Source organism: Erwinia sp. INIA01, assembly GCF_025947915.1.
GTDB lineage: Bacteria > Pseudomonadota > Gammaproteobacteria > Enterobacterales > Enterobacteriaceae > Erwinia > Erwinia coffeiphila.
On sequence record NZ_JAPDNC010000014.1, the window covers coordinates 1 to 57,457 of the forward strand.

Annotated in this window: 54 protein-coding genes and 1 rRNA gene (1 of these 55 cut by a window edge); 31 read left to right on the forward strand and 24 right to left on the reverse strand. The window is 51.4% G+C overall.

What is annotated here, in order from left to right; translation table 11 throughout:
- Positions 1–109, forward strand: a 5S ribosomal RNA gene (rrf, locus tag OMR58_RS21385); the annotation flags it as partial.
- Between the two features lie 181 nt (positions 110–290).
- Here rrf and mobB read toward each other — a convergent pair.
- Positions 291–818, reverse strand: coding sequence for a molybdopterin-guanine dinucleotide biosynthesis protein MobB (mobB, locus tag OMR58_RS21390; RefSeq protein ID WP_200562183.1), 528 nt, complete (start codon positions 816–818; stop codon positions 291–293).
- A gap of 14 nt (positions 819–832) precedes the next feature.
- A complete protein-coding gene (mobA, locus tag OMR58_RS21395) occupies positions 833–1,417 on the reverse strand; it encodes a molybdenum cofactor guanylyltransferase MobA (RefSeq protein ID WP_105594395.1) in 585 nt (194 codons plus the stop codon).
- A gap of 76 nt (positions 1,418–1,493) precedes the next feature.
- Between mobA and OMR58_RS21400 the strand changes: the two genes are divergently transcribed.
- The 5 genes from OMR58_RS21400 to OMR58_RS26080 all read left to right on the forward strand — a co-directional run bounded on the left by OMR58_RS21400 (position 1,494) and on the right by OMR58_RS26080 (position 7,062).
- On the forward strand, positions 1,494–1,763 hold the full coding sequence (locus OMR58_RS21400) for a YihD family protein (protein ID WP_200562181.1): 270 nt from the start codon (positions 1,494–1,496) through the stop codon (positions 1,761–1,763).
- An 82-nt stretch (positions 1,764–1,845) separates the two neighbouring features.
- On the forward strand, positions 1,846–2,838 hold the full coding sequence (locus tag OMR58_RS21405) for a serine/threonine protein kinase (RefSeq protein ID WP_264546875.1): 993 nt from the start codon (positions 1,846–1,848) through the stop codon (positions 2,836–2,838).
- Positions 2,839–2,886: 48 nt separating this feature from the next.
- On the forward strand, positions 2,887–3,516 hold the full coding sequence (gene dsbA, locus OMR58_RS21410) for a thiol:disulfide interchange protein DsbA (protein ID WP_105594398.1): 630 nt from the start codon (positions 2,887–2,889) through the stop codon (positions 3,514–3,516).
- Positions 3,517–3,931: 415 nt separating this feature from the next.
- On the forward strand, positions 3,932–6,730 hold the full coding sequence (polA, locus tag OMR58_RS21415) for a DNA polymerase I (RefSeq protein ID WP_264546876.1): 2,799 nt from the start codon (positions 3,932–3,934) through the stop codon (positions 6,728–6,730).
- A gap of 284 nt (positions 6,731–7,014) precedes the next feature.
- Complete coding sequence (locus OMR58_RS26080) at positions 7,015–7,062, forward strand: spot 42 RNA, inhibition of DNA synthesis (protein WP_071892919.1); 48 nt, start codon at positions 7,015–7,017, stop codon at positions 7,060–7,062.
- 184 nt (positions 7,063–7,246) lie between these two features.
- Here the strand turns inward: OMR58_RS26080 and yihA are convergent, their stop codons facing one another.
- On the reverse strand, positions 7,247–7,882 hold the full coding sequence (yihA, locus tag OMR58_RS21420) for a ribosome biogenesis GTP-binding protein YihA/YsxC (RefSeq protein ID WP_264546877.1): 636 nt from the start codon (positions 7,880–7,882) through the stop codon (positions 7,247–7,249).
- A 553-nt stretch (positions 7,883–8,435) separates the two neighbouring features.
- Between yihA and yihI the strand changes: the two genes are divergently transcribed.
- Both yihI and hemN read left to right on the forward strand, forming a co-directional pair.
- Complete coding sequence (yihI, locus tag OMR58_RS21425) at positions 8,436–8,966, forward strand: Der GTPase-activating protein YihI (RefSeq protein ID WP_264546878.1); 531 nt, start codon at positions 8,436–8,438, stop codon at positions 8,964–8,966.
- Positions 8,967–9,281: 315 nt separating this feature from the next.
- Positions 9,282–10,655, forward strand: coding sequence for an oxygen-independent coproporphyrinogen III oxidase (hemN, locus tag OMR58_RS21430; protein WP_264546879.1), 1,374 nt, complete (start codon positions 9,282–9,284; stop codon positions 10,653–10,655).
- 63 nt (positions 10,656–10,718) lie between these two features.
- Here the strand turns inward: hemN and glnG are convergent, their stop codons facing one another.
- The 3 genes from glnG to glnA all read right to left on the reverse strand — a co-directional run bounded on the left by glnG (position 10,719) and on the right by glnA (position 14,858).
- Positions 10,719–12,128 (reverse strand): nitrogen regulation protein NR(I), encoded by a 1,410-nt coding sequence (gene glnG / locus OMR58_RS21435; RefSeq protein ID WP_105594403.1) that lies wholly within the window; start codon positions 12,126–12,128, stop codon positions 10,719–10,721.
- A gap of 7 nt (positions 12,129–12,135) precedes the next feature.
- Entirely contained in the window at positions 12,136–13,185 is a 1,050-nt protein-coding gene (glnL, locus tag OMR58_RS21440) for a nitrogen regulation protein NR(II) (RefSeq protein ID WP_105594404.1), read from the reverse strand.
- Between the two features lie 263 nt (positions 13,186–13,448).
- The gene (gene glnA, locus OMR58_RS21445) at positions 13,449–14,858 is read right to left on the reverse strand and encodes a glutamate--ammonia ligase (RefSeq protein ID WP_105594405.1); all 1,410 of its coding nucleotides are present in this window, start codon (positions 14,856–14,858) and stop codon (positions 13,449–13,451) included.
- 437 nt (positions 14,859–15,295) lie between these two features.
- On the opposite strand from glnA, the gene typA reads away from it, so the two are divergent.
- The 13 genes from typA (at position 15,296) to OMR58_RS21510 (ending at position 29,230) form a co-directional block, all read left to right on the forward strand.
- Positions 15,296–17,116, forward strand: a complete 1,821-nt coding sequence (gene typA / locus OMR58_RS21450; RefSeq protein WP_105594406.1) for a ribosome-dependent GTPase TypA — start codon at positions 15,296–15,298, stop codon at positions 17,114–17,116.
- 134 nt (positions 17,117–17,250) lie between these two features.
- Entirely contained in the window at positions 17,251–17,847 is a 597-nt protein-coding gene (yihX, locus tag OMR58_RS21455) for a glucose-1-phosphatase (protein WP_105594407.1), read from the forward strand.
- Between the two features lie 2 nt (positions 17,848–17,849).
- Positions 17,850–18,716 (forward strand): virulence factor BrkB family protein, encoded by an 867-nt coding sequence (locus OMR58_RS21460; RefSeq protein WP_200562167.1) that lies wholly within the window; start codon positions 17,850–17,852, stop codon positions 18,714–18,716.
- The gene (gene dtd / locus OMR58_RS21465) at positions 18,713–19,150 is read left to right on the forward strand and encodes a D-aminoacyl-tRNA deacylase (RefSeq protein ID WP_200547507.1); all 438 of its coding nucleotides are present in this window, start codon (positions 18,713–18,715) and stop codon (positions 19,148–19,150) included. Before OMR58_RS21460 ends, dtd begins: the two co-directional genes overlap by 4 nt.
- A 59-nt stretch (positions 19,151–19,209) precedes the next feature.
- Positions 19,210–20,148, forward strand: coding sequence for a fatty acid biosynthesis protein FabY (gene fabY / locus OMR58_RS21470; protein WP_264546880.1), 939 nt, complete (start codon positions 19,210–19,212; stop codon positions 20,146–20,148).
- A gap of 479 nt (positions 20,149–20,627) precedes the next feature.
- Positions 20,628–21,170 carry a fimbrial protein gene (locus OMR58_RS21475; protein WP_264546881.1) on the forward strand — a complete coding sequence of 181 codons (543 nt, stop codon included), beginning with the start codon at positions 20,628–20,630 and terminating at the stop codon, positions 21,168–21,170.
- Positions 21,171–21,245: 75 nt separating this feature from the next.
- Complete coding sequence (locus OMR58_RS21480; protein ID WP_200562161.1) at positions 21,246–21,794, forward strand: fimbrial protein; 549 nt, start codon at positions 21,246–21,248, stop codon at positions 21,792–21,794.
- A 104-nt stretch (positions 21,795–21,898) separates the two neighbouring features.
- Positions 21,899–24,382, forward strand: coding sequence for a fimbria/pilus outer membrane usher protein (locus tag OMR58_RS21485; RefSeq protein ID WP_264546882.1), 2,484 nt, complete (start codon positions 21,899–21,901; stop codon positions 24,380–24,382).
- A 43-nt stretch (positions 24,383–24,425) separates the two neighbouring features.
- Complete coding sequence (locus OMR58_RS21490) at positions 24,426–25,187, forward strand: fimbrial biogenesis chaperone (protein ID WP_444861335.1); 762 nt, start codon at positions 24,426–24,428, stop codon at positions 25,185–25,187.
- A 42-nt stretch (positions 25,188–25,229) separates the two neighbouring features.
- Positions 25,230–25,841, forward strand: coding sequence for a fimbrial protein (locus OMR58_RS21495; RefSeq protein ID WP_200562151.1), 612 nt, complete (start codon positions 25,230–25,232; stop codon positions 25,839–25,841).
- A complete protein-coding gene (locus OMR58_RS21500) occupies positions 25,841–26,920 on the forward strand; it encodes a fimbrial protein (protein WP_264546883.1) in 1,080 nt (359 codons plus the stop codon). Before OMR58_RS21495 ends, OMR58_RS21500 begins: the two co-directional genes overlap by 1 nt.
- A gap of 11 nt (positions 26,921–26,931) precedes the next feature.
- Positions 26,932–27,492 (forward strand): fimbrial protein, encoded by a 561-nt coding sequence (locus tag OMR58_RS21505; protein WP_200562147.1) that lies wholly within the window; start codon positions 26,932–26,934, stop codon positions 27,490–27,492.
- 19 nt (positions 27,493–27,511) lie between these two features.
- A complete protein-coding gene (locus OMR58_RS21510; RefSeq protein WP_264546884.1) occupies positions 27,512–29,230 on the forward strand; it encodes a PglL family O-oligosaccharyltransferase in 1,719 nt (572 codons plus the stop codon).
- 3 nt (positions 29,231–29,233) lie between these two features.
- On the opposite strand, the gene OMR58_RS21515 is transcribed toward OMR58_RS21510, so the two are convergent.
- From OMR58_RS21515 to gmk, 7 genes are all read right to left on the reverse strand, one after another.
- Positions 29,234–30,913, reverse strand: coding sequence for an AsmA family protein (locus tag OMR58_RS21515; protein ID WP_200562143.1), 1,680 nt, complete (start codon positions 30,911–30,913; stop codon positions 29,234–29,236).
- Positions 30,914–31,041: 128 nt separating this feature from the next.
- Entirely contained in the window at positions 31,042–32,427 is a 1,386-nt protein-coding gene (locus OMR58_RS21520) for a nucleobase:cation symporter-2 family protein (RefSeq protein ID WP_264546885.1), read from the reverse strand.
- 112 nt (positions 32,428–32,539) lie between these two features.
- Positions 32,540–34,621: an ATP-dependent DNA helicase RecG gene (recG, locus tag OMR58_RS21525; RefSeq protein ID WP_264546918.1), complete on the reverse strand. Its 2,082-nt coding sequence runs from the start codon at positions 34,619–34,621 to the stop codon at positions 32,540–32,542.
- A complete protein-coding gene (gene trmH, locus OMR58_RS21530; RefSeq protein ID WP_264546886.1) occupies positions 34,621–35,316 on the reverse strand; it encodes a tRNA (guanosine(18)-2'-O)-methyltransferase TrmH in 696 nt (231 codons plus the stop codon). Before trmH ends, recG begins: the two co-directional genes overlap by 1 nt.
- A 95-nt stretch (positions 35,317–35,411) precedes the next feature.
- Positions 35,412–37,529, reverse strand: coding sequence for a bifunctional GTP diphosphokinase/guanosine-3',5'-bis pyrophosphate 3'-pyrophosphohydrolase (gene spoT, locus OMR58_RS21535; RefSeq protein ID WP_200562139.1), 2,118 nt, complete (start codon positions 37,527–37,529; stop codon positions 35,412–35,414).
- A 19-nt stretch (positions 37,530–37,548) separates the two neighbouring features.
- Entirely contained in the window at positions 37,549–37,824 is a 276-nt protein-coding gene (rpoZ, locus tag OMR58_RS21540) for a DNA-directed RNA polymerase subunit omega (RefSeq protein WP_105594422.1), read from the reverse strand.
- Positions 37,825–37,877: 53 nt separating this feature from the next.
- Complete coding sequence (gene gmk / locus OMR58_RS21545) at positions 37,878–38,501, reverse strand: guanylate kinase (RefSeq protein ID WP_200547502.1); 624 nt, start codon at positions 38,499–38,501, stop codon at positions 37,878–37,880.
- 259 nt (positions 38,502–38,760) lie between these two features.
- Here gmk and ligB point away from each other — a divergent pair, with 259 nt between their 5' ends.
- Positions 38,761–40,437, forward strand: coding sequence for an NAD-dependent DNA ligase LigB (gene ligB, locus OMR58_RS21550; protein WP_200562137.1), 1,677 nt, complete (start codon positions 38,761–38,763; stop codon positions 40,435–40,437).
- 11 nt (positions 40,438–40,448) lie between these two features.
- Here the strand turns inward: ligB and OMR58_RS21555 are convergent, their stop codons facing one another.
- Positions 40,449–41,066, reverse strand: a complete 618-nt coding sequence (locus tag OMR58_RS21555) for a trimeric intracellular cation channel family protein (protein WP_200547500.1) — start codon at positions 41,064–41,066, stop codon at positions 40,449–40,451.
- A 769-nt stretch (positions 41,067–41,835) separates the two neighbouring features.
- On the opposite strand from OMR58_RS21555, the gene OMR58_RS21560 reads away from it, so the two are divergent.
- The gene (locus OMR58_RS21560) at positions 41,836–42,480 is read left to right on the forward strand and encodes a response regulator transcription factor (protein WP_264546887.1); all 645 of its coding nucleotides are present in this window, start codon (positions 41,836–41,838) and stop codon (positions 42,478–42,480) included.
- Between the two features lie 483 nt (positions 42,481–42,963).
- On the opposite strand, the gene OMR58_RS21565 is transcribed toward OMR58_RS21560, so the two are convergent.
- Complete coding sequence (locus OMR58_RS21565) at positions 42,964–43,302, reverse strand: zinc ribbon domain-containing protein YjdM (protein WP_200562135.1); 339 nt, start codon at positions 43,300–43,302, stop codon at positions 42,964–42,966.
- Between the two features lie 162 nt (positions 43,303–43,464).
- Positions 43,465–44,328, reverse strand: a complete 864-nt coding sequence (locus tag OMR58_RS21570) for a YicC/YloC family endoribonuclease (RefSeq protein WP_200562133.1) — start codon at positions 44,326–44,328, stop codon at positions 43,465–43,467.
- 183 nt (positions 44,329–44,511) lie between these two features.
- Between OMR58_RS21570 and OMR58_RS21575 the strand changes: the two genes are divergently transcribed.
- Positions 44,512–44,943, forward strand: coding sequence for a DUF3574 domain-containing protein (locus tag OMR58_RS21575; protein WP_264546888.1), 432 nt, complete (start codon positions 44,512–44,514; stop codon positions 44,941–44,943).
- Positions 44,944–44,993: 50 nt separating this feature from the next.
- Here OMR58_RS21575 and OMR58_RS21580 read toward each other — a convergent pair whose 3' ends face one another.
- Positions 44,994–46,178 carry a NupC/NupG family nucleoside CNT transporter gene (locus OMR58_RS21580; RefSeq protein ID WP_205067593.1) on the reverse strand — a complete coding sequence of 395 codons (1,185 nt, stop codon included), beginning with the start codon at positions 46,176–46,178 and terminating at the stop codon, positions 44,994–44,996.
- Positions 46,179–46,391: 213 nt separating this feature from the next.
- Between OMR58_RS21580 and rph the strand changes: the two genes are divergently transcribed.
- The gene (gene rph / locus OMR58_RS21585) at positions 46,392–47,108 is read left to right on the forward strand and encodes a ribonuclease PH (RefSeq protein WP_105594430.1); all 717 of its coding nucleotides are present in this window, start codon (positions 46,392–46,394) and stop codon (positions 47,106–47,108) included.
- Between the two features lie 58 nt (positions 47,109–47,166).
- A complete protein-coding gene (gene pyrE / locus OMR58_RS21590) occupies positions 47,167–47,808 on the forward strand; it encodes an orotate phosphoribosyltransferase (RefSeq protein ID WP_105594431.1) in 642 nt (213 codons plus the stop codon).
- A gap of 63 nt (positions 47,809–47,871) precedes the next feature.
- On the opposite strand, the gene slmA is transcribed toward pyrE, so the two are convergent.
- From slmA to coaBC, 3 genes are all read right to left on the reverse strand, one after another.
- Positions 47,872–48,468: a nucleoid occlusion factor SlmA gene (gene slmA, locus OMR58_RS21595; protein ID WP_105594432.1), complete on the reverse strand. Its 597-nt coding sequence runs from the start codon at positions 48,466–48,468 to the stop codon at positions 47,872–47,874.
- 115 nt (positions 48,469–48,583) lie between these two features.
- Positions 48,584–49,042, reverse strand: a complete 459-nt coding sequence (gene dut, locus OMR58_RS21600) for a dUTP diphosphatase (protein WP_172606646.1) — start codon at positions 49,040–49,042, stop codon at positions 48,584–48,586.
- Positions 49,020–50,234, reverse strand: a complete 1,215-nt coding sequence (coaBC, locus tag OMR58_RS21605; protein ID WP_105594433.1) for a bifunctional phosphopantothenoylcysteine decarboxylase/phosphopantothenate--cysteine ligase CoaBC — start codon at positions 50,232–50,234, stop codon at positions 49,020–49,022. Before coaBC ends, dut begins: the two co-directional genes overlap by 23 nt.
- Before the next feature lie 194 nt (positions 50,235–50,428).
- Between coaBC and radC the strand changes: the two genes are divergently transcribed.
- The 4 genes from radC to mutM all read left to right on the forward strand — a co-directional run bounded on the left by radC (position 50,429) and on the right by mutM (position 52,730).
- Positions 50,429–51,100 (forward strand): RadC family protein, encoded by a 672-nt coding sequence (radC, locus tag OMR58_RS21610; RefSeq protein WP_264546889.1) that lies wholly within the window; start codon positions 50,429–50,431, stop codon positions 51,098–51,100.
- Positions 51,101–51,396: 296 nt separating this feature from the next.
- Positions 51,397–51,633 carry a 50S ribosomal protein L28 gene (gene rpmB / locus OMR58_RS21615; protein WP_105594435.1) on the forward strand — a complete coding sequence of 79 codons (237 nt, stop codon included), beginning with the start codon at positions 51,397–51,399 and terminating at the stop codon, positions 51,631–51,633.
- Positions 51,634–51,649: 16 nt separating this feature from the next.
- A complete protein-coding gene (rpmG, locus tag OMR58_RS21620) occupies positions 51,650–51,817 on the forward strand; it encodes a 50S ribosomal protein L33 (RefSeq protein ID WP_001051798.1) in 168 nt (55 codons plus the stop codon).
- A gap of 103 nt (positions 51,818–51,920) precedes the next feature.
- Positions 51,921–52,730 (forward strand): bifunctional DNA-formamidopyrimidine glycosylase/DNA-(apurinic or apyrimidinic site) lyase, encoded by an 810-nt coding sequence (mutM, locus tag OMR58_RS21625; protein ID WP_105594436.1) that lies wholly within the window; start codon positions 51,921–51,923, stop codon positions 52,728–52,730.
- A gap of 2 nt (positions 52,731–52,732) precedes the next feature.
- Here the strand turns inward: mutM and coaD are convergent, their stop codons facing one another.
- The 4 genes from coaD to OMR58_RS21645 form a co-directional block, all read right to left on the reverse strand.
- On the reverse strand, positions 52,733–53,209 hold the full coding sequence (coaD, locus tag OMR58_RS21630) for a pantetheine-phosphate adenylyltransferase (RefSeq protein WP_105594437.1): 477 nt from the start codon (positions 53,207–53,209) through the stop codon (positions 52,733–52,735).
- Complete coding sequence (locus tag OMR58_RS21635; RefSeq protein ID WP_264546890.1) at positions 53,206–53,982, reverse strand: glycosyltransferase family 2 protein; 777 nt, start codon at positions 53,980–53,982, stop codon at positions 53,206–53,208. The genes coaD and OMR58_RS21635 overlap by 4 nt, the downstream gene beginning before the upstream one ends.
- Positions 53,983–55,257, reverse strand: coding sequence for a lipid IV(A) 3-deoxy-D-manno-octulosonic acid transferase (waaA, locus tag OMR58_RS21640; RefSeq protein WP_105594439.1), 1,275 nt, complete (start codon positions 55,255–55,257; stop codon positions 53,983–53,985). It abuts the gene before it with no gap.
- Between the two features lie 158 nt (positions 55,258–55,415).
- On the reverse strand, positions 55,416–56,414 hold the full coding sequence (locus OMR58_RS21645; RefSeq protein WP_200562119.1) for a glycosyltransferase: 999 nt from the start codon (positions 56,412–56,414) through the stop codon (positions 55,416–55,418).
- A 291-nt stretch (positions 56,415–56,705) separates the two neighbouring features.
- Between OMR58_RS21645 and OMR58_RS21650 the strand changes: the two genes are divergently transcribed.
- Positions 56,706–57,457, forward strand: partial view of a glycosyltransferase family 9 protein gene (locus tag OMR58_RS21650; protein ID WP_264546891.1) — the 5' portion only. 265 nt of this gene lie beyond the right edge of the window; 752 of the gene's 1,017 nt are visible here — the first part of the coding sequence; its start codon is at positions 56,706–56,708; its stop codon lies beyond the right edge, outside the window.

Sequence of the window (57,457 nt, forward strand, 5' to 3'; positions counted from 1 at the left end):
GCTGTAGCGCGGTGGTCCCACCTGACCCCATGCCGAACTCAGAAGTGAAACGCCGTAGCGCCGATGGTAGTGTGGGGTCTCCCCATGCGAGAGTAGGGAACTGCCAGGCATAAAATAAAGCAGAAGGCCATCCTCACGGATGGCCTTTTTGCGTTTGCACACCGGTTTATGCCCCTGATGTGGCCCCCTGCCAACCGGTTTTCCGATTTCCGGCACCCGTTTTCGCTCAAAAATATGCTTCAGTGCGGCTCCGGTGTTACCGGGAGTCTGTTTTACCACCTTATTCAGCATCACGAAAATGGCGTACCCTGATTTATCTGCGTCGACATCCAGACTGCAATAAAATCAGCAACCTCAGCAACGTTGTTTAAATCCAGACAGGCCACATCGGGCTCAATACTAACGTCGCTGGCAACAGCAATCGTCCATTGATCCAGTGGTAAGGGGAGTGGTTTATCTGAACCGGACCGGTGCAGGACAATTTTTGTGACTTCTTCCTGCTTAAATCCTTCCACCAGAATAAGATCTAGCATCGAAGTATCCATTCTGCTGGCAAGATAATGCAGATCGAGCGCGTCCTGTTGTGGCGTTTCTGTCATTAAAGCCCAACGTAACTGACTGGCAACCAGTACCTGATCGGCCCCCGCTTTACGCAGCTCATAACTGTCCTTCCCCGGCGTATCAATTTCCAGCTGATGATGAGTGTGTTTGATCAACCCGCAGCGGATACCCCGTGATTTGAGTTCGGGAATTAACAGTTTAAGCAGCGTTGTTTTTCCTGTGCCGCTCCATGCGGAGATAGCCAGAAGTGGGATCATTATGTGAATTCCTTTCAGTTTTTAAGATCTTCGGGATGATTAATATTATTGAAGGCGGTACCGGCGTTGCTGAACAGCACACCGTGCCCGCCAGCCTGCTGTAAAAAAAGCAGTAGCCTGCGGTCACCACGCTCAAGATACTGACGAAGCTGTTTTGCCAGACTGCGATGCATCAATGCCAGCGCCGGGTGATCCCGCTGTTCAGAACGAGCCCAGACCGCCGGCGCGCCGTTTTTATTACGCCATAGATGCGAAACCAGATTGTCGGGCAGTTGCGGGGTATCACAGGAAGAAAAGGCGATCCATTCTGTATCGGCCTGCTCGAGCGCTGCCAGCATACCCGCCAGCGGGCCGGGAAAATCCGGCATTGTATCGGTGATAACCGGAAAGCCACTCTGTTGATATTCCGCAAGGTTACGATTGGCATTAATCCATACAGTATCAACCTGGGGTTTTAAACGCTGCAACACGTGGTGATAGAGCGGTTGCTGATGCCAAACGATCAGCCCTTTATCCTGGCCTCCCATTCTGCTGCCGCGGCCGCCAGCGAGGATCACTCCGGTGATAGCCGGACGTTCAGAGTTTGAGTTAATAGCCATTCTTTATGTCCTTTACTCAAGTTTGGCGTGTAGATTGATATCGTAACTGAAGTGTATTTATACGGGGAACAACAATATGAAATGCCATCGCCTCAATGAACTTATCAGCCTGTTACAGCCTGCATGGCAGCAGGAACCCGATCTCAATCTTGTACAGTTTTTGCAAAAAATGGCCAATGAGGCAGGATTTAAACAGCCAATTGAAGAACTTACGGATGATGTTCTGATCTATCACCTTAAGATGCGGGGCAGTGATAAAAGTGCGGAAATTCCCGGATTAAAGAAAGACTATGAGGATGATTTCAAGACAGCACTGCTTCGCGCTCGTGGGGTGATTAAAGATTAAATCTGCTCCTGGAGCCGAAGCCACCGGTATTTGATGATATTCTTAGCGGCTATACTTACGCATTTATCAATGAGCCTGCCGGATGACAGAAGCTGCTTTTAACTTCCAAACGCTTACCCCCGATACCATCCTCGATGCATTATGGGATACCGGCCTGCGGGTTGAATCCGGGCTGACGGCGCTGAATAGCTACGAAAACCGCGTGTATCAATTCACTGATGAAGATAAACGCCGCTATGTTGCAAAGTTTTACCGTCCTCAGCGCTGGTCGCAGCAGCAGATTGAAGAAGAACATCAATTCTCCGCCGAACTACTGGCGGATGAAGTTCCCATCGCCGCGCCGTTAAATTTGCAGGGGAAGATGCTGCATCAGCATCAGGGTTTCTGGTTCGCTGTTTTCCCCAGCCTTGGTGGCCGTCAGTATGAAACGGATAACTACGATCAGCTGGAATGGGTTGGCCGTTTCCTTGGACGCATTCATCAGACAGGGCGCAGGGAAACGTTTGTACATCGGCCGACAATCGGTCTTACGGAATATGTCGATCAACCCCTGCAAATACTGGCCAGCAGCACACTGGTTCCTAAGGGGCTGAAGGATAGTTTATTAGCCTCAATCGAGCGGCTACGCACAACTTTACAAAACTGCTGGCATACTCAGTGGCGGCCGCTGCGTCTGCACGGTGATTGCCATCCGGGAAATATTCTGTGGCGGGATGGTCCGCTTTTTGTCGATCTGGACGATGCTCGTAATGGTCCTGCGGTGCAGGATTTATGGATGCTGGTTAACGGCGATCGGCAAGAACAGCTGATCCAGTGGGATATTTTACTTGAAGCCTACAGTGAGTTTTGTGACTTTGATGCTCACGAATTGTCACTGATTGAGCCTTTACGTGCTATGCGGATGGTTTATTATCTGGCGTGGGTCGTTCGCAGATGGGACGATCCGGCTTTCCCAGGTAGTTTCCCGTGGATGACGGATGAGGATTTCTGGCGTCGCCAGATTTCCATATTTAATGAGCAGGACAAGCTGCTGCAGGAACCTCCGCTGCAGCTGATGCCTGATTTCCAGGTGTGATCACCCTTTGGTACGCCTACTGAGTAGTAACTAGGAGAGAGTTTCACGATGAAAAAAATTTGGTTTGCACTTGTCGGTATGGTACTGGCATTCAGCGCATCTGCTGCACAGTTTACCGACGGTCAGCAGTACGTCACGCTGGACAAACCCGCTTCCGGAGAGCCGCAGGTCCTGGAGTTCTTTTCATTCTTCTGCCCGCACTGTTATGAGTTTGAGCGTGTCTGGCACGTTAGCGACGCCGTAAAGAAAGACCTGCCGGCTAATGCAAAAGTGACCAAATACCATGTTGAATTCTTAGGTGGCGACATGGGTAAAACCGTCACTCAGGCGTGGGCCGTAGCCATGGCGCTGGGCGTGGAAGATAAAGTGACTGCGCCTATTTTCGATGGCATTCAGAAAACCCAGACGATTACCGATCCTGCCAGCCTGAAGGATACCTTTGTGAAGGCCGCCGGTATCAAGCCTGAAGATTATGACGCCGCATGGAATAGCTTTGTAGTGAAATCACTGGTCGCGCAGCAAGAAAAAGCGGCTGTTGATGTTGATCTTCGCGGCGTTCCGGCCATGTTCGTTAACGGTAAATATATGGTCAACAACGGTGGCCTGGATACCAGCTCAATGGATAACTATGTTCAGCAGTACGCGAACGTGGTGAAATTCCTGATCGGCCAGAAGTAATTAATCTGCTTAAATCGCCGGCTATCAGGCCGGCTTTTTTTTGTCCGTTTACTAGCAAATCAGACGGAATGAATTAAAATCTATCTCGGTTCTACACCATTCGTTTTCAGCGTTCGTCGCTACGCCTTTAACTAATATCCACATAATAATAATTCCGCTAAGGCCATTTTAAGTTAGCGGTTTTCTGTGTATCGCATTGAATATTATGGTTATAAAATTCATCCCTGTTATTCTCTTTTCGCGAATAAAGAAGAGTTATTGAATTTACACACAAACTTATCCACAGGATAAATTGTCGAGATGCTACGCAAAACGGCAATTGTTCTGTCAATTATGGCCATTGCGGTTTTATCTTTGATATCGAGCTGTGGCATCCTTAACACCAATCCAAAACTAATCAAGAACGTGACGACTTATGGCTCAAATTGCAGAAAACCCGCTGATCCTGGTAGATGGCTCTTCCTACCTGTACCGCGCTTACCATGCGTTCCCCCCACTGACCAATAGTGCTGGTGAACCAACCGGAGCAATGTATGGCGTACTGAACATGCTGCGCAGTCTGCTACTGCAATATAAGCCGAGCCACGTAGCGGTGGTATTTGATGCTAAAGGCAAAACGTTCCGTGACGAACTGTTCGAAGAGTACAAATCCCATCGCCCGCCGATGCCCGATGACCTCCGTGCACAGATAGAGCCGCTGCACACTATGGTGAAGGCTATGGGGCTACCGCTGCTGGCTGTATCCGGAGTGGAAGCCGATGACGTGATTGGTACGCTGGCACTGGCGGCTGAAAAAATGGGGAAACCCGTCCTGATCAGCACCGGCGATAAAGATATGGCTCAGCTGGTCACGCCTAATATCACGCTGATCAATACCATGAACAATGCCATCCTTGGCCCGGAAGAGGTGGTGGAAAAATATGGTATTCCCCCATCGCTGATTATCGACTTTCTGGCGCTGATGGGTGACTCGTCGGACAACATTCCTGGTGTACCCGGCGTGGGAGAGAAGACCGCGCAGGCGCTGCTTCAGGGGCTGGGCGGCATTAAGGATATTTACGCCAATCTCGACAGTGTTGCTGGTTTAACCTTCCGCGGTGCGAAAACCATGGCGGCGAAGCTGGAACAAAACAAAGAGATGGCGCTGCTATCCTATCAGCTGGCGACCATTAAGACTGACGTTGAGCTGGATCGGACCTGTGACCAGTTGACCGTCAATGAGCCAGCGACGGAAGAACTGCTGGCCCTGTTTAAGCAATATGAGTTCCGCCGCTGGATTGCCGATCTTGAAGATGGAAAATGGCTACAGGGTAAAGTGGGCGGAACCTCCTCACAGAAAGCGAAAGCCGCACCTGCTGCTGAAGCTGCCGCCGATGAGGAACAGCCTGCCAGCGTACTGTCATCTGACGGTTACGTCACCATTCTTGACGAAGAGACCTTTGAAAGCTGGCTGCAAAAACTCCAGCGTAGCGAGCTCTTTGCTTTCGACCTGGAAACCGACTCTCTGGATACGCTGAGTGCTAATATCGTGGGTCTGTCTTTTGCTATCGCACCGGGTGAAGCGGCTTATCTTCCGGTAGCGCATGATTATCTGGATGCTCCCGATCAGCTGGATCGCAGCAGCGTGCTGTCACGCCTTAAACCACTGTTAGAAGATAATAATGCGCTGAAAGTTGGGCAGAACCTGAAATACGACCGTGGCGTGCTGAAAAACTATGATATTGAATTAAAAGGTATTCGTTTCGATACCATGCTGGAGTCCTATGCGCTGAATAGCGTGGCGGGCCGCCATGATATGGATACCCTGGCATTACGCTGGCTGAACCATAAAACGGTGACTTTTGAAGAGATTGCCGGTAAAGGTAAGAATCAGCTGACCTTTAACCAGATAGCACTCGAGCAGGCGGCACACTACGCGGCAGAAGACGCCGACGTAACGCTACAGCTGCATCTGAAAATGTGGCCTGAACTGGAGAAAGAGCAGGGGCCTAAAGCCGTTTTCGATCAGGTCGAAATGCCGCTGGTGCCGGTTATCTCACGCATTGAGCGTAACGGCGTGTTGATCGATCAGAGCATACTGGCCGCACATTCAAAAGAGCTGGGGACGCGGCTGGCGGAGCTGGAACTGCGGGCTCATGAGCTTGCCGGTGAGCCGTTTAACCTGTCTTCACCGAAGCAGCTGCAAACGATTCTGTTTGAAAAGCAGGGTATCAAACCGACCAAGAAAACGCCGGGCGGCGCGCCGTCGACCAGTGAAGAAGTGCTTGCCGAGCTGGCCCTGGACTATCCCCTGCCTAAGGTAATCCTTGAGCACCGTGGTTTATCTAAGCTGAAGTCGACCTATACTGACAAGCTGCCGCAGATGATCAATCCGCTTTCTGGCCGCGTGCATACTTCCTACCACCAGACAGTTACAGCGACCGGAAGGCTCTCTTCCAGCGATCCTAACTTGCAAAATATTCCGGTGCGCAATGACGAAGGGCGTCGCATCCGTCAGGCGTTTATTGCTCCGAAAGGGCACGTCATCGTTGCCGCCGACTATTCCCAGATTGAACTGCGCATCATGGCGCATCTGTCTCAGGATACAGGGCTGCTGACTGCGTTCGCTAATGAGCAGGATATTCACCGTGCGACCGCTGCGGAAGTCTTTGGCGTCTCACTGGACAGCGTGAGCGGTGAACAACGACGCAGCGCGAAAGCGATCAACTTTGGTCTGATTTACGGCATGAGCGCGTTTGGTTTGTCCCGGCAGCTTAACATTGGCGCTGGCGAAGCGAAGAAATATATGGATCTCTACTTCGAGCGTTATCCTGGGGTATTGCAGTATATGGAGAGTACCCGTGAGCAGGCAGCTGAAAAGGGCTATGTTGCAACCCTGGACGGGCGTCGGCTGTATCTGCCGGATATCAAAGCCAGCAATGTGATGCGTCGTAAGGCGGCGGAACGCGCAGCGATTAACGCCCCGATGCAGGGGACTGCGGCGGATATTATTAAACGGGCAATGATTGCCGTGGACGAGTGGCTGCTCCAGCAAGCTGACCCCGCTGTGAAGATGATTATGCAGGTACACGATGAACTGGTATTTGAAGTCAGAGCGGATGCCGTTGATGCTGCTTCAGATAAGATTCGCCAACTGATGGAAAGCAGTATGAAACTGGATGTGCCGCTGCGTGTCGATGTCGGCGTTGGCGACAACTGGGATCAGGCGCACTAATCTCTAATGCAATAGGCCGGGTAGTCACTTCTCCCGGCCTGAAACATCGATAAGAAAATAATCTATTTAATCGTTTCAGCTTCTGACCCTGCATATACTGTGGTTACCAGTAACGCTAACCATTTCAGCTAAAAGCATTTTTTAAGTAATTAAGCTACAGAAAGGGCGTCGTTATGTGACGAATGTTGGATCTTGACTGTCGTTTTCTGAAAATTAACTACAAAAAACCCTTTTTAGCGCTCAAAAAATCATGTAGAGTTTATCGCGTAGGGTACAGAGGTAAGATGTTCTATCTTTCAGACCTTTTACTTCACGTAATCGGATTTGGCTGAATATTTTAGCCGCCCCAGTCGTTATGACTGGGGCGTTTTTTATTGTCTGTCGCCTGCATCCTTGACGCCGCAGCTGCGTTAGCTGCGAGCCTTCGCCCCGGCCACTTACTGATGTAAGCTCCCGGGTTCTTATGCTCTTGCCGCCTTGCTGCAACGCCAGCTATTCGGCGGCAGATCGTCTATTTCAGACAGTTTCTTCGTCTTCTTCAGTCGCAGGCGGCAGCTCGCGATACCAGCTATCCAGCTTCTGGCTCAGCTTATCCACGCCAATTTTCTTCAGCGATGAGAAGGCTTCAACATCCACCGTGCCGAGGAAAGATTTCGCTTCTTCACGAACGGCGTTCAGCTGTGCTTTACGCGCCCCGGAAGCCAGTTTGTCGGCCTTAGTCAGCAGTATCAGTACTTCAATACCGCTCTGTACGGCCCACATAACCATCTGACGGTCGAGATCTTTCAGAGGATGGCGAATATCCATCAGAACTACCAGCCCCTTCAGGCATTGGCGCTTTTGCAGGTATTCTGCCAGCGATCGCTGCCACTTCAGCTTCATCTCTTCCGGCACTTCGGCATAACCATAGCCGGGAAGATCCACCAGTCTGTAACCTTCGGCAACCTGGAACAGGTTGATTAACTGGGTACGGCCAGGTGTTTTACTGGTTCGGGCAAGGCTTTTCTGATTTGTCAGCGTATTGAGCGCGCTGGATTTACCCGCGTTTGAACGCCCGGCAAAAGCAACCTCAATGCCGGTATCGGCAGGCAGATGGCGGATATCCGGGGCGCTGGTGACAAAATGGGTGACGTGATAATTCCAGCCAGGCAAAATAAAGTACTCCAGGAAAAAAAGTGAATTGCGTTGATTATACCCTGTATGATCGAAAAGCGCCCGATAAGACATAATAACCCTGGTATTCTCTGTGAGATATTTGCCATAAAATGTGGCGGCACTCTCTGCTTTTTTTTCTTCCAATCATTAAAATATTCTTTGATTTCATGTGATTATTTTTTTCATATCCAAAAAATAACTAAAAATAAAAGCACAGCCTTGATAGTCGGATTAGTTAGTCTACATTTGTAATCAGAAACAGGCAGTTTCACTTCAGGATGAAGCGCTCATTGAGCATCAGGACGATGAAGAGCAGGGAAAGGAGAGTGCGAAGGGATCGCACAGCAGGATGGGAGCTCACCGGGACGTGGGCGCTTTGCAAAGGAAAACCGGGACGTTGGCTGCTAAAATGGATGCTGACACCGTCAGCCCTTCTGTGGAAGGTGCGAAAAAAGGCGACAGGGTGACCTGCCGCCTTTTTTCTTTCTCTGCTTTCTGCTAGATTCCGCCGCAATTCTATACTGAAGATAAACGTCTGAGAGCAGAAACCATGAAGCAACCTGCACGCACGCCACAGGGACAAAAACCTGCTGCAAAAAATAAGCGTAAATCCCGTGATGAACTGAATCAGGAAGCGCGCGACCGTAAACGTGATAAAAAACGTAGCGGCAACGCAACCGGCAGCCGATCTAATCCTGTTGCAGAGAGCCAGAAACCCAGCAGCAGTAGCAAAACTAAAGATCCGCGCATCGGTAGTAAAAAGCCCATCGTACTGGGTGGAGATGCCGTTGCCGCAAAACCGGCTAAGCCCGCCAAAGCACCTAAAGTTCAGCCGGAGAAAAAACCGCGCCTGACGCCGCAGGAAGAACTGGCGATGCTGGAAAATGACGAACGCCTGGACGCATTGCTGGATCGTCTGGAAAACGGTGAGTCGCTGTCTGCGGAAGATCAGGCATGGCTCGATCAGGCCCTGGATCGCATCGACGTACTGATGGAACAGTTGGGCATTGCACTGGATGATGATGTCGAAGACGACGCTGCGGAAGAAGATATGTATCGCCTGCTGAAGGGTGGGAACTGATTTTTTATCTCTGCTCCTGCGGGGGGATTCGCTCTCCATTGTCGGGAAAGGAAGGGTGTGCGTGCCCGGCATTCTGCATCTGATATTGACGTAAATTGAGGCAGGGCAATTCTGCTCTGCCTGTAATAACCGGTTTCTCTGCTGATGATTTGGCCTGGATCAATTATTGCGCTGATTCTGCTGTGCTGGCTGGGGTGGTTGTTCGTTAAACTACAGCGGTTATCGCGCCTGAAAGCACGGCTGCGTAGCAGGATCGTCAGCCGGCCTCTCCCTGTCCCGCGACGGTCTGCCCGAAAGCGTAAAAGGTAGGCGAGCATGCAGATACAGAAAGCAGAATGGGATCTCCCGTTAATTCAGAAGTACAATATCTCCGGTCCACGTTACACCTCTTATCCAACGGCTCTGGAATTCAGCCAGGATTACGATGAAAGCGCTTTTGTACGCGCGGCGTCGCGTTATCCCGATCGGCCGCTGTCTCTCTATCTGCATATCCCGTTTTGCCATCAGCTCTGCTATTTCTGCGGCTGTAATAAACAGGTAACGCGTCAGCAACACAAAGCCGATGCCTACCTGGATGCGCTGGTGCAGGAAATCGCGGCTCGCGCCCCGTTGTTCAGCCAGCGCATCGTCAGCCAGATGCACTGGGGCGGCGGTACGCCGACTTTTCTGACTAAGGCGCAAATCAGCAGGCTGCTGGGTACTCTGCGGCAGCATTTTACATTTGCTGCTGATGTGGAAATGTCGATTGAGGTCGATCCGCGCGAAATCGAACTGGATGTACTGGATTACCTGCGTGAAGGAGGATTCAACCGTCTGAGTATGGGCGTGCAGGATTTTAACAAGCAGGTTCAGCAAAGCGTTAACCGGGTACAGGATGAGGCAATGATATTCGCCCTGATGGCCCGGGCGCGTCAGCTGGGCTTTACCTCCACCAATATCGATCTGATCTACGGTCTTCCCCATCAGACGGCAGAGAGCTTTGCATTTACCCTGCAAAAGGTAGCCGATCTTAATCCGGATCGCCTTAGCGTATTTAACTATGCTCATCTGCCAGAACTGTTTGCAGCCCAACGCAAGATCCGCCAGGAAGACTTACCCGATGCGCAGCAGAAACTGGATATTCTGCAGCAGACGATTTCGTCACTGACCGCTCAGGGCTATGAATTTATCGGTATGGACCACTTCGCTCGCCATGATGACGAGCTGGCGATTGCGCAGCGCGCCGGAAAGCTGCACCGCAACTTCCAGGGGTATACCACTCAGGGAGACAGCGATCTGTTAGGTATGGGCGTTTCGGCAATTAGCATGATCGGGGATAGCTATGCGCAGAACCAAAAAGAGCTGAAGCATTATTACGCCGCGATTGAGCAGGATAAAACGGCGCTCTGGCGCGGGTTACAGCTCACGGACGATGACTGTATCCGACGTGATGTGATTAAGAGCCTGATGTGCAATTTCTCGCTGTCATTTGCAGCGGTTGAAACGCAGTGGGGAATCGATTTCCAACGCTATTTTGCGGACGATCTGCACCAGCTGCAGCCGCTGATTGCCGACGGGCTGGTGGATAGCCACCAGAAGGGCCTTCAGATAACGCCTAAGGGGCGATTGCTGGTAAGGAATATCTGTATGTGCTTTGACAGCTATCTGCGCCAGAAAGCCCGCAGGCAGCAATTTTCGCGAGTGATTTAATTCAGCCAGTAAAAAGGCGAGCCGCAAGCGGCTCGCCCGGTGCATAACCGGCCAGAATAAACGTTATTCCATTCCCAGTTCTTTCAGCTTGCGGGTGAGCGTATTGCGCCCCCAGCCAAGCAGGCGAGCAGCTTCCTGCTTGTGGCCCTGAGTATGGCGCAGTGCGGTGGTCAGCAGCGTGCGCTCCATTTCCGGCTGTGCTTCGGACAGCAAATTTTGATGACCGGAACGCAGCGCTCTGTCGGCCCACTGTGCCAGTAGCGTGGCCCAGCTATCCGGCAGAGACTGGCTCGGACTGTCCGGTGTCGACGTCTCAAACAGCTCCGGTGGCAGATCCTGAATCAGCACTTCCTGACCGGCCGCCATCACCGTCAGCCAGCGGCAGGTGTTTTCCAGCTGGCGCACGTTACCGGACCAGTGAAGGCGGGTCAGCGCGGTTTCCGTTTCCGGATGCAGAATTTTCGCTTCCACGCCCAGCTCCCGTGCAGCGACCTGCAGGAAATAGCGCGCCAGGCGCGGAATGTCTTCGCGTCGTTCACGCAGCGGCGGTAAATGCACGCGAATAACGTTCAGGCGGTGGAATAAATCCTCGCGGAATTTCCCTTCCTGCACACGCATTTCCAGATTCTGGTGGGTTGCCGCGATAATGCGCACGTCCACCTTCACCGGGGCATAGCCACCCACGCGATAAAACTGTCCGTCTGCCAGTACACGCAGCAGTCGGGTCTGGACATCCAGCGGCATATCACCAATTTCATCAAGGAACAGTGTGCCGCCATCCGCCTGCTCGAAGCGGCCCTGGCGAATTTGATTCGCGCCGGTAAATGCCCCTTTTTCATGGCCGAACAGCTCGGATTCAATCAAATCCTTAGGAATAGCGGCCATATTAAGCGCAATAAACGGCGCCTTTGCCCGAGGGCTGTGGCGGTGCAGCGCGTGCGCGACTAACTCTTTACCGGTACCTGACTCACCGTTGATCAGCACGCTGATCGAGGAACGGGAGAGGCGGCCGATAATGCGAAAGACATCCTGCATGGCCGGCGCTTCACCGATGATATCGGTGGTTGGCCCGCTGGCAGGCTGATTGCGCGGCTGCTGCTGTTCCTGATAGTGGCTGATAGCGCGCTCAACCAGCGCTACCGCTTCGTCGATATCAAACGGTTTAGGCAGATAATCAAACGCACCCTGCTGGTATGCGCTAACGGCGGCATCCAGATCGGAATGGGCGGTCATGATAATCACCGGCAGCATCGGATGACGCTGTTTAATCTGTTTCAGCAGTGCCAGCCCGTCCATGCCCGGCATGCGAATATCCGATAATAAAACGTCTGGGGTTTTGGTTGCGAGTGCATCCAGCACCTCATTGCCACTTTCAAATGTGACACAACTTAAACCGGCTCCAGTGAGCGCGCGTTCAAGCACCCAGCGGATGGAGCTATCGTCATCGACGATCCAAACTATCCCTCGTTGCATAGAAACCTCACTGGCGAATAGGCAGATAAACTGAGAACTCAGTGTGTCCGGGCCAACTGTTGAACTCTATTTTCCCGGAATGCTGGTCTATCAGGCTGCGGGCAATCGACAGCCCCAGCCCGGTGCCGCCTTCGCGGCCGCTGACCATCGGGTAAAACAGCGTATCCTGCAGTTGTGCCGGGATGCCCGGGCCGTCATCTTCAATATCGATGCGCGCCACAAGGCGATAGCGTGTACCGTGCAGCGTGAGCTGAAACGCCGTACGGGTACGTAGCGTAATGGTTCCACCCTGATCGCCCAGCGCCTGCAGCGCGTTACGGACGACGTTAAGCAGAACTTGTTCGATTTGGTCGGGATCGTGTGGTAGCTCGGGCAGGCTGGGATCGTAATCCCGTACCAGAGAAACGTTATCGGGCAGCTCCATAGAAACCAGATTGACCACGCGTTCAGCCACCTGGTGGATACTCTGAGTAACGTGCATTCCCGGCTGCTGAGGGCCCAAAAGGCGATCGACCAGATTGCGCAGGCGGTCAGCCTGTTCAATGATAACTTTGGTGTATTCGGTTAAACCCGGATCGGGGAGCGCTTTGGCCAGCAGCTGTGCTGCGCCGCGTAATCCTCCCAGCGGATTTTTAATCTCATGCGCCAGACCGCGAACCAGATCGCGCGCAGCAACCTGTTGTGCATGCTGCAACTGCTCCTGGCTAAGACGACGCTGATTATCCATCGGCGCCATTTCCATCAGAATCAGACCATCCGGCAGGCGCTGTGCGGTCAGCGACATAATATGGGCGCGACTGTCGACCACCAGGGTCACTTCGCTGTCGGTGAAGCCCTGACCTGCATCCAGGTTCTCGAGCATCACTTCAATATTGAGAGAAAAATAACCAATCAGTTCCGGTAACGGCGTACCGAACAGCTTGCGGGAACTTTGCGCCAGCAATTGCTGCGCTGCGGGGTTGGCATAATGAATCACCAGCTCGCTATCAACTAACAAAATGCTGTTGATCAGTGAATTGAGAATCTGCCCAGCATCGGGCAGAGCGCCAGTTGCCATAAAGCGTTCTCCTGAGTCATTCGCGCGCACCAATTTAGTGCATTATAGTCATTTAACCCGGAAATCATCGCGTGAAACGATGAATTTGTGGAGAAAAAAGCCCATCCGAAGATGGGCTGAAAGTTTCCACGGCAACAAAATCCCAGGCGTTTATCGTGCTGGAGCTTGGCGGGTTCCTTAATCTCACCCACATGGCATAGCCATGCGGGTTTGGTCTTGGTTGCCGCCTCTCAGCGACAGGATATTCGCCGGGCTACTACTAATTAAACGCTGTAGTACAGTTCGAACTCGACTGGGTGCGGAGTCATACGAACGCGGTCCATCTCTTCCTGACGCAGGGCGATATAGGCATCGATAGTGTCTTCGGTGAACACGCCGCCACGAGTCAGGAACTCACGGTCTTCGTTCAGTGCAGCCAGTGCTTCGTCCAGAGAACCTGCAACTTTTGGAATCTCAGCTTCTTCTTCCGGAGGCAGGTCGTACAGGTTTTTGTCCATTGCATCGCCAGGGTGGATCTTGTTGATGATGCCGTCCAGGCCAGCCATCAGCAGTGCAGCGAAGCACAGGTATGGGTTAGCCGCTGGATCCGGGAAGCGCGCTTCGATGCGGCGTGCTTTCGGGCTGGTAACCACTGGGATACGGATTGAAGCTGAACGGTTACGGGCAGAGTAAGCCAGCATTACTGGCGCTTCGTAGCCTGGGACCAGACGCTTGTAAGAGTTGGTGGTTGGGTTTGCCAGGGCGTTGATCGCTTTAGCGTGCTTGATAACACCACCGATGTAGAACAGTGCCATTTCAGACAGGCCGCCGTATTTGTCACCGGCGAACAGGTTGGTGCCGCCTTTAGACAGAGACATGTGGCAGTGCATACCGGAGCCGTTGTCGCCAAACATTGGCTTAGGCATAAAGGTTGCTGTTTTGCCGTAAGCGTGAGCAACGTTGTGAACAACGTATTTGTAGATCTGAATTTCGTCAGCTTTTTTGGTCATGGTGTTGAAGCGGGTAGCCACTTCGTTCTGACCAGCGGTTGCCACTTCGTGGTGGTGAGCTTCAACAACCAGGCCCATCTGCTCCATGGTCAGACACATAGCAGAACGGATGTCCTGTGAAGAGTCGACCGGTGGCACCGGGAAGTAACCGCCTTTCAGACCTGGACGGTGGCCTTTGTTGCCGCCTTCGTATTCTTTACCGGTGTTCCAGCAGGCTTCGATATCATCGATAGCAACGTGAGAACCTGAAGTGCTGCTGCCGAAACGAATGTCGTCGAACAGGAAGAACTCTGGCTCTGGTCCAAACAGCACGGTATCCGCGATGCCGGAAGAACGCAGGAAGTCTTCAGCGCGCTTAGCGATGGAACGCGGGTCGCGGTCGTAGCCCTGCAGAGTGCCTGGCTCGAGGACGTCACAACGGATGATCAGGGTAGAGTCAGCGAAGAACGGATCGATCATCGCAGTAGTCGCGTCTGGCATCAGAACCATGTCGGATTCGTTGATGCCTTTCCAGCCACCAATCGAGGAACCGTCAAACATTTTGCCTTCTTCGAAGAAGTCAGCGTTAACCTGATGAGCGGGAATGGTCACGTGCTGCTCTTTACCTTTAGTGTCGGTAAAACGCAGGTCAACAAATTTGACTTCGTGCTCGTTCATCATCGACAGAACGTGTTCAGCGGACATACTTAACTCTCCTGGATTTTGTCATTGTCGTCGTGGTTAGAGAACTTAACGGGCGCGCTTTGCGTTTGGCTGCGCTGACTCCGAAAATTAAAGTCCTCTGACAAGCTATCAACCGTTGTGGAAACTGGCATTTTTCGCTTACAGATACTAAAGCGAAATCTATGCCAACTTTTTTATTCAGTGAAAAAAGCGCTATGATGCGCCCTCTCGAAAGACGAGGAGTGCACCATGATGGAAAATGCGCACTATTTTGGTGCTTTTGTATGATAGCTGGGCACCATTTTGGTGCAAATTTGCCATGCAGTGCAATCTTTGCACTGAAAATGGCATCAAATGCAATCCGAACAGTTAAATTTCTATGAAATATGTGATCCTGTTCAGTCCTTCGATTAATCCGTGTACAATAGCGCGCTATTTCTAATGCCTGAGGCAAAGCTGTGATCGAAAATTTGCGTAACATCGCCATTATTGCCCACGTTGACCATGGTAAAACTACCCTGGTTGATAAGTTGCTGCAGCAGTCCGGGACCTTCGATGCCCGTACCGAAGCAACCGAACGCGTAATGGACTCCAACGATTTGGAGAAAGAGCGTGGGATTACCATCCTCGCAAAAAACACCGCCATTAAATGGAATGACTATCGCATCAATATCGTAGATACCCCAGGACACGCCGACTTCGGCGGTGAGGTAGAGCGTGTGATGTCAATGGTTGACTCGGTGCTGCTGGTTGTGGATGCAATGGATGGCCCTATGCCGCAAACCCGCTTCGTGACCAAAAAAGCCTTCGCTAATGGTCTGAAGCCGATTGTAGTTATCAACAAAGTTGACCGCCCTGGTGCGCGTCCAGACTGGGTTGTCGATCAGGTGTTTGACCTGTTCGTAAACCTGGATGCTACTGATGAGCAGCTGGACTTCCCGATTATCTATGCTTCTGCATTGAACGGTATCGCGGGTCTGGATCACAACGATATGGCGGAAGACATGACTCCGCTGTATCAGGCAATCGTTGATCGCGTATCGCCACCACAGGTTGAGCTGGAAGCCCCACTGCAGATGCAGATCTCGCAGCTGGACTACAACAACTACCTGGGCGTAATCGGTATCGGTCGTATCAAGCGCGGTAAGGTTCGCCCTAACCAGCAGATCACCGTAATCGACAGCGAAGGCAAAACTCGCAACGCTAAAGTCGGTAAAGTTCTGACCCACATGGGCCTGGAGCGTATTGAAGCCACTGAAGCGGAAGCGGGCGACATCATCGCCATCACCGGTCTGGGTGAGCTGAACATCTCTGACACTATCTGCGACCCGCAGAACGTGGAAGCGCTGCCGGCCCTGAGCGTTGATGAACCAACCGTAACCATGTTCTTCTGCGTTAACACCTCTCCGTTCTGCGGTAAAGAAGGTAAGTATGTGACTTCACGTCAGATCCTCGACCGTCTGAACAAAGAGCTGGTGCATAACGTGGCACTGCGCGTTGAAGAAACCCCGGATGCTGATGCGTTCCGTGTTTCTGGCCGTGGTGAGCTGCACCTGTCCGTTCTGATCGAAAACATGCGTCGTGAAGGTTTCGAACTGGCGGTATCCCGTCCGAAAGTTATCTTCCGTGAGTTCGAAGGCCGTAAGCAAGAGCCATTCGAAAACGTAACCCTCGACATCGAAGAGCAGCACCAGGGCTCCGTGATGCAGGCGATGGGTGAGCGTAAAGGCGACATGAAAAACATGGATCCGGATGGTAAAGGCCGCGTGCGTCTTGACTACGAGATCCCAAGCCGTGGTCTGATCGGCTTCCGTAACGAATTCATGACCATGACTTCCGGTACCGGCCTGCTGTACTCCACCTTCAGCCACTACGACGACGTTCGTCCGGGCGATGTGGGCCAGCGCCAGAACGGCGTGCTGATCTCTAACGGCCAGGGTAAAGCGGTAGCATTCGCCCTGTTCAGCCTGCAGGATCGCGGTAAGCTGTTCCTGGGTCACGGTGCAGAAGTGTATGAAGGCCAGATCATCGGTATTCACTCACGTTCTAACGACCTGACCGTGAACTGCCTGACCGGTAAAAAACTGACTAACATGCGTGCTTCCGGTACTGATGAAGCCACCACACTGGTTCCACCACAGAAAATGACTCTGGAGCAGGCTCTGGAATTCATCGATGATGACGAACTGGTAGAAGTGACTCCGCAGTCCGTACGTATCCGTAAACGTCACCTGACTGAGAACGATCGTAAACGCGCAAACCGCGGACCGAAAGAGTAATAACTCGTCGAATCAGTGAACAAAGGTCGGAGCAATCCGGCCTTTTTTTTGTCCGCAGTTTTCCTTCCCTTACCTGTTCAGCCTCCGGATTTACCGCTAGAGTGAATAACTCAGCGGAACAAAAGGAGAGGGCTATGCTGTATATCTTTGATCTCGGTAATGTCATTGTAGATATTGATTTCAGACGGGTTTTAGGTGCCTGGAGCGATCTCGGCCGCGTACCGCTGGCCACACTGCAAAGCCGCTTTCATATGGGCGAACCTTTCTTCCAACACGAACGTGGTGAAATCAGCGACGAACAGTTTGCGGCGCAAATGTGTGAACAGCTGGATATCGCGCTTGGATTTGAGCAGTTTGCTGTCGGCTGGCAGGCCGTGTTTGTCGGTGTACGCCCGGAAGTGATCGCCATCATGCACAAACTGCGGGAACAGGGCGATCGCGTCGTCATTTTATCGAATACCAACCGCCTGCACTGCGAGTTCTGGCCAACCGAATATCCTGAAGTTAAAAACGCCGCTGATAAAATTTATCTGTCGCAGGAAATGGGGCTGCGTAAGCCCGACCCTGAAATTTATCAACGCCTGCTTAATGAAGAAGAAGCCTCCGTGCAGGACGCTATCTTCTTCGATGATAACCTTGAGAATATTGAGGCTGCACGAGCGCTAGGCATCCACAGTGTCCATGTGACCGATGCCAGCGTGGTGCCGGCGTTTTTCTCCGACCGTAAATAGTCATGCGTTTGTTTAGCCATATTCGTCATCGCCTGCATGCTGTCTGGCAGTATGTAAAACTGCTGTGGCGGCGGACGGATGAAGACGGCATGACCATGCTGGCAGGCCATCTTGCCTATGTATCGCTGCTGTCTCTGGTGCCGCTGGTTGCCGTGGTGTTTGCGCTGTTCGCGGCTTTTCCGATGTTTTCGGAGGTCAGCACGCAGATTAAGGACTTTGTTTTCAACAACTTTGTCCCGGCGGCGGGAACGACTATCCAGAGCTACCTTGAGCAATTCGTCGCTAACGTCAATAAAATGACCACGGTCGGCGTGGGTGGACTGATCGTCACCGCACTGCTACTGATGTATTCGATAGATTCTGCGCTCAACACGATTTGGCGGAGCAAAAAAAAGCGACCGCTGATTTACTCGTTTGCCATCTACTGGATGATCCTGACTCTGGGGCCACTGCTGGTGGGGGCAAGCCTGGCAATCAGTTCTTACCTGCTTTCACTGCACTGGGCCACGGTCAGCGGCGTTTCCTGGGCGATCGACATGATGCTGCGCATTTTCCCGCTGCTGCTTTCCTGCCTCTCATTCTGGTTACTTTACAGCATCGTCCCCACCACTGAGGTTGCCGCGCGTGATGCGCTTGTCGGTGCGCTGGTTGCAGGGGTACTGTTTGAGCTGGGGAAAAAGTGTTTCGCCCTCTATGTTACGATGTTCCCCTCGTACCAGTTAATTTATGGGGTACTGGCCGTTATACCCATTATCTTTCTGTGGGTTTACTGGACCTGGTGTATCGTACTGTTGGGGGCTGAAATCACGGCTTCGCTGGGTGACTACCGTCAGCTAAAACAAGAAGAAAAAGAGAACGAGGAACTATGATTGCCTTAATTCAACGAGTGCTTGCTGCCAGTGTGACGGTGGCAGGCGAAACCATCGGGGAAATCGGGCCGGGGCTGCTTGTCCTGCTCGGCGTGGAAAAAGGGGATAGCCCTGAAAGTGCGCGTAAGTTGGCCAGTAAAGTGCTTGGTTACCGTATTTTCGGTGACGAGAACGACAAAATGAATCTGAACGTGCAGCAGGCAAAGGGTAGCGTGCTGGTGGTGTCGCAGTTTACGCTGGCTGCCGATACACAAAAGGGTCTGCGCCCCAGTTTCTCCGGCGGCGCAGAACCGGCAGAGGCTGAAAAACTTTATGAGTATTTCACTTCCTGCTGCCGCGAACAGGGGATTACGACGGAAACCGGGCAATTCGCTGCAGATATGAAAGTGGCGCTGGTTAATGATGGCCCGGTAACCTTCTGGTTGCAGGTTTGACGCAGCTGGCCGAACGGCAAAGGAACAGCCTGGCGAGCTCAGACAGAGAGAATCACTTTATGTATCACCTCCGGGTGCCAGAAACCGCAGAAGAGTTAGATACCTACTATCAGTTCCGCTGGGAGATGCTGCGTAAACCACTGCATCAGCCTATGGGATCTGAGCGTGATGCCTGGGATGCCCTTGCGCATCACCAAATGGTGGTCGATGAGCAGGGGAATCCCGTAGCCGTTGGCAGACTGTACATTAACGCCGATAACGAAGCGGCAATTCGCTTTCTGGCCGTACATCCCTCGGTACAGGGTAAAGGGCTTGGCACGCTGGTGGCGATGACGCTGGAGTCCGTTGCCAGACAGGAAGGCGTCAAGCGGGTAGTGTGTAGTGCCCGTGAGGATGCCGTGGACTTCTTCGCCAAGCTTGGCTATCTCAATCAGGGCGAGATCACCGCGCCACAAACCACGCCCGTGCGCCATTTCCTGATGATAAAACCGGTGGTGACGCTGGATGATATTCTGCATCGTGCCGACTGGTGTGGCCAGCTTCAGCAGGCATGGTATGAACACATCCCCCTCAGCGAAAAAATGGGCGTGCGAATTCTGCAATATACCGGGCAGAAATTTGTCACCACCATGCCTGAAACGGGCAACCAGAACCCTCACCATACGCTGTTCGCCGGTAGTCTGTTCTCTCTGGCCACGTTAACCGGGTGGGGGCTGATCTGGCTGCTGCTGCGTGAGCGCCACCTGGGGGGGACCATCATTCTGGCCGATGCGCATATCCGCTACAGCAAGCCTATCAGCGGCAGGCCCGGTGCGATTGCCGATCTGGGTTCGCTCAGCGGTGACCTGGATCGTCTTGCCCGTGGGCGCAAGGCGCGCGTGCAGCTGGAAGTTGAACTGTTCGGCGATGATGAATCCGGCGCGGTATTTGAGGGCGTATACATTGTTTTGCCTGCAGATCCCGACGGACCACTGGAATCTGGGGGTTCCGGGCAGTAATTTTACTGATTCGAATCATAGATTCTACTAAGTGCCGACCGAGACGGTCGGCTTTTTTTAGTGTTTTATTCTGTTTACAAATGGGGGTTGTTATTTAAATGAAATGCGATTGATTGGTATTGTCATAACATGATTGCTAATTATTTATTATAACTAAAGTTAAACATAACTTAGTGTTTTTTAAAGTATATATATTATTTTTTTATGATTTATCTTATCACGTGAACAAGTAATGAGATTGATTAATATCTGTCTTACATTATCACTTTGGCCATGATTATTGACTTATTGTGCTTCTGGTTACAATTTAATAAACCTTTATCTTTAATCTTGTTAGTGAATTTTTTAGGGTTTCGTATCGCATTCGTTATTATCAAATAAACACTATTCTAATTAAACTCCTGCCTTGGTAAATTAAAAAAAGCATAGCAAATGAAATGCAATGTTATTTCTTTAATTCCATATCAAGGATGTAATAAATGAAATTGAACAAAATTCTGATCTCCATGGGCGTGGTTCTGGCTTGTGCATCTACAGCATCATTTGCTGCCTATACCGGTACTCCAACCAATGGCACCATCGAATTTAAAGGTTCGCTGGTAAATTCAGCATGTGGTCTGGCTGCTAACTCTAGCCCGGTAATTGTTGATTTTGCTGAGATCACTACCGCAGCTCTGAAAGGCGGTGCAAGGGCTGGTAATGAGAAAAAGAATATTGAGCTTCAGAACTGTGATATCACAGTTGCACAGCATGCGACTGTGACCTATCAGCCTAATACTGAAAATCCAAACGATTCATCTCTGGCTGCAATGCTATCCGGCACCGCCAAAGGTGCAGGTATTGGTTTAACCGATAATGCCGGCAAGGATGTTATCTGGGGTCAGGCATCAGCTCCGGTCAATCTGACTAACGGTAAATCTGTCATCCCATTTATGGCCTATGTTAAAGCCGATAACTCTTCCAGCGCCGTAGAGCCGGGTGATTTCACCTCACAGATCAACTTCCAGATCGACTATCAGTAATGCTCTAATTACTAACGCAGGGTGTCTGGCTCTGCGTTAGTAATATTGTTGGTCCCAGTGATGGGTAGAGGAACTATGAGTTTGCGCAAATGGATTTGCTTCGGCTTGTTTTGCAGTATGGGCAGTATTACTCAGGCGACTGATGTCAAATATAGTACGCCCGGTGAGCTAATGGTGAAGGGTGAAATTATTGAAGCACCCTGTGAGGTCGAGTACCAGGATCGTGAACAATGGATTGAATTTGGCCAGGTTACCGCTCAAGAAATTATTAGTCGTACAGGTAATAATCTGACTCACTTCTTCCATATCCGTTTGACCGGATGTTCTTTGCAAAGCCAAGCCTACCCCGGTGTTTTCTATCGCAGTGCAAAAATTATTTTTAACAGTGATAAAGTCAGAGAAGACGACGAGCTGATTGGCATTACTGGTGATGCTAAAGGATTTGGTATTCGCCTCAGTGACAGTAATGGAAAAATGCTGAGATTAGGTGAACCAACGACAGAGTTTTATTTAAAGGAAGGGGTTAATGTTCTTAATTTCAAAGCAACAATAGTTCCTTTAAGCAATAACATAGTATCAGGTGAATTTTTCGCAACTGTTAGATTCTTTATGGATTATTTGTAGAAGTCTCGACTGTAATAAATCTATTGAGGCAAGGAAGGCTACTTTATTAATCTCATGCATATCTTTTATCGTTCTGGATATGTGGGGGTTGGGATGATAATTTAATGTTATTTATTATTAAAAGCAGATACAAATTATCCATAGCGAATCTGATATTGTGCTTGATTGCACACTATTCCTGGGCCGCAGGTGATTCCGTCGAGTTCAGCGTTGATGCGCTGGATGCTGCCGATCGTGGTAATGTCGACCTTTCTCGCTTTGCAGAAACAAACTACGTGGCACCCGCTAACTACTTACTGGATATCAAGATTAACGGGCGTTTTTATAAGCAGGATAAAATCACCTATATCATTTCTCCTGATGATAAAAATAAAACGCTGGCGTGTTTAACGCCTAACATGGTCAATGCGCTGGCGCTGAAGGAAAAAGCGTTGAAAATGGTGCGTAGAATTGATGATACCTGTTTAGATATTACCACCATTCCCAGTGCAACCATCTCTAACCAGGACGGTGCTATTGATGTTTCTATCCCTCAGGCATGGATGAAATATTCCGATCCTGACTGGACACCACCCGAACGCTGGGATAATGGTGTACCCGGTCTGTTGCTGGATTACAGTATCAGCGGGCAAACAAGCCGTCAGATAAAGAATGGTTCTGGTTCCAGTACCAGTTTTTCTGCCTATGGTCAGACGGGTATGAACATGGGGGCCTGGCGCCTGCGTGCGCAGTATCAGGGGGATTATTCCGGCAGCGAACACCAGCATAATTTCGAATTTAATCAGATATATGCTTATCGTCCTCTGCCAATGCAGGCGGCGAAGGTGATTCTTGGTGAAATTTATTCAAACTCCAAGGTGTTTGATACCGTACGTTTCACCGGTATTAATCTGGCCAGCGATGAGCGTATGCTGCCCCCTAACCTGCAGGGTTATGCCCCGCAGGTGCGCGGTATTGCAAAAAGCAACGCGAAAGTAACCGTTAGCCAAAGCGGACGTACTATTTATGAAACAACGGTCCCGGCAGGTCCATTTAATATCGAGGATCTGAATACATCTGTGCGTGGTGAGCTGGATGTCAAAGTTGAGGAACAGGACGGTACAATAACCACTTTTAAAGTGAATACTGCTAATATTCCGTATCTTACGCGGCCGGGATATATTCGTTATAACACTTCTGTTGGTCGTCCATCACAGTATAACCAAAAATTCCAGGGGCCTGCTTTTTATACCGGTGATTTCTCATGGGGCTTAAGCAACTCGTGGTCGATTTATGGTGGAGTTTTACTTTCCGGTAATAACTATAACGCCTGGTCGACGGGCGTTGGGCGAGATCTGGATATTTTAGGCGCAATATCTGCTGACGTGACGCAGTCGATCAGTAAACTGCCGGGCGAAAGTTCACAGCAGGGAATGTCCTTCAAGCTTAGCTACGCAAAAACTTTTGATGAATTTAACAGTGCAATCACGTTTGCGGGCTATCGTTTCTCGCAGAAAAAATTCAGGACCCAGTCTCAGTATCTGGATGATCGATACAACGATTATAACAGTACGGGTCGTGATAAAGAGATGTACACCATCACCGGTAATAAAACATTCTGGGCCGACGATCCGGACAAGATGACCACGCTATTTGTTACCTATACCCATCAGAATTACTGGGATACAAAAGGTCAGGATCGCTATGGCTTATCCGCGTCACGGACGTTCAGTATTGCCGGGGTAAGTGGTATCACGGCTAACCTGGCGCTGTATCGTTCAACCTATCAGGGGCGTAATGATGACAGCCTGTCCTTCTCGATTTCCATGCCGATTGGCGACAGTCGCTGGGCGGGTTATGACCTGCAGATGCAGGGGCGTAGAAATACACAAATGGCATCTTACAGCGACAATCGTGATTACAACAATTTGTGGCGAATCCGTGCCGGTGCCGATCAGGCCGGTAAAGCTTCCGGCGATGGCTATTACCAACACCGTGCGGCGATGGCGCAGATTGATACCAACGTCAGCTATCAGCAGGATAACTATATTTCACTGGGCGGCACGGTGCGCGGTGGGATAACGGCAACGCGTTACGGCGCAGCAATACATAACAGCTCAGCCACTCAGGATACGGCACGGATTATGGTCGATACCGGAGGCGTAGCTGGCGTGCCTCTTAACGGCAAGCTGGCTAGAACGAATTTCTTCGGAATTGGCGTGGTCCCCGATGTCGCAAGCTATAACAGCTTTGATACGCGTATCGATGTTGATGCGTTGGGTGAAGATGTGGAAGTGTCGCATGCCATTACCACCACAACCTTCACCGAGGGAGCGATCGGCTACGAGAAATTTGCCATGTCTCAGGGAGAAAGAGTGATGTCGCAGCTGCGATTGCAGGATGGAACCTCTCCGCCATTTGGTGCTGAAGTGGTGAATGATGATGGGGTCAGCGTGGCGATGATTATGGATGGCGGTATTGCTTATCTATCCGGCGTTAAACCGGGCGAAAAACTTTCCGCCGTCTGGGAAGGAAAGAAACAATGCGCAATACAGGTCCCGGAAAAGTTAACGCACAAGCAGGCACAAATTTTATTACCATGCCAATAGAATTGTAACGGGAAAACACGCACGATTTAACAGGATTTTTATTATGCGAAAAAATATTGTTACCTTAAATATAGCAACATTAACGGCTGTTTTAGTCGTGAGCATGGGATCTGCTCAGGCTGGTATTTCCCTCGATCGTACAAGAATGATCCTTACCGGAAACAGTGTCTCTGCCAGCGCAAACCTGTCAAATACCAGTCCGGATGTACCATTTCTTGCGCAGTCATGGGTTGAAGATGCAAAAGGAAATAAAATCACCTCACCCCTTCTGGTGTTACCAGCATTACAGAGGATTAACGGTGGGCAAAAAGGCGTTATCAGAGTGACTAAAACTAACGGAATTGAAGCTCTCCCTCAGGATCGCGAGAGTATCTTCTATTTAAATGTCAGAGAAATACCGCCTAAGCCTAAAAAAGCTAACGTGCTTCAGTTATCTATGCAGTCGAGAATAAAATTATTTTATCGGCCAACACGAATTATTCCGGGCAGTAAAAATGAAGTTTGGCAGAGTAAACTGGCGTTTAAAAAAGAAGGGGGTAAATTCGTCGCGGATAACCCGACTCCTTACTTTATAACCGTAATAGGTTTAATAAAAGGTGCTTCTGAAAAAGGAGGGGAACGCCTGACAACCTTCCCTGGGATAATGATACCACCGAAGTCGACACTCGATGTGCCGGTAACCAATACGAGCGTAAATGAATTTTCGATGATGTATGTCAATGACTACGGTGGTCACCCTGAAATTCGATACCGCTGTGAGGGCACCATTTGTCATTCTGTTCCTGACGATCAGGTAAAAAAATAGCATGGAAAGCTGTTTTTTCTGCATATAAAGAGGGATGTAATTGTGATTACCCGAACGCTAATTTTATCGACACTGATGTTCAGCTGCTGTGCCAGTGCGGTGCTTTCTCCCGTTCACCGTGATTTGTATGATGTTGAAGGGCAGAATGGCGTGGTTCATTTTCATGGTGCCGTATTGACTTCCCCCTGCATACTGGCCAGCGAATCTCAGGAGCAGGATGTCGATATGGGCGAGGTTAGCGCCCGGTCATTTCGTCAGGAAGGAAGTCGATCTAAACGAGTAATTTTTGTCGTCAACCTGAAGGGTTGTCTAGCTGGTGCGCACGAGTCTCATGAAGATATTCCCGGAAAAATGACCGGGGTAAATGTCAGATCTTATACGACAGATGAGCGGGTGATCTCTCTCACCTTCGCCGGTGAGTCCGATGGTGCTAACCCCGACCTGCTGATGGTGCGGGGAGGTGTTCGAGGCCTTGGGCTCCGTCTGATGGACAGCAAAGGCAGTCCACTTTTCCTGAATCAGACTCAGCATCCGTATCTGTTGTTTCCCGGCGATAATACGTTGACGTTTATGGCTGCTTTAGAGTCAACGCAGAAATATGTAGGTGCCGGGAGCTACTATGGAATGGTTCGTCTGATGATGGAGTATTTGTAATGGGCAAGCGGCGTACTAAGCAAAGCACACTCCGATTCGGAGCAACGTGCGGATTATTAATTACCCCTCTTTTATTTCCACTTTCATCAATGGCGTATAATGAGGGTGACATTACGCCGGAAATCGTTGGTGGTTTTAAATATGACGTTCCAATTTCCTCAATGGACTTAAGTTCGAATAAAGTGGGTACTCAAGTCCTTCGGAACTGGAATGTGGGGGGGCGATATACCGTTGATATACATTGTAACAGGCCAATAACGAATCAATCGCGATTTTATACGGCAACTACTACAATGGTTAATTCATCAACCCCTAACTTTTTGGTGTTAAATGATTACATTGATGTAAAGGTCGAGGTGTTTATGATTACCGGGATGGGGGCGCAGGGCGATTTTTTCCCAGTGCCTTTTACAGGGCGAGCTAACAATGTCCCTGAATCTTGTGTTCCACCGTCATCTCATGTGATCAGAGATACAATGTCTGGTTCTCAAGGCCGAATAACGTTCGTCATTAAGAAACCGTTAATCAATGGCATGAATCTTGAAGGAACTGAGCTAGTTAAATTGTATGGTCGGTTGGGTGCTACACCATCGATTAGTTATCCTTTGGCTACGATTACCATTACCTCTGGAATTATTACCGTTCCGGACAAATGCATTATTAATGAGGGGCAGGCTATAGTTATTCCCTTTGATGACATCCCCGGGTCCGGTGTTGATGCTAATAATACCAAATACAGGAAGCCCGTACCCATTCGTGTTGAGTGTAAAGGCGGGAGTTTTGATACAGGATTTCTTAATATAAAAATGGGTATTCAGCCTGCGGGTTCAGGGTTGGCAAGTTTTAACCCGGACTATCTTGGTACGACCGGGATCGGCCTCGACCGCAGTAACCTGGGTGTGGGGTTGTGGGATAAGTCAGGAAACCCTGTGTTACCGAACCATTTTTACGATATCGATAATTTTGAAAATAATAAGGGTAACTGGAACCTGACGGCTTCACCCATTATAAATAAAGGCGCTCAGATTCCTGAAGGGGATTATGAGTCTACCGCCAGCGTTGTTGCAGAATTTCAGTAGGGACGAGTGACATGATGAAACTATGCCGTTGGCTGCTTCCTTTACTGCCTGCCGTTGCAATGAGCCAGTCGATGGCGGCTACGACTAAAATGGCTGGATTAATCGGTGGGGATCTTCGATTCACCGGTAGAGTTGTTGCGTTACCCTGCGATGTTGCTCCCGGAGATGAAAAGGTTCCTGTCGACTTTAAGCAGATTGCGTTAAAGGATCTTGTTAATGATAAAACGACAAAACCGATCCCTTTTACTATCCATCTGCTTAATTGTAATGCTGTTGTTTTTGAATCGGTGACGATCTCTTTTTCAGGTAATGAAAGCCCTAAGTTACCGAACCGATTGATGATTACGCCTGAAGGTGCCGGTGATATGTCTGCCATTGGCGTTGGGCTGCAGTTAAAGGACGGCAGCCCCGTCACGCTGAAACAGGCATCCCCTGCGGTTGCACTCTCTCAGGGAAGTATGAGCCTTGATTTTTTTGCTTTTGTGGAAGCGGATACCGACGAAATAAAATCGGGTAACGTTGCCTTTGGGCCATTTACCTCCGTTGCGCAATACACGCTGAGCTATCAGTAACCAGATAAGGCCTCGTTATATGTCTGATACCATTCCGATTTCCGAGCACAAAGGAATGTCGCTGGGGCGATCGCGTACGTTAAGAAATACTCTCTTATGCCTGGTGTTTCTTTTTTTTGGTTTATTACTGCACTGGTATCAGCCGAATATGGGGGGGAGCGGCCTGGCGCTGCCCATCAATATCATTACGTGGATGACGGTCTGCGCGTTTATGGTCATTATTACCGTGTGGCCGGTTTCCTCAGGTCGCATCCGGCTGAGATTTAGCGCTGCGTCGGTCTGGTTTGTGAGTGGCTTTCTGATTTTAATTCTGCTCTCATTGTGTACCAAACCTGTCTGGCGGGAGAACGCTGCGTTAACTACTATCGGAATGGTGGGCAGCGTATTCTTTTATCTTACGTTGCTACAGTTCAGGGGCCGCCCATCTGACACCTGGTGGATGATGACGGCTGTACTGCTCGGCGTTGTTCTTGAATGTATATTATGCCTGGTACAGTATTTCCACTTACCTGCGGCGCAGTGGTGGGAATTCTCAACGCTTCGTTCGGCAAGGCCTTACGGTATTTTTCAGCAAATTAATGTACTGGCAAGTTTTGTGGCGACAGGCGTATCGGCTCTGCTCTTTCTGAGTTTTTCTTCCCCATACCAGGTTTTACTTTCGCAGGGTAAGTTTGCTCTTTACCATCGGTCAGCCTGTTTTTTCCTGTTTTTACTCTTTGGTCTTGTGCTTCAACTCTGCCAGTCTCAGATTGGTTACCTGGCAACCGGTATCGCTTTGCTATGTTACTGCTGCTGGTTTTACCGGCAGGCGGCAAGGCTACTGTGGATCGCTACGGCTTTAGTCTTAGGGATACTGATCGGTAAACTGATGCAGTTTCTGATGATGACGCCTGACATTAACCATATACAAAGTACCCATATTCGCTGGGTATTCATCGTCGATAGCCTGCGCATGTTCATCGAAAAACCGCTATTCGGTTGGGGCGTCGGCGGCTTCGAATATAACTTCTTGCACAGATTCGGTGGGGAAGAGACCTTTGCAGCTCAGGGCACGAGCGCTCATCCTCACAACGAGATTCTCTTGTGGATGGTTGAAGGTGGGAGCCTGGCTCTTCTGGCAATGGCGGCAATAATTATTGGCGGGGGCATCATTGTTCGGCTGGCTTACCGCAGGAAAAAACTTCCCCTGCTGGCTGTAGCGTTTCCTGTTCTGCTCCATATGATGACTGAATACCCCATCTATCAGTCTGCTGCCCACTGGCTACTGTTGTTGATAGTGTTGCGCTGTATTGATATTCCTTGCCGTCACTTCAGGGTATGGCCGTCCCTGATATGCAGCGGGCGGATATTTACGGGGGCTGCTGCTGCGGTATTTCTGATCCTGTTGGCGGGAGCCATGCAGCTACAGGGTAAGCTGACTGAAATTGAGCGCGGTGGCCGGCAGGACGCACTGTCAGCAACAGCTCATCCTGTCGGAAAAATATTGCTCAGCGATCGTTATGACTTTGACCAGCATATTGGCAACCTGCTGCGCTTCAACCAGTCGGGGGACAGCTACTGGCTGATAAACTTTGAACACTGGGCGCGGCGCTATTCTGGAGTACACCCCGACGCGAATATTTATGATACAAGGATAAATATTGCCCGGCAGCTTAACGACGTACAACACAGATTGGCGTTGCAAAAGGAAGCTCGCTGGCTGTTTCCTCACGATCCGCGGTTTGCCAGCGAGCATTAGCCATCAGTTGCCGCTGCGCACTTCACCGTTCACCATCCGCTGCTGCACGGAATTATCAGCAGAGGTGGTGGAAAGCGTAGCGTTAACAGTAGGCTTTAACGGTTTATCCTGTTGCAGCAGGGCCTGACCGCTTAATTGTAGATTGCCTTTGCTCTGCGGAAGCGGTGACCATCCCCAGTTCTGCAACAGGTTAAATGCGACCTGGCGACCATTCAGCGTAAAGGATGTGTTTCTGTCAGGCTGCTGGCTTATTTTGGCGTTACCTTCCAGCATGCCGTCACCACTAAAAGCGCTCATCTCAGTGAAATTAATGCTATTTCCATCTGCGGCCAGGGTGAGTGAAGGGTGACGCAAGTCAACGCGATTGAAGGTGGCTTCAGCCGCATTCAGGCTCAGATTTCCCGCCCAGATCCCCCACTGGTGGTTGTGCGCCAGCAGCAGGTTGTTGCCGGTACCTTCCAAAGACGTCATCTGGAAAGGGAATGCCGGATCGATATCGATGATCAGATTGCGATTAGCACTGAATTTCTTAACTTCAACGCTATCCAGCCAGCCCGGTAGCGCTTGCATCCAGCGCTCACGCCAGGTTGAGGGGAGCGTGTACTCCAGACCCGCGATGACCACTTCATCCAGGCTCAGCTTTTTATCGCTGCGGTTCCAGCTGCCCTGGGCACGGATCAGGCCGTTAACCCAGCGGGAACTGAACTGCGAAAGCTCAATACCCTGCGGAGAAAAGTCCAGATTTGCAATTGGGTCGTCCAGCTGCAGGCTCCCGTTGACAACACTACTGGCGTTCATCGCCAGCGATCCGCCATCGCTCTGCCAGCCACCGTGGCTCAGCGTGATATTTTTCAGCACTAAATCCAGATCGGTGACCGCCCAGTCGCGGCCTTCCAGGCGTGCATCGGTGACATCCACTCTGCCCAGCCGAACCTCAGGAAGAGATAGCAGAGGCTGTAAAAAATCACTCAGCGTTTTATCACTTTGCAGGCGGATGCTGTTCAGGCGCAGGCTGGAAACCTGCCAGTTGCCGGACGCATCACGGCGGGCATTTGCCGTCGCCGATCCCCGAGCGACATCTGCACCAAGGTTGCTAATCGTCCATTCCCGTCCTTTCACATTGCCTTCAATGAGTGCATTCGCCGCCGGTACGCCATTCAGCATCAGCGATCCGGCGCTAATCTGGAAGCTGGCCTGATAGTCTGGACGTTCAGTCGCTTCTGGCTGCCAGGGAATGATACCGCCATCTACCCGCTGAGCCTGTAATGACCAGTTATCCCGGGAGCGATTAAGCGCCATCTGGCTAAGCTGGAGTCGGTCGGCCTGTAAAGAAACCGGCGGATTGCCGTTATTCAGATTTAGCGTTCCCTGATTCAGGCGGATGCTGGAGAAATGAAGTGGATTGCTGAATTGCTTGAGGCTCAGACCGAGGTCGACGCGTTTAGCGACCAGCGTAGCGGGCTGACCATCCCGGCCAAAGGCAACGTTATCAAGCAGGAGATGGCTGGGATTAGAAAAGTCATGCTCTATTTTACTCATAGAGAGCTGATAGGCGCTGTCGTCACTAATCTGGCGGCTAATCCATCCTGCACCCCACTGGGTTTGCAGCAGCACATAAAGAGCAACGATGACCAGCAGTAACACCAGTAGCAGCGTGAGCAAAACTTTTCCGAGAAATTTCATTGCAACCATCCCGTGGAAAATCGGTAATGGCTTGTTATGCCTGATTTATCGCCGTTTCTCAACCGGGAAGGCACTTGCAGGGCGGAAATTATCCGCCCTGTATTCGTACGACTATGACCGCTGCGGAATTATTTTTCCTGAGGGAACACCAGATTCAGAACAATAGCAGTGATCCCGCCTGCCGCGATGCCGGAAGAGAGCAGCGTTTTCAGCCAGTCTGGCGCGAACTGCAGGATCAGTGGCTGCTGTGATACGCCCAGCCCAACCGCCAGCGACAGGGCAATAATCATAATTGCGCGGCGGTTTAATGGCTCACGTGACACGATGCGCACACCGGAAGCGGCAATCGTACCAAACATGACAATCGTTGCACCGCCGAGTACCGGTTCAGGAATATGCTGCACGAAACCACTTACCGCCGGGAACAGTCCCAGCACAATCAGCATCAGTGCCACCACAAACCCTACGTAGCGGCTGGCAACGCCGGTCAGCTGGATCACGCCATTATTCTGTCCGAAGCAGGAGTTTGGAAAGGTATTAAACAGTGCGGAAACGCAGGAGTTAAGGCCGTTAGCCAACACGCCGCCCTTGAGCCGCTTCATATACAGCGGGCCACTGACCGGCTGTTCTGAAACGTCAGAAGTCGCGGTAATGTCGCCAATAGTTTCCAGAGAGGTCACCATAAATACCAACATCAGCGGAATTAACAGGTTCCAGTCGATACCCAGTCCGTAATAGAACGGCATCGGAATCGCCACCAGAGAGGTATTGGTCGGCGTTGTGTCTGCCGGCAGCATACCCAGAGCCCACGCCAGCAGATAACCGACTGCCATCGCTATCACCAGTGAGGCTACGCGCAGATAGGGATTACGCTGACGGTTCAACAGAATAATCACCGCCAGAACGGCTCCGGCCAGCAGCAGATTTTTTGGTGCGCCGAAGGTGTGATCATTCATTGCCGCATAGCCGCCACCGATAGAGGTCAGGCCAACCTGAATCAGCGACAGACCGATGATCATCACCACAATCCCGGAAACCAGCGGGGTAATGACGCGACGCGCCAGGTGCAGAACGCGGGACAGGGCCATTTCGGTACAGGAAGCGAGCATCAATGTGCCAAACAGTGCGGCCATCATGGTCGGGACGTCAGCACCACCGTTTTTCAGCGCCAGCCCGCCCATGATCAGCGGAGAGACAAAGTTAAAACTGGTGCCCTGGATAGAAAGCAGCCCGGAGCCTACCGGTCCCCAGGTTTTGATCTGCAGAATAGATGCCACACCGGAAGTAAACAGGGACATGCTGATGATGTGCTGCGTGTCCTGGGCTGGTAAGCCGAGAGCCTGGCAAATTAGCAATGCCGGTGTAATAACCGCGACAAACATCGCCAGCAGGTGCTGACACGCGGCAAACAGGGTCTGAGGGAGCGGTGGGCGGTCTTCAAGACGATAAATCAACTCACTTTTGCTCACCGGAGAAGGTTGGCGGGCAGCGGCATCATGGGCATCAACGGACATGTTCGGGGTTCCAGCGGTAATAAAGTGGCGATTTTAATCTTCTGCCGTTTAAAAGCAAACGTTTGCTGATGATGAAAGTTGACGCGGAAGTCGGCGAATAAGGGTACGCACTTCAGGCGTTGGTGTAGCGCTCGGTTTCAGGAAGCCAGCGCTCAATTAAGGCCTGCGCCTGCTGGGGATAGTACTGGTGGATATGGCGAGCCACGCGCTGAACTTCCGGGATCATCGCACCATCGCGCAGGAGATCGGCCACCTTAAACTCGGCATTACCGGTCTGGCGCGTACCCAGCAGTTCACCAGGGCCGCGTATTTCGAGATCGCACTGGGCAATAACAAAACCGTCATTGCTGTCGCGCAGAACCTGCAACCGTTTTTGCGCCGTTTTGCTAAGCGGGGCCTTATACAGCAGTACGCAATGAGAGGCGACAGCGCCACGCCCGACGCGCCCGCGCAGCTGATGGAGTTGTGCCAGGCCCAGCCGTTCCGGATTTTCAATAATCATCAGACTGGCATTGGGAACATCAACTCCAACTTCAATCACGGTGGTGGCAATCAACAGCTGGATTTCACCGGCCTTAAATGCCTGCATCACCGCCAGTTTTTCCGCCGGCTTCATGCGACCGTGCACCAGACCAACCTGCAAGTCGGGCAGTGCCAGTTTTAGCTCTTCCCAGGTGGCTTCAGCCGCCTGCGCTTCCAGCAGTTCCGACTCTTCAATCAGCGTACACACCCAGTACGCCTGACGGCCTTCCGTGCTACAGGCACTTTTAACGCGGGCGATGATATCCGCACGGCGCGTATCCGGGATTGCTACGGTAGTCACGGGTGTCCGGCCCGGCGGCAGTTCGTCGATGGTGGAGGTATCGAGATCGGCATAGGCGGTCATCGCCAGGGTCCGCGGAATGGGCGTGGCGGTCATGATCAGCTGGTGTGGATGGAATCCCTGCTCTTCGCCTTTTTCCCACAGAGCCAGGCGTTGGTGAACGCCAAACCGATGCTGTTCATCGATAATGACCAGCGCCAGCCCGTTAAACTGCACCTGTTCCTGAAATATGGCGTGAGTACCGACAATCATTGATACCTGCCCGCTGGCAATCGCTTCCTGCTGGGCAAGGCGAGCCTTCCCTTTCTGTTTTCCTGCCAGCCAACCCACTTCAATTCCTAATGGAGCAAACCACTGGCGGAAGTTATTTGCGTGCTGTTCAGCCAGCAGCTCTGTAGGGGCCATCAGTGCCACCTGTTTGCCCCAGGCAATCACATTAAGTGCAGCCAGCGCGGCTACCAGCGTTTTACCGGAACCAACGTCGCCCTGTACGAGGCGCATCATTGGGTAATCTTTTGCGAGGTCAGTTTCTATTTCACGGCCAACGCGTTGTTGAGCACCGGTAGGACGGAACGGAAGTGCAGCCAGTAATTTATCGCTCAGCGAGTGGCGGGGCGTCATGGCAAGTGCGTGATAGCGCTGAGCCCCGGCGCGGACTGCCAGCATGCTGAGATTGTGAGCCAGCAGTTCTTCCATAATTAACCGGCGCTGAGCGGGATGTGTGCCGCTGTCGAGATCGCTCAGGGCGATATCCGGTGGAGGACGATGCAGCGTGCGTAGCGCTTCCGGCAGTCCAATCAGTCCCTGGCTTAGCTCGGGAGGCAGTAATTCGGCAATAGCGCAGGTGTCCAGCAGGGCAAGCGCCTGGTCGGTCAGATTGCGCAGCGTGGCCTGGCGGATCCCCTCGGTGGTGGAGTAGACCGGGGTCAGCGTTTCCTGTAGACCGGTGACGCCTTGTTCTCCCTGAATCTTATATTCAGGATGAATGATTTCTGCCCCGCGCTGACCACGTTTGATTTCACCATAGGCGGTAACGCGTCGCCCGACGGCAAGGCTGTTTTTCATCCCGGCATTAAAGTTGAAGAAGCGCAGCGTCAGCACGCCGGTGCCATCGCTAATCTGGCAGGTCAGCATGCGGCGGCGACCAAAGCTGATGTCGCAGTGCAGCACGTCGCCTTCGACGGTGGCAAAGATGCCCGGTAGCAGATCGTTAATCGTATAGAGTTGGGTACGGTCTTCATAACGCATCGGGAGATGCAGCAGCAGATCCTGTACGGTAAGCAGGCCAATTTTTGCCAGCTTTGCTGCCTGACTGGCGCCCACGCCGGTGAGCGTGTTCAGCGGAATGGCATCCAGCAGGCGGCCCTGCATTATTTCGTCGCCTTTGACTGCATAGTTGCCCACCATTCCGGGTCCGCTTCCACTTCACCACGGTCATTGATCACCGGATAGGGCAAACCTTTCTGTTTCGCAACGCGAGCCAGGACAGGGTAGCCGCCTTCAAACAGCAGTCGCTGCTGCTCGGCGTAAGCCAGCGTACTTTCTTTACGCTGGTACATACCGGCATTCTGGCGCTGGCGCTGGGCTTCATACAGGATCAGTGCCGATGCTACGGAGACGTTCAGTGACTGCACCATACCAATCATGGGGATGATAATATCCTGGTCGGCAAGCTCCAGTGCTTCCCGGGTGATACCGGTTTTTTCCTGGCCCATCAAAATACAGGTAGGGCGGGTATAGTCAATTTCGCGAAAATCGACGGCTTTATCCGACAGATTGGTGGCCAGAATTTGCATATCCTGGCTTTTGAGATGCTGCACGGCTTCAGAAATGGTTCGGTGAGTTTTTACCTGCACCCAACTGTTGCTACCGGCGGCGGATGACACCATGGTGCGCATGCGGCTACCGGGCCAGACGGCATGCACTTCATGCACGCCAACGGCATCGGCAGTACGGATCATCGCGGAAACGTTATGGGGTTTGTGCACCTGCTCCATACAGACCGTCAGATCGTGCTGGCGCGCGGCGAGCATCTCACGGATACGGGCATAACGTTGTGCATTCATGCGAAGAATAACTCCCTGAAAATAGTAATTCCGTCGCGGTACGATAAATCGACGATCGGGTGAAAGGCGACAGGAGCGGATCGGCGCTCCTGTCCTCAGTTGCGGTTACGATGCACCTTGATGACATCCGGCATTACGCGGATTTTACGCATAATGTTAGCCAGATGAACACGATCGCGTGCCGTCAAACGGATAAAGGCGCTGTATACGCGGCCATCTTTTTCTTCGGTATTCAGACTCTGAATATTAGAGCCCGCGGTGTTAATTGCCGCAGTCAGATTGGCCAGTGCACCTTGGTGGTTAAACATATCCACTTTGATTTCGGCAACAAATTCCTGCTCGGTAACCTTGTCCCACTCAACAGCCATGAATTTCTCAGGCTCTTTCTGATAACCGCGGATATTTCGGCAGGATTCATGGTGTACCACTAATCCTTTACCCGGGCTAACGTGGGCGACGATTGGGTCACCAGGAATCGGACGGCAGCATTTGGCGAAGGTAATCAGTACGCCGTCAGCACCTTTAATCGGCAGCTTGCTGCGCGAAGGTGAGGACGCTGGCGTTTCAGCCGGAACAGCGTCGCTGTGCTGCAGATTTTTCGCTACGACCACGCTCATTGCGTTACCGAGGCCGATTTCCGCCAGCAGATCGTCAAGCGTGGCGAGCTTCATACGCTCAAGCTCGTGCTGGACATTGGCTTCAGGTATTTCGGCCAGCTTGCGGCTGCCGCCAAGAGCATGGTTAAGCAGACGTCGGCCCAGGCTGACGGAATCATCGCGCTTCAGGTTTTTCAGCAGCTGACGAATTTTGGCGCGCGCTTTTGAGCTGACGACAAAGTTCAGCCACGCCGCATTCGGGCGAGCACCTGGCGCGGTAATAATCTCTACCGTCTGTCCGCTGGTCAGCGATTGCGACAGTGGGTAAGGCTGGCGATCGACACGAGCACCGACGCAGGCATGGCCGATATCGGTATGCACCGCATAGGCGAAATCGACCGGTGTTGCTCCGGCGGGGAGTTCAACAATACGCCCTTCCGGGGTGAATACGTAAATTTCATCCGGGAACAGGTCGGATTTAACGCTCTCAATAAACTCAAAGGAGCTTCCGGCACTTTGTTGCAGTTCCAGCAGACTTTGCAGCCAGCGCTGGGCGCGAATTTGTGCGGTTGTGCTGCTTTCACCCTGTTCTTTATAAGCCCAGTGCGCTGCCACCCCCATCTCTGCCATCTGATCCATATCTTCAGTACGGATCTGGACTTCCACCGGCACACCGTGTGGGCCGATCATCGAGGTATGCAGCGACTGATAGCCGTTAGCTTTGGGAATCGCGATGTAGTCTTTGACTCGCCCCGGGCGCGGCTTATACAGGCTGTGCATTTGGCCGAGAACGCGATAGCAGGTATCCATATCATGCACGATCACCCGAAAAGCGTAGATATCCATAATGGAATGGAAGCGCTGTTCTTTCAGGTGCATTTTGCAATAGATGGAATAAAGGTGTTTTTCTCTACCGCTTACGCGGCAGGGAATACCGGCTTCCTGCAGACGACCGTCGATTTCGGAGAGGATCTTTTGAATCATCTCTTTACGGTTGCCGCGCGCGGCCTTCACCACTTCTTTGATCACCCGATAGCGATTCGGATACAGAGCTTCAAAGCCCAGTTCCTCCAGCTCGGTTTTCAAATGGTGAATACCCAGGCGGTGCGCCAGAGGGCTGTATATTTCCAGCGTTTCCAAAGCGATACGCCGGCGTTTGTCCGGACGTAAAGAACCCAGCGTGCGCATATTGTGCGTACGGTCAGCCAGCTTGATGAGAATGACGCGGATATCCTGCACCATCGCCATGATCATTTTGCGGAAGTTCTCCGCCTGCGCTTCTTTCTTGTCGCGGAATTTCAGCTTATCAAGTTTGGATACGCCTTCGACCAGCTCAGCAACGCTTTTGCCGAAAAGCTGTTCCATATCCTGATAGGTAGCGGGGGTGTCTTCGATAACATCGTGCAGCAGCGCAGCCATGAGCGTTTCATGGTCGAGCTTCATCTCTGCCAGGATGCAGGCAACGGCGACAGGGTGAGTAATATAGGGTTCACCGCTGGAGCGTGTCTGTCCCTCGTGAGCATCACGTGCGACAAGATAAGCTTGCTTGAGGCGCTTTATCTGCTCCTCAGGCAAGTATTTTTCAATCAGCTGATTGAGGCTTTCAAACAGATACAAGGCGAGCCTTCAGATCCGATTAACGACGACCTTCAGCGATAGCGGTAACAGCCTGAATTTCAGCGGCTTCCTGCTCTTGCTGTTCCTGACGATCGCGCACGTCAAGGATTTGATTAGTGATCAGACCCTCTTCGATTTCGCGCAGTGCGATAACGGTAGATTTATCGTTTTCTTCTGGAACCAGTGGATCTTTACCACCAACCTGCATCTGACGTGCGCGACGTGCTGCCACCAGAACCAGGTCAAAACGGTTACCAATTTTTTCTACTGCGTCCTGTACGGTTACGCGTGCCATAAGTGTGATACTCCACGGGTGAAGAAATGACTGGGCATCATACTGAGTTGTCCTCAGTCTGCCAATAGTTTGCTAATTAAAGCATCGTGGCGGGCTTTTTGACGGCCCATGCGCAGACGCTCGGCGCGAATGATTGTTTTCAGATCGGACAGAGCCAGATCGAAATCATCATTCACAATTAAATAATCGTATTCGGCATAGTGGCTCATTTCGGCCACGGCCTGCTCCATACGTTTGGTAATCACCTCTTCACTGTCCTGTCCCCGCCCACGCAGGCGGCGGTCCAGCTCATCTTTTGACGGTGGCAATACGAAAATGCTGCGCGAGGCTGGCATTTTCTGACGGATCTGCTTCGCGCCCTGCCAGTCAATATCAAGAAAAACATCAACACCGGTAGCCAGAACCTGCTCAATCGCTTTGCGGGATGTTCCGTAATAATTACCGAAAACCTCCGCATGTTCGAGAAACGCATCGTCACTAATCATGGAACGAAATTCGTCATGGTTGACGAAATAATAGTGCTCACCATGATTTTCACCGGGCCGCATACCGCGAGTGGTATGTGAAATAGAGACCTGAGTGTCGTACAACGGTTGCGTTTTTAACAGTGCCTGAATCAGGCTGGATTTACCCGCGCCGCTAGGGGCGGAAACAATATAAAGCGTGCCTTGAGCCATGATTATTCTTGATATGCCAATAAAGCGGAGTCTACTTCCTGCACAGTATACACATGTGCAGCCCTTCATGCAGCGTTTCGGCTGAGTAATGCGCCATTTTATCCGAAAACGGATAGCATCACGCAAAATTTTGCCTTGAAGCCCGGCGTTGCAGCATTAGTTTCAGCATCTGTTTCCAGAACCTTTTTTCGCAGCTCGCCATTCTGCCTTTGATGCGTTTTACTGCAGCCTGTCGGTGGTTCTGATAAGAGAGGCTGGGATGCGATTTCTGATTTTGGTGATTGGATTACTAAGTACAATTGCACAGGCACAGTGTCCGGTTTGGACTCCTGCACGGCAAATCAGTGAAATGGCCGCGCTGGAAAATCAGCTTAAACAATGGGATGACGCTTATCATCGTCAGGGAGTGAGTTTAGTCACTGATGAACGTTATGACGCTTTACAGTCAAGGATGCAGAGTTGGCAACGCTGCTTTCAGCCCGATAGCGGTTTGCGCCAGCCCCAGTTAACCACGAATGGAAAAGCCCTTCATCCCGTTGCTCATGTCGGGGTGAAAAAGCTCAGGGATAAATTAGCACTGGTCGATTGGATGGGAGCCCGGCACGATTTATGGGTACAGCCAAAAATAGACGGTGTTGCCATTACACTGGTCTATCAGAATGGCAAATTGCATCAAGCGATCAGTCGGGGCGATGGGCTGCGTGGTGAAGACTGGACGGAAAAAGCCCGGCGTATAGCTGCTATACCGCAATCCATACCGTTCCGCGAGGCACAAACCGTTTTCCAGGGTGAGCTGTATTTGTTGATGACCGGGCATCAACAGGCATTGCATGGGGGAAAGAATGCGCGTTCGAAGGTTGCCGGTGCCCTGATGGCAAAACAACCCACCGATGAACTGCGTAATATTGGATTGTTTATCTGGGCCTGGCCGAATGGCCCGAGCAATATGATGCAGCGTCTTGAGGGTATTCGCGATGCGGGCTTTCCAGATGTCAGCACCTGGACCCGGCAGGTTGAGGATGCTGATGCTGTGCAAATGTGGCGTAAGCGCTGGTTTGAAACATCATTACCTTTTGTGACTGACGGCGTCGTGGTGCACAGCGAGCCGGGAGTTCAGGGCAGTAGCTGGATGCCCGATCTGGGTAGTTGGGCAGTAGCCTGGAAATATCCACCGCCAGAAGTGAGTACTGAGGTACAAGCTGTGAGATTCACCATCGGGCGAAGTGGAAAAATCAGCGTGATTTTAGACCTCGAACCCGTACAACTTGATGATAAGCGGGTGGGCCGGGTTAGCATTGGTTCTCTATCTCGCTGGCGCGAAAAAGACATCGTTGCTGGCGATCAGGTGAGTATTAGCCTGGCTGGGCAGGGAATACCTCGACTCAATGAGGTCGTCTGGCGCGTAAGCAAGCGCGATTACCCATCCCCACCGGATGAGCAACGGTACACTATGCTCAGCTGTTTCCAACTGACCGCGGATTGCAATGAACAGTTTCTGGCTCGTCTTGAATGGCTTGGCGGTAGACAGGCACTTAACTTGACGGGCCTGGGTCGCAGCGGCTGGCAGCGACTGATTCAGACAGGCAGCATGAATCATCTTTTTTCATGGATGACGCTGACCGAGGAGAGGTTACAAGCGTCGGTTGGAATGAGCCAGCATATGGCGCATTTTTTCTGGCAGCAGTTTCAGCTTAGCCGTCAGCAGCCTTTTAAACGCTGGGTCAGAGCACTGGGCGTTCCGATACCTGAATCGGCATTACGGACGCTAGTGGATGACAGCTGGGAGGTACTCCTGTCACGAACGGAGAAGCAGTGGCAGCAGCTCCCGGGTATTGGCGTGGGTCTGGCACGCCAGATTAGTGATTTTCTTAATCATCGTGACGTGCAGGAGATGATAGCCTGGTTGATGCAATCCGAACTGAGAATACGGCCCTGAGAGCGAGAGCTTCAGTGGTCGCCGTGCGGATAATTGAAAACGGGTAAACCCAGTTTGAAACGCAGTGCCAGCAGGCGTGCTATAAATCCACAAATCAGGGTGATGATGACGACTGTTTCCATGGCCAGTGCTGTTTTTAACAACAGGATATAAACCCATCCGGAGGCAAATGCGATCCCCGCATAGAGCTCTTTTTGAAAAACAAGTGGAATACGATTGCAAAACATATCGCGCAGAACGCCACCAAAGACTCCGGTGACGACAGCGCTGATAGCGGCAATGATGCCAGCATATCCCATGTCCAGTGCAACCTGTGCCCCCAGAATTGAAAAAACGACCAGGCCCAGCGCATCAAGTACGAGAAAAACCTTACGTAAATGCGGCATGAGGGGGGCGGCCAGCGTCGTGATAACCGCCGCAGCGGCGACGATCATGATGTACTCAGGGTGTTTTACCCATCCCAGGGGATAGTGGCCAAGCAGCATGTCCCGCACCGATCCCCCACCAATCGCCGTGACTGAGGCGATAATGATAACGCCGAACATGTCCATTTTACGGCGGCCCGCAGCAAGTGCTCCGGTCATGGCTTCGGCAGTAATGCCGATAATGTAAAGTACGGTGAGTAACATAGTCTGCTCCTGGATAGAGGCCGCAAGCCTAAGGGGTTATGCAGCTTTCGGCGACTGAATTTTTCTCAGGGAGAGACTAATGTATTAGTTTTAATAATTTCCTGAGTAATTTTAATGATGAATTTTGTGTTAAGTTGTTGAATTTTTGATGTTTAAATTTTATTTTGTTTCTTTTTCCTGCCAGCATGCATTAATAAAAATTATTCTGAATTTCATGGTGTGTGACGTTGAGTGCGTACGGCCCGATGTTGAATTTTTCTCGTACTGACCAGTGTAGAAGATTCATGACATATATACACGAACGCGTTATTCGAATTGGTAAAGGGTAGCGATAATTATTGATTTAAGTCGGCGATCGCAAAATTTCATTATTACTTGTTCGTTTTCTCATGGTTATTTTTTTTTGACCTTTCTGGCTGTGTTGGGTAGAAAAATGTATACTCCTGAATTAATCTCATTAGGATATTCTTCTGCGGTTAAATTAATTCTTAAGAGGTAGTCTATGCATTGATGTAATTAGTAGGTAAAGTGATTTTATGCGTTGCACTGCTACCATGGAATTATCTGGTATGCGTTTGATCTGTTTTGAGGGCCCTAATCTAAAACAATTTTGTTATGATTCAGTAAATGCTCGGTTATGGCTGTTTGCTCAACGCCGTACGGTGTTAATACATGGATTTACTACAAGTTGCAGTCTGAATGACGATAAAACGTTAACTTGTTATCGAATCATAGGGGACATTATGATGATATTTTATCGGGAGGGAGTATGCATAATAGATACACAGTAACCATATCTGATGATCATCCACATATTTTGCATTCGCTGAAGATGCTTTTTTCTGGCAATGATAAATTTCTTATCACGAATGAGGCTGTCTGTGGTAAAGACTTGTTATCTGCCTTGTCTGCCAGGCCAACAGATATCGTCATTACTGACTTCTCTTTGGGGTCGGACCGTTCGACAATTGATGGTTTTACTAAGTTAAGAGCTCTGCACGGTCGTTTTCCTGATGTGAAAATTGTTTTACTGACTTCGCAAAAAAATACGGCAATTTTAAGAAAGGCGAGCGATTATGGTGTCAAAGCCGTAGTAAGTAAGTGCGATAGTGTGGAAGAAACCGTGTTGGCTTGTCATCATGTTATTAGCCAGCAAGAGTGCTATTACTCATCATCTTTCAACTATCTGAAAGTATCCTCCAGCAAAGGCAGTGAGCGGGGTAGCACACTGACACCTAAAGAGCTGGAAGTCGTCCGGTTGTTTTCATCGGGCTATTCGCTTGCAGAAATTGCACAGCGCCAGAATCGGACAATCAGCACGATTTCGACTCAAAAGTATAACGCGATGCGTCGCCTGGGCGTTTCATCAAACATTGAATTAATCCGTTATGCTTATGCGCAAGGACTGATCTGAACTAATTATATCCGGAAAATTTCTGTTTTTCTGGAAACTAACTTTATCAATAATAACATATTTGTTTTTTTGTTTTTGAGAGTCAGTATTGTATTGCTCTTTGTTATTTCTCAACAATGTGTCTGGGTTATTTTAACGATTTATTTAGTATAAGTACGGTTCATTAGTTGCAAAAGTTAATGTGGCAAGTTCCATCCCTACAGAGATGATGGTCACTTTTATCTGAAAGTATTAAGGCGATAAAATGAGATGAATTTGATGGGTTTGGCATTGGTGATAAATTGTCAAAAGATGCTCGTTTCATAAAAAAGAGTTGATAAAATTCTTATCGGAAAGGAATCGTTATTTAATAATGGAATGGTTTTTGTATAAAACAGTATGATTGCAAGTTATTATTGCAATATTACTGTGTTTTTTTAATTTTTCAGAAAAAACACGCATTAATACGAACAGGCCAGTAGCCTGAATGGCTACTGGCAACGATCAGCTCTTTTTAACAAATTCAGATTTCAACTTCATTTGTCCAAAGCCGTCAATTTTACAATCAATATTATGATCGCCTTCTACCAGACGGATACTTTTCACTTTGGTGCCAATTTTTAGCGGTGTTGAACTTCCTTTCACTTTCAGGTCTTTAATGACCGTCACGCTGTCGCCATCTGCCAGTAAATTACCATTGGCATCTTTAACGATAAGCCCCTCATCCGCACCACTGTCAGCACCATCAGCCCAGACATGACCGCATTCCGGGCAGTTAAGCATGTCTCCATCCTGCCAGCTGTATTCAGAGTGGCATTTAGGGCAGGGAGGTAAAGTTTGCATGGTTGAGCCTCAAATAAATCCATATTAAAAGAAGGGTGATAGTTTACCCTCTGAAGCATCTTCTTCCTACCATAAAAAAAACGCTATAAGCAGGCTTATAGCGTTAGGGTGTTGATTGAAGGTTCTTTGCTCTCTCAACCAGAAGAAATTGATGCAGAAAAGCTACTCAATGTTCTGAATCTGCTCGCGCATCTGCTCAATCAGCACCTTAAGCTCAATGGCCGATGCGGTGATTTCAGCATTAATCGATTTGGAGCCCAGTGTATTGGATTCACGGTTGAATTCCTGCATCATAAAGTCCAGACGGCGGCCAACTGCCTCTTTTTTCTTCAGGATGTTATAGGTTTCCTTCACGTGCGCTTCCAGGCGATCCAGCTCTTCGGCAACATCCACGCGCTGTGCCAGCATCACCAGTTCCTGCTCCAGTCGATTGTTTTCCAGCTGAACCTGCGCGTCTTCCAGACGGGCTACCAGGCGCTCGCGCTGCCATTTAAGAACATCTGGCATATGAGTGCGAACTTTGCTGACTTCTGAACTGACCCCTTCCAGACGCTGCTCAATAAGTGCCTTCAGTGCAGCACCTTCGACCTCACGAGCAGCAATAAAGTCGTCAATGGCACCATCGAGCAGAATTAATAGCTGTGCTGAGATGGCATCCAGATCCTGCTCTTCAGCCGACATCACTCCGGGCCAGCGCAGAATATCTACCGGGTTAATTTCACCCTCATCGCTTTGCATTTTGACCCAGTTAGCCGCTTGTACCAGTTGGATCGCCAGCTTTTCATTCAGCACCAGTGCACTCTGCGTACTGGGATCGGCGTCGAAACGCAGATTCACTTCCACTTTACCGCGAGTCAGCCGATTGCGGATGCGTTCGCGAATAGCCGGTTCCAGCCCACGGAATTGCTCTGGCAGACGGATATACGTTTCAAGATAGCGCTGGTTTACGGAACGCAGCTCCCAGGCGGCGCTGCCCCAATCACCTTTGGTTTCGCGTCGGGCGTAGGCGGTCATACTGCGGATCATTTTGCGTACTCGCTTAAGAGAAAGATGCCGGAAGTATAACGGCGCAGGCGCTGGCTTAACAGGTATTCAGTCAAAAGTCGGAGCAACGGCTGACGTTTTATCAACCAGAGATTAATATGGTAAGAATAATCCGGCCTGAGTGCCGGGCCACTCGATCGCCATCGTTATTTACCAGGAGAGTTCATGTCTGCTCGTTTATTTTATTCTTCTTTTTTACTCTTAGCGCTCACGGGATGCAGTGTGCCAGGCAAGGTGACGAGCACAGCGGCACCGACACCGACATGTGCGACCGGTGAGGCGATGCAGCAGACAGCGCTCTATTTTGGCCTGAACAGGCCGCGCGGGCAGGCGATTACTGAGGCTGAATGGCAGACGTTTGTTGATAAGGATGTTACACCGCGCTTTAAAGATGGCCTGACGGTATTTAACGCGAAAGGACAGTGGCTGGGCAACGACGGAAAGCTCGCGCGTGAAGACAGCAAAGCGCTGATGCTGATTCATGCAACGGATCGGAGCAGTGAGCAGGGGATTGAAGCGTTGAGGGCGATTTACAAGCAGCGTTTTGCTCAGGATTCGGTTATGCGGGTTGATACACCCGCCTGTGTGGCTTTCTGACCGGGGTTAACTTATCCAGCAGCCCGGTACCGCAGTACCGGGCTAAATATTTACAACACCAGCCCGGCGAAGGCGGCGGAAAGTAAACTGACCAGCGTGGAGCCATAGATCAGCTTCAGGCCGAAGCGTGATACCACATTCCCCTGCTGCTCGTTAAGTCCCTTGATGGCACCTGCCACAATCCCGATTGAGGCAAAGTTAGCAAACGAAACCAGGAAGACGGACAGTATCCCCAACCCGCGCGGTGACAGTTCCGCTGCGATTTTTTTCAGTTCAATCATCGCGACAAACTCGTTGGTCACCAGCTTAGTAGCCATAATACTGGCGGCTTTCAGGGCATCGGCCGGTGGAATACCGATCAGCCACGCAAACGGCCAGAAAATATAGCCAAGGATCTGCTGGAAGCTGATACCGAATACCGCAGCGAACAGTGCATTAACCGCTGTGATTAGGGCAATAAATCCAATCAGCATGGCCAGGATAATCATCGCGACTTTAAAACCTGCGAGGATGTACTCGCCAAGCATCTCAAAGAAGCTCTGGTCTTCGTGCAGTTTTTCCAGCCGAATCTCGGGTTCATCACCCACCGGCGTCGGGTTAATAATCGACAGGATGATAAAGGTGCTAAACATGTTAAGCACCAGTGCGGCTACTACATAGCGCGGTTCAATCATCGACATGTAGGCACCGACAATCGACAGTGAAACGGTAGACATCGCGGCTGCGGCCATTGAGTAGAGGCGCCGCTCCGAAATCTCTGCCAGGATACCCTTATAGGCGATAAAGTTCTCTGACTGACCAAGGATTAAGGTACTGACGGCGTTGAATGACTCCAGCTTACCCATACCGTTGATTTTAGACAGCACGGTACCAACAAACCGGATCAGCAGCGGCAGAATCTTCAGGTGCTGTAAAATACCGATTAGCGCAGAGATAAAGACGATTGGGCACAGTACGCCCAGGAAGATAAAAGCCAGCCCCTGGGAGCTCATGTTGCCAAACACAAAGTCGGTACCCTGTGCGGCATATTTCAACAGCACCTCGAAGAAGCCGGACACGGCACTCACGACGCTTAGTCCACCGGATGCGTGCAGGAAGAACCAGGCCAAAGCGCCTTCAATAACGACCAGCTGTAACAGTACGCGTGGACGAATTTTCTTTCGGTCGGAACTGAATAGCAGCGCCAGGCAGAAGATAATGGCCAGGGCCAGAATAAAATGTAAAACAGCAGTCATACGGACGGTCCCGCGTGAAGAGTCAATAAAGAGGGGCATTTAGCCATATCTCGATTATTTTTACATCCAGTTCCCGATTATCTTGCTGTTTTAAACGTTGATTATCTGCCAGTTGCATAACAGCGCGCGGATGAAGCTGCCTTCGATAGGCATTCACCAGTGAAATCCGTATAATGCGCAGCCAATTATAATTAGCTAGCCGGAGAACACACTATGCGTCCATCAGGCCGTAGCGCACATCAGGTGCGCCCCGTAACCCTGACCCGTCATTACACCAAACATGCAGAAGGCTCTGTGCTGGTTGAATTCGGTGATACTAAAGTACTGTGTACTGCAACGATTGAAGAGGGCGTTCCTCGTTTCCTGAAAGGTCAGGGGCAGGGATGGGTGACGGCTGAATATGGCATGCTGCCTCGCGCCACCCACAGCCGTAACGCCCGCGAAGCGGCGAAAGGTAAACAGGGCGGTCGCACGCTGGAGATCCAGCGTCTGATTGCTCGCTCCCTGCGCGCCGCGCTGGATCTGAAAGCACTGGGCGAATTTACCATCACCCTGGACTGCGACGTATTACAGGCCGACGGCGGTACGCGCACCGCATCCATCACCGGTGCCTGCGTGGCATTGGCCGATGCACTGAATCACCTTGTTGCGATCGGCAAGCTGAAGGCCAATCCAATGAAAGGCATGGTTGCTGCCATTTCCGTTGGCATCGTAAACGGCGAAGCGCTGTGCGATCTGGAATATGTTGAAGATTCCGCTGCCGAAACGGATATGAACGTGGTGATGACCGAAGACGGTCGTATGATTGAAGTGCAGGGGACAGCAGAGGGCGAACCCTTCAGCCACGATGAGTTGCTCAAACTGCTTGAGCTGGCCCGGGGCGGCATTGACACACTGGTACAAGCGCAGAAAGCAGCGCTGAGTATCTGATTTTTCCAGGCGACCCAAGAGTCGCCTTTTTTTTGCCTGAATATTGAGGAATGACAACATGAAAGCCTGGCAGCGCCAATTTATCGAATTCGCCATCAACAAGCAGGTGCTGAAGTTTGGTGAGTTCACGCTGAAGTCAGGGCGTAAAAGCCCGTACTTCTTTAACGCAGGTCTGTTCAACACCGGTCGCGATCTGGCCCTGTTGGGCCGTTTCTATGCGCAGGCTCTGGTAGATTCAGGCATTGATTTCGATCTGCTGTTCGGCCCGGCCTACAAAGGTATCCCGATTGCTACCACCACTGCCGTTGCACTGGCCGATCATCACGATCGCGATGTGCCGTACTGCTTTAACCGAAAAGAGGCCAAAACTCACGGTGAAGGCGGCACGCTGGTTGGCAGCCCGCTGCAGGGTAAAGTGATGCTGGTGGATGATGTGATTACCGCTGGTACGGCGATCCGTGAGTCTATGGAGATCATTGCGGCGAACGAGGCGAGCCTGGCTGGTGTACTGATTTCCCTCGATCGTCAGGAACGCGGACGCGGCGCCATTTCGGCTATCCAGGAAGTGGAGCGGGATTACGGCTGTAAGGTGATTTCGATTATCACGCTGAAAGAGTTAATCAGCTATCTGGAAGAGAAACCTGAGCTTGCCGACCACCTGGCGGCAGTTCGCGCCTACCGTAGCGAATACGGTATCTGAACCATCAGTTGACCTGAAAAGTCGATATGGGCTGGCCTCATTGCTGGGCCAGTCCACGTCGGTTTACACCAGCTGCATTGCGAACAGCGGCCAGCGAACTTCAAATTCCGCTGTCGGACGATAGCGAAACTCTGAGCGAACAAAACGCGAAAGCAGCCCTTCGCAAAAAGCCAGCAGTTGGCTGGCCAATAGCGTTTCATCCGTAGCGAATCCTTCGCCTTCACGCATTTTCTTTTCGCGCATTACCTGGCGAATTTGTACTTCAATACGCTCAAACAACTGGTTGATACGCCCCTGCAGACGATCCTGTTCAAACATCAGCGCATGGCCGGTCAAAATTCGCGTTAAACCCGGATTACGCTCACCAAAGCCCAGAATCAACTGCGTGATAAGACGCAAACGCGGCAGCGTTTCTTTTTCGTCTTTCAAAATCAGATTGATGCGCGTAATCAGGCTGTCTTCGATAAATTCGATCAGGCTGTCAAACATCTTGGTCTTGCTGGGAAAATGACGGTAGAGCGCAGCTTCAGATACGCCAACGCTTGCCGCCAGTTTTGCGGTCGTTATCCGCTGGCTGCCATCACTGGATTCCAGCATCTGCGCCAGTGCCTGCAGGATTTCCTCGCGACGATTCCTTTTCGCACTCTTTTTTTCAACCATGTCTTAAAAGACCCCTGAAAAGATCACCATAAATGGGCACGAGCCCACGCAACGTCCGTGAGCCTGATGGCTCACGGCGAAAAAACGGGTTTCGTTTTACGGGAGTGGTGGTGAGTTACTGGCGACCAGAATGGCCAAAACCGCCTTCACCACGCACGCTGGTGTCAAAATCGTTGACCAGATTGAACTCAGCCTGCACCACAGGAACAAAGACCATCTGAGCAATACGCTCGCCGGGTTCGATAGTAAATGCGTCCTGGCCGCGGTTCCAGACGGAAACCATCAGCTGTCCCTGGTAGTCAGAATCAATCAGGCCAACCAGGTTGCCCAGCACCACGCCATGTTTATGCCCGAGGCCGGAACGCGGCAGAATAACTGCAGCCAGCGTAGGGTCGGCAATATGGATAGCTAACCCCGTTGGCACCAGCGTAGTCTGGCCCGGCTGCAGATCAACTGCGCCGTCCAGGCATGCGCGCAGATCAAGCCCGGCAGATCCAGAGGTCGCGTAGGTCGGCAGAGGGAATTCGTTGCCGACACGCGGATCTAAAATCTTAACGTCGATTTTTTTCATCATAATGGATGACTATCTCGTCTAGTAACTGTTGGCCAAGGAGAGACTTATCGCTGAGCGGTAAGATTTTATCTCCTTCCTGCCAAAAAAGGTGAAGAGCATTGGAATCGCTATTGAAACCCTGCCCGGCTTTGGCAACATTATTGGCGCAGATCAAGTCCAGATTCTTGCGCGCCCGTTTTTGTTGTGCGTATTCTTCCACATTCTGGGTTTCAGCAGCAAATCCTACCACGTAGGGGCGCCCCTCGGCTAAAGCCGCCACGCCGGCGACAATATCAGGGTTTTTCACCATTTTCAGGGTAATTTCATCACCCTGTTTTTTGATTTTTTCTTCGGCAACCGCCGCGGCGCGATAATCAGCCACCGCTGCACAGCCGATGAAAATATGCTGCTTCGCCACCTGTTCCATCACGGCGTGCTGCATCTCAAGTGCCGTCGTGACGTCGATGCGTTTGACCCATGGTGGGGTAGGTAATTCAACAGGACCCGCCACCAACGTAACGCTGGCTCCGCGTTTGGCTGCGGCTGCGGCGATGGCAAACCCCATTTTACCGGAGCTGTGATTGCTGATGAAGCGCACCGGGTCCAGTGCTTCGCGAGTCGGGCCCGCGGTGATCATAATATGAAGATGTTGCAGGTCATTGACAGGTGTGGCCCAGCTAACTGCCAGATCAACAATCGCTAATGGGTCAAGCATGCGTCCCGGTCCAACGTCACCGCAGGCCTGGCTGCCGCTGTCAGGGCCCCAGATCATCACACCACGCTGTGCCAGCTGCTGGATGTTATGCTGAGTGGGTAGCGCGCGATACATCTGCTGGTTCATGGCCGGCACAATCGCAACGGGAGCTGCCGTTGCCAGACAAATAGTGGTGACGAGATCGTTAGCCATTCCGGCAGTAACGCGTGCGATAAGATCGGCAGTCGCCGGTGCCAGAATCACCAGATCTGCCCATTTCCCCAGTTCGATATGGCCCATCGCCGCTTCGGCAGCCGGATCGAGCAAATCATCCGATACCGGGAAACCGGAAACGGCCTGTAAGCTAAGTGGGGTGATAAAAGCTTTCGCAGCATCCGTCATCACCACGCGGACTTCTGCTCCGCGATCGCGGAGCCTGCGGACCAGCTCTGGCGTTTTATAGGCGGCAATACCGCCGCTGACGCCCAGAACAATCCGCTTTCCCGATAATCCCATCATCTGCCTTTCGCCTTCTGTTGAGCCTGCCCGGTAACTTTGTACCGCAATGCTGGATATTTTATCACATTCGATCGGGCTGGTTATTTTTCACCTGGGTCCCTTTGCGATCTGCCTCGTAAAGCCAGCGGTTAGTGATAGAAAACTACTGTATATAATGACATGATTTTGCGTATTCAGGCAAGGAGACGCAGAAGATGGAAAATAAGTGGCAGGGGCTACCCCCGCGTGAAAAGTTGATCAAATTTGGAGCGGCAACATTGAGTGACTGTGAGCTGCTGGCTATTTTTTTGCGTACCGGCACGCGCGGAGTACATGTGATGGAATTGTCGCAGCGCTTAATCGATCATTTTGGGTCGCTGTATCGACTGATGAATGCCAGGAAGGAGGAATTTCAGGCGGTAGGGGGGATAGGTCTCGCTAAATATGCGCAGATTCATGCCGTCGCTCAGCTGGCGAGGCGCTGTTTTACCTGTCAGGAAGCGCTGAAGAGCCATGCCGTGACAAGCTCTGAGCAAATGCTGGATTTTTTACACAGTTCGCTTGCTCATCGGGAGCGCGAGATCTTTCAGGTGATCTTTTTTGATAACCAGCACCGGGTTATCCATACCTGCGAGATGTTCAGCGGTACCATCAACAGCGTGGAAGTCCATCCGCGGGAAATTGTCCGCGAAGCCTTAAAGCGCAATGCGGCGGCACTGATTTTGGCTCACAATCATCCCTCCGGGCTGGCAAAACCAAGCCGTGCCGATCGTGATATTACCCAGCAAATCGTCCGTGCCTGCTCGTTGCTTAACATTCGTGTGCTTGACCATATCGTGATTGGGCGAGGTGAATATGTTTCTTTTGCCGAACTGGGGTGGATGTGAAAAATCGCCTTTTACTGCCCTCAATCACGAATGTCGGGCCGTTCAGCGTACAAAAACAGGCTGTTTCACATGCAATTAAGACGGTTACAGGCGATCCAGAGGGATCTTTATCTGTTCGGGACTTGAGCACTCGCGCTACAGGGCGTATACTACGCCACCTTTGAGAATCTCGGGTTTGGCGTTTGGGCCTGCTCAGCGGGTTCACATAGAACTCGCCTGGATAGGCTATTAGTCTGACGAGGCGGCCAAAACCTTATTTTTAAAGCTCGAGCTGATTTGATTTTTGGAGAATAGACATGTCACGAGTCTGCCAAGTAACTGGCAAGCGTCCGGTGACGGGTAACAACCGTTCCCACGCAATGAACGCGACGAAACGCCGTTTCCTGCCGAACCTGCACTCTCACCGTTTTTGGGTTGAGGGCGAAAAGCGCTTCGTTACACTACGCGTATCTGCCAAAGGCATGCGTGTAATTGATAAAAAGGGTATTGAGACGGTTCTGGCCGATCTGCGTACCCGCGGTGAGAAGTACTAAGGTAAGGAACTGAAACATGGCTAAAGGTATTCGTGAGAAGATCAAGCTGGTTTCTTCTGCTGGTACAGGTCACTTCTATACCACCACGAAGAACAAACGTACTAAGCCGGAAAAACTGGAACTGAAGAAATTCGATCCGGTTGTCCGCCAGCACGTGATCTACAAAGAAGCTAAGATTAAGTAATTAATCTCAGTTGAAAAACCCGGCTCCGGCCGGGTTTTTTTGTTTCTGAGTTTTGTATTAGAGTACTGCGTCATTATGTTGATAAGCCAACGGGAGCGGGAAGATGCCAGAATTACCAGAAGTAGAAACCAGCCGACGCGGAATTGAGCCACATCTGGTCGGCGCAACGATTCTGCACGCCGTGGTGCGTAATTCCCGCCTGCGCTGGCCCGTCTCACACGAAATACATGCTCTCAGCGATCAGCCTGTGCTCAGCGTGCAACGGCGCGCCAAATACCTGCTGCTGGAGCTGCCTACCGGATGGATCATCATCCACCTGGGCATGTCCGGCAGTCTGCGAATGTTGCCACACGAACTGCCGCCGGCGAAGCATGACCATGTTGACCTGGTCATGAGTAACGGTAAGGTGCTGCGCTATACCGATCCGCGTCGCTTTGGTGCCTGGCTATGGTGTACCGATCTTGCAGCCAGTTCGGTTCTCTCCCATCTCGGCCCTGAACCGCTGGAAGACAGTTTTAACGGTGCATATCTGTTTGCGAAATCGCGCGGTAAACGTACGGCGATCAAACCGTGGCTGATGGATAACAAGCTGGTGGTGGGGGTGGGCAACATCTACGCCAGTGAATCTCTGTTCGTTGCCGGGATCCATCCCGATCGTCCTGCCATGGCGCTCAATGAGCCTGAAGCAGAGCTGCTGGTAGCCACCATCAAGGCCGTGCTGCTGCGTTCAATCGAACAGGGTGGTACTACGCTGCGGGATTTTCTGCAGAGCGATGGGAAGCCCGGCTACTTTGCTCAGGAGCTACAGGTGTATGGGCGGGCGGGAGAACCGTGCCGCGCGTGCGGCACGCCGATAGAAAGCAGTAAACACGCTCAGAGAAGCACCTTCTTCTGTCCGCGCTGCCAGAAATAGATTCAGAGCTTCGCCTGCAGGGCCAGATACACCGGTGCCGGCAGGAAGGCTTTTACCTCACCGCCGTGGCGTGCGACTTCCTTCATCAAGGATGATGAGATAAACGAGTACTCTTCCGAAGGCATCAGGAAGACACTTTCCAGCGTTGGCAGCAGATGGCGGTTCATATGCGCCAGCTGCAGCTCATATTCGAAGTCAGATACCGCCCGCAGTCCTCGTACCAGCACGTTGGCCTGCTGCGCTTTGGCGAAGTTTGCCATTAAATCGCTGAAGCCGATCACTTCCACATTACCCAGATGCGCCGTTACTTCTGTGGCCAGCGCCACGCGCTCTTCCAGCGTGAACATGGGTTTTTTACTGGGGCTGGCCGCTACCGCCAGAATGATATGGTCAAACATCAGTGCGGCGCGCGTCACGATATCCAGATGACCATTGGTCATTGGGTCGAAGGTGCCGGGGTAGATGGCTTTGGTGCTCATAGTCTGCCGTTCCTGGATGCGTGATTGAGAGCCCACAGGGCCGTATATTTATTGAACGTGTACTGTGCATTAACCACGGCCAGTAGCCATCCCTGCTTGCCGTCCAGAAAACCGGCGCGCAACACCAGTGTTTTCAGGAAGGCACCTGCGGTGTGGCCGAAAATTGCCGCAATACCGCAGCGTTTACCCTGCTGGTGGCGCTGTTTTGCCCAGGCTTCTGCATAGGCGAACTGTTTCCACTGAAAATCGGAAAAATCACGGCAGGTCAGATGCAGGAGGTCTCCTTGAAGAGGCCGGACTTTTGCCTGTTCGGTTTCCAGTGATTCATGAACCTGATTATCGTTGTAGCGATAGCTGCGCGGATAAAGCCGCGTGACACGATCGGGATACCAGCCGCTATGACGCATAAAGCGACCAAGGAACAGATTACGCCGGGCAATACTGTACACCGTCTCTGAGGCGGGTTGTTCAAGCACCAGCTCAATGCTGCGGCGCAGTTCTGGCGTCACGCGTTCGTCAGTATCGATCATCAAGATCATTGCATGGCTGGCATAGCTCTGCGCCAGCTGGCGCTGTTTGCCATAGCCGTGCCATTCCGTGGAGTGGAAGACGCGCGCCCCGTGACGTTCAGCGATTTCTGCTGTGCCGTCGAGGCTGCCGGAGTCGAGCAGAATAATTTCATCCGCCCAACTGACCGAAGTCAGACATTCCGGCAGGAGTTCCGCCGCATCTTTCGCAATCAGGACAACCGACAGCTGCTGGCGAGTGTTCATTTAGTGATTCCGCTGTGGCAGGTGAGGTTCCAGGAGATGGAGCAGACGCTGGAGTGCGCCCTGATTCTGATGCAGAACATCAACCGCATGACGACCGTAATAGAGACGATAGTCCTCGTCGGTCAGCAGCGTACCAATCTCTTTATCCAGTGAATCGGCATCGGTCACGGTGATCAGACCGTCAGCCTGCTGCAGGCGGGAGCAAATATCTTTAAAGTTAAAGGTATGTGGCCCCATCAGAACCGGAATGGCATGAGCCGCAGGCTCCAGCGGATTATGACCGCCGCGCTCAACCAGGCTGCCGCCCACAAACGCCAGATCGGCAATTCCGTACAGCAGCATCAGTTCTCCCATGGTATCGCCGATGACTACCTGCGTGCTGCCGGAGGGGATTTCTCCGCTGCTGCGCAACGTGTAGCTCATCCCTGCCTTCTGCGTCAGGTTACGCGCGGTGTCGAAGCGCTCCGGGTGGCGCGGTACCAGGATCAGCAACAGCGTGGGGAAACGGGCAAGCAGTTTGCGGTGCGCCTCCAGAATAATGCTCTCTTCGCCTTCATGGGTGCTGGTGGCTATCCATACCGGGCGGTGCGGTGCCCACTGGCGTCGCAGCGTCACGGCGCGAGCAGCCAGCTCTGGGGTCACGGAAATATCAAACTTCAGGCTGCCGGTCACCGCCAGATGCGAACGTTTCAGCCCAAGGCCGATAAAGCGTTCACCGTCTTCCTGGTTTTGCGCGGCGATTAGGGTAATTTTCTGCAGCAGCTGCTTCATAAACTTGGCGATCTTCTGATAGCCCTTTGCCGAACGTTCGGACAGACGGGCGTTGGCGATCACCAGTGGAATTTTACGCGCGTGCAGCAGCGAGATCATGTTCGGCCAGAGCTCGGTTTCCATAATGATAACCAGTCGGGGATTGACGGTATCAAGGAAGCGGTTCATTGCGCCGGGTAAATCATAGGGCAGATAGACATGATGAACGTCTTTACCAAACGCTGAGCTGGCGCGTTCGGAACCCGTTGGCGTCATAGTCGTTACGACGATCGGCAGATCGGGATAGCGATGGCGTAGCGCACGAACAAGCGGTATGGCGGCCAGGGTTTCACCGACAGAAACCGAATGCAGCAAGATCCCATCAGGTTTTACTTTACCTTTGCAGAAACCATAGCGTTCAGCCCATCGCAGACGATAGGCAGGCGCTTTCCGCCCGCGTAGCCAGAGACGGAGCCAGATGAAGGGCTGAATGAGATACAGTAAAACGGTATAAATGGTAATCATCACATTGTTTTTTCAGGTGAAAAGAGACTTATGCCCAGAGATTGCCAAAAAAAGGAATAATAGGGCATGTTATCAGATAAGTGATGCTGTCTCACAGTACTTCATTATCGGGCTACTGTACCTGATGATGGCGGCGGTAAATACCGCAGTGTGTCTTATTAACTCACTCGGTGGGAGTGATAGAGATAAAACAGGCGCATCTGCCATACCAGCAGTTTATACCACTGAGTAATACCGCGTGCGTTCCGCATCATACGCTGAGGTGTTCGGGTTCGCATAAGGTCGTGGATCATTGTGCGGCGGGCCTCGGCATCCGTTTCGCGGCGAATAGCATGACAGACGCTGAGCGCCTCGCGGGTAATTTGTGCATGAAAGGAACGATAGACGGGTATCCGATGCTGATAGCGGCGATTCATATCGTCCAGCAAAGCGCAGATGCGGAGATAATGGCGCTGGTATCGGACATTTTGCCGACCCTGGCGGCGGCGGTGGCTAATCGATTCGGTATGAATTCTGTAACGGTAGAGTGGGGCATCGCTATAGCGCACTCTTCGCGCGTTAAACATGAATTCGGTCGTCCACGGTATGTCCTGATGATGAAGGCCGGGGATAAAGCGCAGCCTGCATTCATGAATCAGCGAAAGACGATAAACCCCCAGCCAGACAACATGCAGATAGCGGCGGGTTTTCAGCGCCTGGTTGAGCCAGTCTGCACCGGACATGATGGACGTTGACTGTAATCGGTCAAAAGGAATCAGCGGGCTGCTGTGATCATTGTGAGCATTAATACGCAGAGCATTACACTGCGCGGCGTCAAGGTCATCCGCTAATACCATTTCCATCAGGGTCTGATACATCTGCGGTTCCAGAATATCGTCCGCATCGGGAAAGGTAACATACTGCCCACGGGCCTCCCGCAGACCGGCATTCCTGGCCCGGGATACGCCGCTGTTTGCCTGATGGATCACGCAAATATGTGCCACACGGCCGGCATATTCATCGGCCGATTCCCCGGAGCCGTCGGTTGAGCCATCATCAACAATGATTATTTCCAGCTGTTGGAAAGTTTGTGCCAGCAGCGATTCCATAAAGGGCTTAAAAAAACGACCGGCGTTGTACAGTGGAACGATCACCGTGAGCAGTGGGGGGAGTTGCATAGAAGAGTCCATTCTCTAAGTATTTTCTTATTACTATAATTTTCATGGTGTTAGTCGTTATTATGGCAAGGCAGGAATTCTTTTTTTGACGATACATGTGTAATTTAATATTACGTGTTGTCTGAGCTGTTAGCGGGCGAACGATCGGATACCGCAAGTGTGTTTCAACAGACGCACTTTTTTATGCTCTCGACGGATTGAGATGTTTTGGAAACTGGTTGAAGAGGGGCTGGGATCTACTCTTTGGCATCGGTGAAAAGATCGGGCGAGAACCGTCGCCTGAAAAGTACAATGAAAAACATTTTGATTATCCGCCGTGACAATATTGGCGATCTGGTGTGTACCACGCCGCTGATTGAAGGGGTCAAATCTGCCTGGCCCGATGCCAATGTCTATTTACTGATCAACACCGTCAGCCAGGACGTGGTCAAAAATAATCCGCACATTGAAAACACCTTTATTTACCGTAAAGCCAAGCACCGTAAGAAAAATGAGAGCAAGTTTGGCGTGTATCTCGATCGTCTGAAAATTTTCATGCGGCTGCGCCGCATCCGCTTTGATGCAGCGATCCTGGCGAACCCGAATCCCTGCGTATACAGCCTTCGGTTGGCGAAAATGGCGGGTGTAAAGCATATCATCGGTGCCGATACCGGCGAGCGGGCGATAAGCGTTTCTTTCCGAGCTGCAGATTTTATTGGTGAGCACCAGGTGGAGCGTACCTTTAGCTATCTCTCGGCTATCAGCGACAAAAAGCTGGCCATCCCCCCGGTGCGGATCTGGCTGAGCGAGCAGGAACGCCAGCAGGCCGCCCATCGTTTTGCCGGGCGAAGCTATAGCGACGGTCCGGTTCTGGCGGTGCATATCAGTAGCCGCAGCCCTAAACGCCGCTGGCCGCTGGAGCGCTACGTTGAGATCATCCAGCGCCACCTGGCGACCGGTAACGGTAGTGCGGTCATCTTCTGGTCCCCGCAGGGCACGCTGGCGCCTGATGATGTTGGCGATGAACATCGTGCTGAGCAGGTTCTGGCTGCCTGCGACAGTGA

Excerpts from the sequence above, each read along its gene's own strand:
- yihX (WP_105594407.1), top strand. The coding sequence starts at position 17,251 with ATGCTGTATATCTTTGATCTCGGTAATGTCATTGTAGATATTGATTTC.
- OMR58_RS21515 (WP_200562143.1), bottom strand. The coding sequence starts at position 30,913 with ATGAAATTTCTCGGAAAAGTTTTGCTCACGCTGCTACTGGTGTTACTG.
- mobB (WP_200562183.1), bottom strand. The coding sequence starts at position 818 with ATGATCCCACTTCTGGCTATCTCCGCATGGAGCGGCACAGGAAAAACA.
- dsbA (WP_105594398.1), top strand. The coding sequence starts at position 2,887 with ATGAAAAAAATTTGGTTTGCACTTGTCGGTATGGTACTGGCATTCAGC.
- yihI (WP_264546878.1), top strand. The coding sequence starts at position 8,436 with ATGAAGCAACCTGCACGCACGCCACAGGGACAAAAACCTGCTGCAAAA.
- OMR58_RS21565 (WP_200562135.1), bottom strand. The coding sequence starts at position 43,302 with ATGCAAACTTTACCTCCCTGCCCTAAATGCCACTCTGAATACAGCTGG.
- OMR58_RS21480 (WP_200562161.1), top strand. The coding sequence starts at position 21,246 with ATGAGTTTGCGCAAATGGATTTGCTTCGGCTTGTTTTGCAGTATGGGC.
- OMR58_RS21485 (WP_264546882.1), top strand. The coding sequence starts at position 21,899 with ATGTTATTTATTATTAAAAGCAGATACAAATTATCCATAGCGAATCTG.
- rpmB (WP_105594435.1), top strand. The coding sequence starts at position 51,397 with ATGTCACGAGTCTGCCAAGTAACTGGCAAGCGTCCGGTGACGGGTAAC.
- OMR58_RS21510 (WP_264546884.1), top strand. The coding sequence starts at position 27,512 with ATGTCTGATACCATTCCGATTTCCGAGCACAAAGGAATGTCGCTGGGG.
- radC (WP_264546889.1), top strand. The coding sequence starts at position 50,429 with ATGGAAAATAAGTGGCAGGGGCTACCCCCGCGTGAAAAGTTGATCAAA.
- recG (WP_264546918.1), bottom strand. The coding sequence starts at position 34,621 with ATGCAGGGCCGCCTGCTGGATGCCATTCCGCTGAACACGCTCACCGGC.
- hemN (WP_264546879.1), top strand. The coding sequence starts at position 9,282 with ATGCAGATACAGAAAGCAGAATGGGATCTCCCGTTAATTCAGAAGTAC.
- dut (WP_172606646.1), bottom strand. The coding sequence starts at position 49,042 with ATGATGAAAAAAATCGACGTTAAGATTTTAGATCCGCGTGTCGGCAAC.
- OMR58_RS21645 (WP_200562119.1), bottom strand. The coding sequence starts at position 56,414 with ATGCAACTCCCCCCACTGCTCACGGTGATCGTTCCACTGTACAACGCC.
- OMR58_RS21490 (WP_444861335.1), top strand. The coding sequence starts at position 24,426 with ATGCGAAAAAATATTGTTACCTTAAATATAGCAACATTAACGGCTGTT.
- OMR58_RS21570 (WP_200562133.1), bottom strand. The coding sequence starts at position 44,328 with ATGATCCGCAGTATGACCGCCTACGCCCGACGCGAAACCAAAGGTGAT.
- gmk (WP_200547502.1), bottom strand. The coding sequence starts at position 38,501 with ATGGCTCAAGGCACGCTTTATATTGTTTCCGCCCCTAGCGGCGCGGGT.
- mutM (WP_105594436.1), top strand. The coding sequence starts at position 51,921 with ATGCCAGAATTACCAGAAGTAGAAACCAGCCGACGCGGAATTGAGCCA.
- glnG (WP_105594403.1), bottom strand. The coding sequence starts at position 12,128 with ATGCAACGAGGGATAGTTTGGATCGTCGATGACGATAGCTCCATCCGC.
- pyrE (WP_105594431.1), top strand. The coding sequence starts at position 47,167 with ATGAAAGCCTGGCAGCGCCAATTTATCGAATTCGCCATCAACAAGCAG.
- mobA (WP_105594395.1), bottom strand. The coding sequence starts at position 1,417 with ATGGCTATTAACTCAAACTCTGAACGTCCGGCTATCACCGGAGTGATC.
- OMR58_RS21500 (WP_264546883.1), top strand. The coding sequence starts at position 25,841 with ATGGGCAAGCGGCGTACTAAGCAAAGCACACTCCGATTCGGAGCAACG.
- OMR58_RS21475 (WP_264546881.1), top strand. The coding sequence starts at position 20,628 with ATGAAATTGAACAAAATTCTGATCTCCATGGGCGTGGTTCTGGCTTGT.
- OMR58_RS21555 (WP_200547500.1), bottom strand. The coding sequence starts at position 41,066 with ATGTTACTCACCGTACTTTACATTATCGGCATTACTGCCGAAGCCATG.
- OMR58_RS21560 (WP_264546887.1), top strand. The coding sequence starts at position 41,836 with ATGCATAATAGATACACAGTAACCATATCTGATGATCATCCACATATT.
- coaBC (WP_105594433.1), bottom strand. The coding sequence starts at position 50,234 with ATGATGGGATTATCGGGAAAGCGGATTGTTCTGGGCGTCAGCGGCGGT.
- ligB (WP_200562137.1), top strand. The coding sequence starts at position 38,761 with ATGCGATTTCTGATTTTGGTGATTGGATTACTAAGTACAATTGCACAG.
- OMR58_RS21580 (WP_205067593.1), bottom strand. The coding sequence starts at position 46,178 with ATGACTGCTGTTTTACATTTTATTCTGGCCCTGGCCATTATCTTCTGC.
- rph (WP_105594430.1), top strand. The coding sequence starts at position 46,392 with ATGCGTCCATCAGGCCGTAGCGCACATCAGGTGCGCCCCGTAACCCTG.
- glnA (WP_105594405.1), bottom strand. The coding sequence starts at position 14,858 with ATGTCCGCTGAACACGTTCTGTCGATGATGAACGAGCACGAAGTCAAA.
- fabY (WP_264546880.1), top strand. The coding sequence starts at position 19,210 with ATGTATCACCTCCGGGTGCCAGAAACCGCAGAAGAGTTAGATACCTAC.
- slmA (WP_105594432.1), bottom strand. The coding sequence starts at position 48,468 with ATGGTTGAAAAAAAGAGTGCGAAAAGGAATCGTCGCGAGGAAATCCTG.
- OMR58_RS21405 (WP_264546875.1), top strand. The coding sequence starts at position 1,846 with ATGACAGAAGCTGCTTTTAACTTCCAAACGCTTACCCCCGATACCATC.
- polA (WP_264546876.1), top strand. The coding sequence starts at position 3,932 with ATGGCTCAAATTGCAGAAAACCCGCTGATCCTGGTAGATGGCTCTTCC.
- OMR58_RS21575 (WP_264546888.1), top strand. The coding sequence starts at position 44,512 with ATGTCTGCTCGTTTATTTTATTCTTCTTTTTTACTCTTAGCGCTCACG.
- coaD (WP_105594437.1), bottom strand. The coding sequence starts at position 53,209 with ATGAGCACCAAAGCCATCTACCCCGGCACCTTCGACCCAATGACCAAT.
- trmH (WP_264546886.1), bottom strand. The coding sequence starts at position 35,316 with ATGAATGCACAACGTTATGCCCGTATCCGTGAGATGCTCGCCGCGCGC.
- glnL (WP_105594404.1), bottom strand. The coding sequence starts at position 13,185 with ATGGCAACTGGCGCTCTGCCCGATGCTGGGCAGATTCTCAATTCACTG.
- rpmG (WP_001051798.1), top strand. The coding sequence starts at position 51,650 with ATGGCTAAAGGTATTCGTGAGAAGATCAAGCTGGTTTCTTCTGCTGGT.
- OMR58_RS21520 (WP_264546885.1), bottom strand. The coding sequence starts at position 32,427 with ATGTCCGTTGATGCCCATGATGCCGCTGCCCGCCAACCTTCTCCGGTG.
- waaA (WP_105594439.1), bottom strand. The coding sequence starts at position 55,257 with ATGATTACCATTTATACCGTTTTACTGTATCTCATTCAGCCCTTCATC.
- dtd (WP_200547507.1), top strand. The coding sequence starts at position 18,713 with ATGATTGCCTTAATTCAACGAGTGCTTGCTGCCAGTGTGACGGTGGCA.
- OMR58_RS21505 (WP_200562147.1), top strand. The coding sequence starts at position 26,932 with ATGATGAAACTATGCCGTTGGCTGCTTCCTTTACTGCCTGCCGTTGCA.
- rpoZ (WP_105594422.1), bottom strand. The coding sequence starts at position 37,824 with ATGGCACGCGTAACCGTACAGGACGCAGTAGAAAAAATTGGTAACCGT.
- OMR58_RS21635 (WP_264546890.1), bottom strand. The coding sequence starts at position 53,982 with ATGAACACTCGCCAGCAGCTGTCGGTTGTCCTGATTGCGAAAGATGCG.
- OMR58_RS21400 (WP_200562181.1), top strand. The coding sequence starts at position 1,494 with ATGAAATGCCATCGCCTCAATGAACTTATCAGCCTGTTACAGCCTGCA.
- OMR58_RS21460 (WP_200562167.1), top strand. The coding sequence starts at position 17,850 with ATGCGTTTGTTTAGCCATATTCGTCATCGCCTGCATGCTGTCTGGCAG.